The sequence below is a fragment of the Corynebacterium sp. sy017 genome, from assembly GCF_017918135.1.
Classification (GTDB): Bacteria; Actinomycetota; Actinomycetes; order Mycobacteriales; family Mycobacteriaceae; genus Corynebacterium.
The window spans coordinates 288,356-346,026 of sequence record NZ_RZUE01000003.1 but is presented as its reverse complement, the minus strand read 5'-3'; the positions used below and the strand labels follow the sequence as shown (position 1 = coordinate 346,026).

The 57,671-nt window shown below is 46.4% G+C and carries 51 protein-coding genes (2 of these 51 running past the window's edge); 19 read left to right on the top strand and 32 right to left on the bottom strand.

What is annotated here, in order from left to right:
- On the top strand, nt 1-1,190 hold the 3' portion of the coding sequence (locus EML15_RS08085; protein ID WP_144274742.1) for a DNA methyltransferase. 1,642 nt of this gene lie to the left of the window's left edge; 1,190 of the gene's 2,832 nt are visible here — the last part of the coding sequence; its start codon lies beyond the left edge, outside the window; it ends in the stop codon at nt 1,188-1,190.
- A gap of 12 nt (nt 1,191-1,202) precedes the next feature.
- Here the strand turns inward: EML15_RS08085 and EML15_RS08080 are convergent, their stop codons facing one another.
- Nucleotides 1,203-2,111: a helix-turn-helix transcriptional regulator gene (locus EML15_RS08080; RefSeq protein ID WP_144274740.1), complete on the bottom strand. Its 909-nt coding sequence runs from the start codon at nt 2,109-2,111 to the stop codon at nt 1,203-1,205.
- Between the two features lie 169 nt (nt 2,112-2,280).
- Here EML15_RS08080 and EML15_RS08075 point away from each other — a divergent pair, with 169 nt between their 5' ends.
- Nucleotides 2,281-3,642, top strand: coding sequence for an MFS transporter (locus tag EML15_RS08075; protein ID WP_144274738.1), 1,362 nt, complete (start codon nt 2,281-2,283; stop codon nt 3,640-3,642).
- Here the strand turns inward: EML15_RS08075 and EML15_RS08070 are convergent.
- Entirely contained in the window at nt 3,631-4,407 is a 777-nt protein-coding gene (locus tag EML15_RS08070; protein WP_144274736.1) for an SDR family oxidoreductase, read from the bottom strand. The two genes, EML15_RS08075 and EML15_RS08070, sit on opposite strands and share 12 nt — an antisense overlap.
- Before the next feature lie 174 nt (nt 4,408-4,581).
- On the opposite strand from EML15_RS08070, the gene EML15_RS08065 reads away from it, so the two are divergent.
- Both EML15_RS08065 and nhaA read left to right on the top strand, forming a co-directional pair.
- Complete coding sequence (locus EML15_RS08065; RefSeq protein WP_144274734.1) at nt 4,582-4,929, top strand: nuclear transport factor 2 family protein; 348 nt, start codon at nt 4,582-4,584, stop codon at nt 4,927-4,929.
- A gap of 71 nt (nt 4,930-5,000) precedes the next feature.
- Entirely contained in the window at nt 5,001-6,845 is a 1,845-nt protein-coding gene (gene nhaA / locus EML15_RS10220) for a Na+/H+ antiporter NhaA (protein WP_255455997.1), read from the top strand.
- A 31-nt stretch (nt 6,846-6,876) separates the two neighbouring features.
- Here the strand turns inward: nhaA and EML15_RS08055 are convergent, their stop codons facing one another.
- Nucleotides 6,877-8,076, bottom strand: a complete 1,200-nt coding sequence (locus tag EML15_RS08055) for an MFS transporter (RefSeq protein ID WP_144274732.1) — start codon at nt 8,074-8,076, stop codon at nt 6,877-6,879.
- A 169-nt stretch (nt 8,077-8,245) separates the two neighbouring features.
- Complete coding sequence (locus tag EML15_RS08050; protein WP_144274730.1) at nt 8,246-8,551, bottom strand: hypothetical protein; 306 nt, start codon at nt 8,549-8,551, stop codon at nt 8,246-8,248.
- Nucleotides 8,552-8,814: 263 nt separating this feature from the next.
- Between EML15_RS08050 and EML15_RS08045 the strand changes: the two genes are divergently transcribed.
- The 6 genes from EML15_RS08045 to EML15_RS08020 all read left to right on the top strand — a co-directional run bounded on the left by EML15_RS08045 (nt 8,815) and on the right by EML15_RS08020 (nt 16,585).
- Nucleotides 8,815-9,060, top strand: coding sequence for a GPP34 family phosphoprotein (locus tag EML15_RS08045; protein WP_144274728.1), 246 nt, complete (start codon nt 8,815-8,817; stop codon nt 9,058-9,060).
- Nucleotides 9,061-9,402: 342 nt separating this feature from the next.
- Nucleotides 9,403-10,893 (top strand): ABC transporter ATP-binding protein, encoded by a 1,491-nt coding sequence (locus EML15_RS08040; RefSeq protein WP_144274726.1) that lies wholly within the window; start codon nt 9,403-9,405, stop codon nt 10,891-10,893.
- Nucleotides 10,880-13,327, top strand: a complete 2,448-nt coding sequence (locus EML15_RS08035) for a phosphotransferase (protein ID WP_144274724.1) — start codon at nt 10,880-10,882, stop codon at nt 13,325-13,327. The genes EML15_RS08040 and EML15_RS08035 overlap by 14 nt, the downstream gene beginning before the upstream one ends.
- Nucleotides 13,308-14,561: a hypothetical protein gene (locus EML15_RS08030; RefSeq protein WP_144274722.1), complete on the top strand. Its 1,254-nt coding sequence runs from the start codon at nt 13,308-13,310 to the stop codon at nt 14,559-14,561. Before EML15_RS08035 ends, EML15_RS08030 begins: the two co-directional genes overlap by 20 nt.
- A gap of 16 nt (nt 14,562-14,577) precedes the next feature.
- Complete coding sequence (locus EML15_RS08025) at nt 14,578-15,234, top strand: ATP-binding cassette domain-containing protein (RefSeq protein WP_144274720.1); 657 nt, start codon at nt 14,578-14,580, stop codon at nt 15,232-15,234.
- Complete coding sequence (locus tag EML15_RS08020; RefSeq protein ID WP_144274718.1) at nt 15,227-16,585, top strand: hypothetical protein; 1,359 nt, start codon at nt 15,227-15,229, stop codon at nt 16,583-16,585. Before EML15_RS08025 ends, EML15_RS08020 begins: the two co-directional genes overlap by 8 nt.
- A 35-nt stretch (nt 16,586-16,620) precedes the next feature.
- On the opposite strand, the gene EML15_RS08015 is transcribed toward EML15_RS08020, so the two are convergent.
- Nucleotides 16,621-17,607, bottom strand: a complete 987-nt coding sequence (locus tag EML15_RS08015) for a DMT family transporter (RefSeq protein WP_144274716.1) — start codon at nt 17,605-17,607, stop codon at nt 16,621-16,623.
- On the opposite strand from EML15_RS08015, the gene EML15_RS08010 reads away from it, so the two are divergent.
- Entirely contained in the window at nt 17,606-19,021 is a 1,416-nt protein-coding gene (locus tag EML15_RS08010) for a PLP-dependent aminotransferase family protein (protein WP_144274714.1), read from the top strand. The genes EML15_RS08015 and EML15_RS08010 overlap by 2 nt on opposite strands.
- Nucleotides 19,022-19,269: 248 nt before the next feature.
- Nucleotides 19,270-19,647 (top strand): hypothetical protein, encoded by a 378-nt coding sequence (locus EML15_RS08005; protein WP_210472002.1) that lies wholly within the window; start codon nt 19,270-19,272, stop codon nt 19,645-19,647.
- On the opposite strand, the gene EML15_RS08000 is transcribed toward EML15_RS08005, so the two are convergent.
- The 13 genes from EML15_RS08000 to EML15_RS07940 all read right to left on the bottom strand — a co-directional run bounded on the left by EML15_RS08000 (nt 19,628) and on the right by EML15_RS07940 (nt 32,560).
- Nucleotides 19,628-19,783 carry a hypothetical protein gene (locus EML15_RS08000; RefSeq protein ID WP_185967220.1) on the bottom strand — a complete coding sequence of 52 codons (156 nt, stop codon included), beginning with the start codon at nt 19,781-19,783 and terminating at the stop codon, nt 19,628-19,630. The genes EML15_RS08005 and EML15_RS08000 overlap by 20 nt on opposite strands.
- A 449-nt stretch (nt 19,784-20,232) precedes the next feature.
- Nucleotides 20,233-20,976 carry a hypothetical protein gene (locus tag EML15_RS07995; protein ID WP_144274710.1) on the bottom strand — a complete coding sequence of 248 codons (744 nt, stop codon included), beginning with the start codon at nt 20,974-20,976 and terminating at the stop codon, nt 20,233-20,235.
- Entirely contained in the window at nt 20,969-21,727 is a 759-nt protein-coding gene (locus tag EML15_RS07990; protein WP_144274708.1) for a hypothetical protein, read from the bottom strand. The genes EML15_RS07995 and EML15_RS07990 overlap by 8 nt, the downstream gene beginning before the upstream one ends.
- Nucleotides 21,717-22,718, bottom strand: coding sequence for an ATP-binding cassette domain-containing protein (locus EML15_RS07985; protein ID WP_210472001.1), 1,002 nt, complete (start codon nt 22,716-22,718; stop codon nt 21,717-21,719). Before EML15_RS07985 ends, EML15_RS07990 begins: the two co-directional genes overlap by 11 nt.
- A gap of 279 nt (nt 22,719-22,997) precedes the next feature.
- Nucleotides 22,998-24,230: an MFS transporter gene (locus EML15_RS07980; protein WP_185967219.1), complete on the bottom strand. Its 1,233-nt coding sequence runs from the start codon at nt 24,228-24,230 to the stop codon at nt 22,998-23,000.
- Between the two features lie 260 nt (nt 24,231-24,490).
- On the bottom strand, nt 24,491-25,228 hold the full coding sequence (locus tag EML15_RS07975) for a hypothetical protein (RefSeq protein ID WP_144274702.1): 738 nt from the start codon (nt 25,226-25,228) through the stop codon (nt 24,491-24,493).
- The gene (locus EML15_RS07970) at nt 25,228-25,971 is read right to left on the bottom strand and encodes a hypothetical protein (protein ID WP_144274700.1); all 744 of its coding nucleotides are present in this window, start codon (nt 25,969-25,971) and stop codon (nt 25,228-25,230) included. The genes EML15_RS07975 and EML15_RS07970 overlap by 1 nt, the downstream gene beginning before the upstream one ends.
- The gene (locus EML15_RS07965) at nt 25,965-26,855 is read right to left on the bottom strand and encodes an ATP-binding cassette domain-containing protein (protein ID WP_144274698.1); all 891 of its coding nucleotides are present in this window, start codon (nt 26,853-26,855) and stop codon (nt 25,965-25,967) included. The genes EML15_RS07970 and EML15_RS07965 overlap by 7 nt, the downstream gene beginning before the upstream one ends.
- A gap of 298 nt (nt 26,856-27,153) precedes the next feature.
- Complete coding sequence (locus tag EML15_RS07960) at nt 27,154-27,906, bottom strand: sulfite exporter TauE/SafE family protein (protein ID WP_185967218.1); 753 nt, start codon at nt 27,904-27,906, stop codon at nt 27,154-27,156.
- Nucleotides 27,907-28,018: 112 nt separating this feature from the next.
- A complete protein-coding gene (locus EML15_RS07955) occupies nt 28,019-28,816 on the bottom strand; it encodes a fumarylacetoacetate hydrolase family protein (protein ID WP_144274696.1) in 798 nt (265 codons plus the stop codon).
- Between the two features lie 102 nt (nt 28,817-28,918).
- The gene (locus tag EML15_RS07950) at nt 28,919-29,500 is read right to left on the bottom strand and encodes an exonuclease domain-containing protein (protein ID WP_168195099.1); all 582 of its coding nucleotides are present in this window, start codon (nt 29,498-29,500) and stop codon (nt 28,919-28,921) included.
- 135 nt (nt 29,501-29,635) lie between these two features.
- Nucleotides 29,636-31,534 (bottom strand): DUF294 nucleotidyltransferase-like domain-containing protein, encoded by a 1,899-nt coding sequence (locus EML15_RS07945; RefSeq protein ID WP_144274692.1) that lies wholly within the window; start codon nt 31,532-31,534, stop codon nt 29,636-29,638.
- Nucleotides 31,535-31,543: 9 nt separating this feature from the next.
- A complete protein-coding gene (locus EML15_RS07940; RefSeq protein ID WP_144274690.1) occupies nt 31,544-32,560 on the bottom strand; it encodes a 3-isopropylmalate dehydrogenase in 1,017 nt (338 codons plus the stop codon).
- Between the two features lie 118 nt (nt 32,561-32,678).
- Between EML15_RS07940 and EML15_RS07935 the strand changes: the two genes are divergently transcribed.
- Nucleotides 32,679-33,452 (top strand): 6-carboxyhexanoate--CoA ligase, encoded by a 774-nt coding sequence (locus tag EML15_RS07935; protein WP_144274688.1) that lies wholly within the window; start codon nt 32,679-32,681, stop codon nt 33,450-33,452.
- Between the two features lie 2 nt (nt 33,453-33,454).
- Nucleotides 33,455-34,681 carry an aminotransferase class I/II-fold pyridoxal phosphate-dependent enzyme gene (locus EML15_RS07930; protein WP_246858202.1) on the top strand — a complete coding sequence of 409 codons (1,227 nt, stop codon included), beginning with the start codon at nt 33,455-33,457 and terminating at the stop codon, nt 34,679-34,681.
- A gap of 119 nt (nt 34,682-34,800) precedes the next feature.
- Here EML15_RS07930 and serA read toward each other — a convergent pair whose 3' ends face one another.
- The 4 genes from serA to EML15_RS07910 form a co-directional block, all read right to left on the bottom strand.
- Nucleotides 34,801-36,393 carry a phosphoglycerate dehydrogenase gene (serA, locus tag EML15_RS07925; RefSeq protein WP_144274686.1) on the bottom strand — a complete coding sequence of 531 codons (1,593 nt, stop codon included), beginning with the start codon at nt 36,391-36,393 and terminating at the stop codon, nt 34,801-34,803.
- A 185-nt stretch (nt 36,394-36,578) separates the two neighbouring features.
- Entirely contained in the window at nt 36,579-38,339 is a 1,761-nt protein-coding gene (locus EML15_RS07920; protein ID WP_144274684.1) for a hypothetical protein, read from the bottom strand.
- The gene (locus EML15_RS07915; protein ID WP_144274682.1) at nt 38,323-40,146 is read right to left on the bottom strand and encodes a DUF262 domain-containing protein; all 1,824 of its coding nucleotides are present in this window, start codon (nt 40,144-40,146) and stop codon (nt 38,323-38,325) included. Before EML15_RS07915 ends, EML15_RS07920 begins: the two co-directional genes overlap by 17 nt.
- 66 nt (nt 40,147-40,212) lie before the next feature.
- Complete coding sequence (locus tag EML15_RS07910; RefSeq protein WP_144274680.1) at nt 40,213-41,136, bottom strand: cation diffusion facilitator family transporter; 924 nt, start codon at nt 41,134-41,136, stop codon at nt 40,213-40,215.
- A 121-nt stretch (nt 41,137-41,257) separates the two neighbouring features.
- Between EML15_RS07910 and EML15_RS07905 the strand changes: the two genes are divergently transcribed.
- Nucleotides 41,258-41,947, top strand: a complete 690-nt coding sequence (locus EML15_RS07905; RefSeq protein ID WP_168195037.1) for a VTT domain-containing protein — start codon at nt 41,258-41,260, stop codon at nt 41,945-41,947.
- A 95-nt stretch (nt 41,948-42,042) separates the two neighbouring features.
- Here the strand turns inward: EML15_RS07905 and ilvC are convergent, their stop codons facing one another.
- From ilvC to EML15_RS07890, 3 genes are all read right to left on the bottom strand, one after another.
- Entirely contained in the window at nt 42,043-43,056 is a 1,014-nt protein-coding gene (gene ilvC, locus EML15_RS07900) for a ketol-acid reductoisomerase (protein WP_144274679.1), read from the bottom strand.
- A 122-nt stretch (nt 43,057-43,178) separates the two neighbouring features.
- A complete protein-coding gene (gene ilvN / locus EML15_RS07895; RefSeq protein ID WP_144274677.1) occupies nt 43,179-43,703 on the bottom strand; it encodes an acetolactate synthase small subunit in 525 nt (174 codons plus the stop codon).
- Nucleotides 43,700-45,535: an acetolactate synthase large subunit gene (locus tag EML15_RS07890; RefSeq protein WP_168195036.1), complete on the bottom strand. Its 1,836-nt coding sequence runs from the start codon at nt 45,533-45,535 to the stop codon at nt 43,700-43,702. Before EML15_RS07890 ends, ilvN begins: the two co-directional genes overlap by 4 nt.
- A 16-nt stretch (nt 45,536-45,551) precedes the next feature.
- On the opposite strand from EML15_RS07890, the gene EML15_RS07885 reads away from it, so the two are divergent.
- On the top strand, nt 45,552-45,779 hold the full coding sequence (locus EML15_RS07885) for a hypothetical protein (RefSeq protein ID WP_144274673.1): 228 nt from the start codon (nt 45,552-45,554) through the stop codon (nt 45,777-45,779).
- Between the two features lie 160 nt (nt 45,780-45,939).
- Here the strand turns inward: EML15_RS07885 and EML15_RS07880 are convergent, their stop codons facing one another.
- Nucleotides 45,940-47,628, bottom strand: coding sequence for a hypothetical protein (locus tag EML15_RS07880; protein WP_210472000.1), 1,689 nt, complete (start codon nt 47,626-47,628; stop codon nt 45,940-45,942).
- A gap of 178 nt (nt 47,629-47,806) precedes the next feature.
- On the bottom strand, nt 47,807-49,252 hold the full coding sequence (locus tag EML15_RS07875; protein WP_144274669.1) for a hypothetical protein: 1,446 nt from the start codon (nt 49,250-49,252) through the stop codon (nt 47,807-47,809).
- A gap of 357 nt (nt 49,253-49,609) precedes the next feature.
- Between EML15_RS07875 and EML15_RS07870 the strand changes: the two genes are divergently transcribed.
- Both EML15_RS07870 and ilvD read left to right on the top strand, forming a co-directional pair.
- The gene (locus EML15_RS07870; RefSeq protein WP_144274667.1) at nt 49,610-50,152 is read left to right on the top strand and encodes a PH domain-containing protein; all 543 of its coding nucleotides are present in this window, start codon (nt 49,610-49,612) and stop codon (nt 50,150-50,152) included.
- A 124-nt stretch (nt 50,153-50,276) separates the two neighbouring features.
- Nucleotides 50,277-52,118, top strand: coding sequence for a dihydroxy-acid dehydratase (gene ilvD, locus EML15_RS07865; protein WP_144274665.1), 1,842 nt, complete (start codon nt 50,277-50,279; stop codon nt 52,116-52,118).
- Nucleotides 52,119-52,188: 70 nt separating this feature from the next.
- Here ilvD and EML15_RS07860 read toward each other — a convergent pair whose 3' ends face one another.
- From EML15_RS07860 to EML15_RS07850, 3 genes are all read right to left on the bottom strand, one after another.
- Nucleotides 52,189-53,292 carry a DoxX family protein gene (locus EML15_RS07860; protein WP_144274664.1) on the bottom strand — a complete coding sequence of 368 codons (1,104 nt, stop codon included), beginning with the start codon at nt 53,290-53,292 and terminating at the stop codon, nt 52,189-52,191.
- A 118-nt stretch (nt 53,293-53,410) separates the two neighbouring features.
- Nucleotides 53,411-54,097: an HNH endonuclease family protein gene (locus EML15_RS07855; RefSeq protein ID WP_144274662.1), complete on the bottom strand. Its 687-nt coding sequence runs from the start codon at nt 54,095-54,097 to the stop codon at nt 53,411-53,413.
- A gap of 96 nt (nt 54,098-54,193) precedes the next feature.
- Nucleotides 54,194-55,072, bottom strand: coding sequence for a LysR family transcriptional regulator ArgP (locus EML15_RS07850; protein ID WP_144274659.1), 879 nt, complete (start codon nt 55,070-55,072; stop codon nt 54,194-54,196).
- 70 nt (nt 55,073-55,142) lie between these two features.
- Between EML15_RS07850 and EML15_RS07845 the strand changes: the two genes are divergently transcribed.
- Nucleotides 55,143-55,847: a LysE/ArgO family amino acid transporter gene (locus EML15_RS07845; RefSeq protein ID WP_144274657.1), complete on the top strand. Its 705-nt coding sequence runs from the start codon at nt 55,143-55,145 to the stop codon at nt 55,845-55,847.
- A gap of 12 nt (nt 55,848-55,859) precedes the next feature.
- Here the strand turns inward: EML15_RS07845 and EML15_RS07840 are convergent, their stop codons facing one another.
- A complete protein-coding gene (locus EML15_RS07840; RefSeq protein WP_185967216.1) occupies nt 55,860-57,182 on the bottom strand; it encodes a hypothetical protein in 1,323 nt (440 codons plus the stop codon).
- A gap of 228 nt (nt 57,183-57,410) precedes the next feature.
- Nucleotides 57,411-57,671, bottom strand: the final stretch of a protein-coding gene (gene gatB, locus EML15_RS07835; RefSeq protein WP_144274655.1) for an Asp-tRNA(Asn)/Glu-tRNA(Gln) amidotransferase subunit GatB. The gene runs 1,245 nt beyond the window's last position; only the last 261 of its 1,506 coding nucleotides appear in the window; its start codon lies off the right edge, out of view; the stop codon is at nt 57,411-57,413.

Genomic DNA, 57,671 nt, shown 5'->3' with positions numbered 1-57,671 from the left:
CTGGATGGTATATCCAAGCAGCTAATTTCATGCAAGACTACCCTGTACGCACTGCTTTCGTATCCACCAATTCCATTGTTCAAGGTGAGCAAGTAGCTAATATCTGGAGCCCAATTTTTGAGTTAGGTTTTAGAATCAACTTCGCTCACAACACATTCCGTTGGACAAATGAAGCCACTGAACAAGCACACGTCTTCTGCGTCATCGTAGGATTCTCTAAACACAATGACACAGTACAGCTGTTCCATTACCCCACTCCAGACTCGGAACCTGAACTTAAATATCCCACACAGCTCAATGCTTACCTCGCTGACGCACCCATGATTTTTGTATGGGATAGGAAGAAACCGCTCTGCGATGTCCCAAAAATAGGAATTGGTAACAAACCGATAGATGGTGGTCATTATCTTTTCACTTCAGAAGAAAAAGCTGAGTTTTTAACTCAAGAACCCTATGCAGAAAAATTTTTCCACCAATGGATGGGAGCACGTGAACTTATTGATGGAAAAGAGCGCTGGGTACTGTGGCTAGGTGAAGCAACACCAAAGGATTTTAAGAATATGCCTTTAGCTCTCCAACGAGTTCGAGCAGTACGCGATTATCGTCTAGCAAGCACTAGCGCACCAACTCAGAAAATCGCTGATAAACCCACCCGTTTCCATGTAGAGAATATGCCAGAAGGAACTTCAATTGCTGTGCCAAAAGTATCTACGGCACGTCGAAAATATATACCTATGGGATTTGTTTCATCAGATATTTTTTGTTCTGACCTTTTGTTCTTGATTCCAAACACATCTTTATACCACTTCGGCATACTACATTCCTCACTCCACAATTCATGGATGAGGCAAGTATGCGGACGCTTAGGAAATGGCTACCGCTACTCCGGAGGCGTTGTTTACAATAATTTCATCTGGCCAGAAACAGACGAAAAAACCGAAAAGAAAATCGCCTCACTCGCGCAAAAAATTCTTGACGCACGCGGTCTATACAACGGTGCAACCCTAGCTGATATGTACGACCCAGATAATGATTTCCTTTACCCAGAACTCATGAATGCCCACAAAGAACTAGACCTAGCAGTAGAAAAAGCCTATGGTCTTAACATTCCACAAAAACTAGATGTCACAATCCGAGAACAATATATAGTTGAACATCTATTCAAGCTCTACGACGAATACGATAAATAAAATCCACCTGTCTTAGCCCAAACCACTATAAACAACCAAGCTGTGTTCGTCGTCCGCATTGATGCTGAATACCTCATAGCCCAGCTCTATCACCCCGTATTCTGGGTGGCGTAGCCGTTTCTTTCCTGTGCGGTGCTCCCCAACATCTTGGGTTTCCCATCTGCGTCGGAAATCCTCACTCACTTGTGCAAGATTAGTGATAAATTGCGCCAGCACTAGATTTTGTGGAAATTGTGCGGCGGTAGTGTGCAAAATTGCGGTGCAGTCTGAACATATTTGTTCATAATCCACAAAAAATCGTGCCGCTTCAGGATCTAAAAAGGCAAAGCGTGCAGTATTGGGAACACCATAATCGGTATCTCGCTGTGCAAAATCAAAAACTGGCGCGTAGAGTTTTTGAGCTAAATCATTAGCGCCGATAATGTCGAAGCTACTATTCCTAATATATGCAGGCAGCGAAATAGCGTGCATGATCTGCTCCAAGGTAGGGCGTAAAGAATGCTGGGATAAGTCCGCAGATGATTCCTGTGCCAGATGGGCCGAATCAGACTCGCCAACCGAGTGTCTCGGATAGCGTACATCTCCCCTGGCAATGGCCACCAAACGATGAAAATGTGCACGCTCAGTATCGCTCAACTGTAGTGCACGGGAAATACCAGACAAAACACTATATGACACATGACCTGCTTTACCGCGCTCTAGCTGCGTGTAGTATTCCACGCTCACTCCAGCCAGGGACGCTACTTCTTCCCTGCGCAGCCCTGGCACACGCCGTCGTGTAGCACCAGAAATGGGAAGGTTAGCTTGCTCGGGAGTAATTTTCTCACGACGTGTCCGCAGGAAACTTCCCAAATCTGTCAAAGGAAAGCCTTTATGTGTTTGTGCTTTCCTGTGCTCATTGTGTCCATGTACCGGATTCATAAGATCCTATTTTAAGGCGACACGCACTGATCAAGGCGCAACCACAACAGTGCCCTGCTAAACAGGTACTGATAATACCCCTATAACAGAACTCTGGTTATCAGATATATCCGTGAGCAGAATGGAACGAGTGTCTCATATAAAAACTCAGGATATAAACCCTCAAAGTATGAATCACACGATGAAAATGACCTTAGGGTTGATCGTGTTGAGCTATTTCCTTATTCTTCTGGATAATTCCGTCATTTTTACCGCATTACCGCCACTTCGGGAATCAATGAATCTGAGCAGTTCCCAGCTTGCTTGGGTACAGGATGCTTATACCCTCACCTTTGGTGGTTTCTTATTGCTCGGCGCGCGGCTGGGAGATTTATTGGGGTATCGTAAGGTTTTTCTCTCGGGTTTGGCCTTATTTGTTGCTTCTTCTTTCCTCGTCGGCATATCCCCTTTTCCTGAGTGGCTGATTACTGCACGTGCCATTCAGGGATTAGGGGCGGCGATCGTTGCCCCATGTTCTCTATCCTTACTGACCATTAGTTTTCCTCAGGAGCAGGCCAGAGCGCGAGCGGTAGCTATTTATGCAGCAACGGCCGGAATCGGTGCGAGTGCCGGTCTGATTATTGGTGGTGCCGCGGCACAGTGGTTTTCCTGGCGCATGGGATTTTTCATTAACGTGCCTGTGGGAATAGTCATTGCGATGCTTGCTCCGCGTTATCTTCCCGCTTCTCATGCAAAGCCTGGAAAGTTCGATATTCCTGGTGCTTTAGGGGCAACGGTGGGTTCTGCACTTCTGGTGTTTGGGATTATCGAGTTTTCCAGTGCCAATTCTCATGGTGTTATACCGGTAGCCTGTGTTGTGGCAGCTCTGGTGATTCTTGGTGTGACGCTGTGGCATGAGCGCCGTACTACTCATGCGATCATTGATCTTTCTTTGTTTGCTGATCGACGCCGCTGCGGCGCCTATGCAGCCCGTTTTCTCTATTTAGGTGCCATGATTGGTTTCTTCTTTTTCAGTACACAGTTAATGCAGGACTGTTTAGGTTTTAGTCCGTTGGAAGCTGGTTGTGGTTTCCTGCCGATGACCGTCGTGAACTTTATTGTTGCCATGCTGGTGCCGCGTTTATCACAGAAATATGGGGATTTGTGGTTGCTGATCGTGGGTGTTTCCCTGACTTTGTGCGGAATGTTTGTTTTATCGCAGGTGGATAGCACAAGCCAGTATGTCTACCACATTGCACCAGCTATGGTTGTGATCGGTGCAGGCCAAGGTGCTGCTTTCGCTCCGTTAACAAGTTTTGGAATCATCGGTGCTACCAGCGAGAACTCAGGTGCTGCCAGTGGCATGGTCAATACTGTGCACCAGATTGGTATGGCAACAGGCTTAGCTATCTTAGTGGCGGTATCCTCCCACGCCGGCAGCACCCTAGAACAGGTAGCAACAGCACTGCACTGGGGATGTGTAATCCTAGCCCTGTGCCTCATAGTGTGCGTGGGAGTTATCGCGCCGGGCGTGAAACGCTCAAAAGCGTAACTTCTCTAGATCCTCCCGAAAACGTTGCGGTTCGGTATCCATGTCTGGAATATCCCGGTCATGGATTCCATGCAATGATCCCGCCTCATCAGGCTCTAATCCGCTGAACACAGCAGCAATGTTTTCTTGCTCCGCACCCTGTTCAGCTTCTAGCTCTGCTGTGACATTGGTAGCGTCCTTGGCAGCCATACTTGCGACGAGTACCCGAGCGATCTGCTCACGAGCAATTACGCCATCTGCTGGGGAGCCGGCACGTCGCGTATCACCTTGACGCAGGAGAATACGGTGTTGGTCTGCCGAATTGTAGTCAAACCAGCCCGGGCGAATAATTGTATATTCATGCCCACTGGCTCTGAGGAGTTCTTCGCTGCGTCGTTTCCATTCCCGGTACCCCATACCGGGCGCGGTCACTCCCACAGCAGTCATCAAAGCAATGCGGATGCGTCGTGTGCCTAGAGCACGCAAGACATGAGCAACACCCGCATAGTCAATATCACGCACGCTATCTGTGCTGGTGGAGGAACCATGTGTGAAAATAATCCCGTCCACATCAGCCACAGCAGATTCTAATGTGTGTGCTTGGGTGAGATCACCGACCACAATATCCACGCCCTGGGGCAACATTGCCGTACGGCTGTGTGAACGCACCAGACAACGCACCGAATAGCCTGCTGCTTGTGCCTCATTCACAACATGACGGCCAACGCTACCGGTACCACCAATAATAAGAACAGTTTTTCCTGGGGATAAAGTTAAAGAAGCCATAGCACCCCATCATAGGATTTTCGCTCTCAGAATCACGGGAATTGGCAGGTACTAATAGTACCTGTTTGTGTGGGAAATATGTCAGTAATATGACGAGGTTGCATACGGGAATAAAGCACCCGCTTTATATAGTTCATTAATTCGAGTTCATAGTTTTACAGGAAAAGAATACTCATGGATATACATGCCCTCCACGAAACATTATGTACCGCAATGCTCACCGCAGATACGGAAGCATTAGACGCACTCCTTGCTGAGGATTTCACTCTCACGCATATGACGGGATACGTTCAGCCCAAAGAGGAATGGTTGGCACAGATTACGTCGGGTGAAATGGCATATCACAGCATGGATACCGTAGAGCTTTCTCTGGTAGATGACGTGACTTTCCGTTCACGCACGCATACCCGGGCAACTATCTGGGGTATGCACGGCACATGGCCGCTCCAACTCACCAGCCACTGCCAGCAGGACGACGACGGTTCGTGGATCATTCGCTCCACTGTGGCAACAACCTGGTAAACACCACACACATAGTCCCCTCTTAATGCGGGAAGTTAAACACAAAACCCTATGACACACAAGGAGATGATGTGACAAAGAAAAATCATGGGCATAACGTCGATACGTATCTTCGTATTCGCCATCGACGCCAAAGTTTATGGGTCAATGAAACCTACGCGGCAGCAGCACTGGTCATTGCCACATTCATCGCACTCATCTGGGCAAATATCGGAACAGGATATGAGGAGTTTTGGCATACCCACGCAGGTCTGAGCCTAGGTAATTTCGAGCTTCGTCTCACACTCCACGAATGGGTGGATGAAGGTCTGATGGCGTTCTTTTTCTTCATGGTTGGTCTTGATGTCAAACGAGAATTAGTCATTGGTGAACTCCGCCTCCCCGGGCGCGCACTCTTACCAGCGGCCGCGGCAATTGGTGGTCTCATCGCACCAGCAGTGCTTTTCTACGCTTTGACCAGCAGCAGTACCGTATCTTCAGCATGGGGAACAGTCATCTCCACAGACACTGCTTTTGCTTTGGGGCTTTTAGCTCTCATTGGTCCACGAAACGCGCCCCGGCTACGGCTTTTCCTTCTTGGCTTCGCCGTCATTGATGACATAGGAGCCCTTGCAGTCATCGGATTCTGCTACACCGACCAGCTTAATTTCCTGGCTCTTGGCATTGCTGCGCTACTGCTAGTAGGCATATGGGTTCTCCAGCGGATCGGGGTATGGCGCCTATTCCCCTACATGGTCTTTGCTCTAGGAACCTGGTATGCCGTTTTTAGTTCCGGAGTTCACGCCACCCTTGCTGGTGTGCTCATCGCCCTGCTGCTACCAGTGCGGGTTATTAACCGCCATGACCTTGAAGCCACGCACGAAATCTACCACCTATTCCGCCAAGCGCCCACACCTACCACAGCCCAAACAGTGCGCGAATCCATGGTGTATTTAATTCCGCTCAACCAACGGCTCTCCGCTGCTCTACCGTTCTATGTGAACTACCTGGTGGTTCCTCTCTTTGCGCTTGCTAACGCCGGAGTGATCATCACGTCTGACACTCTCTCACAAGCAACGCAATCCCTACTCACATGGGGCATTATCATCGGGCTGGTCGTCGGAAAGCTGCTAGGCATTACCCTATCGTCAGCACTGGTGTTGCGTTTCGTACCCAGTGCGCGTCTACCGGGTCTGGATCTACCACGTATCGCAGGTATTGGCGCGTTATCAGGCATGGGCTTTACCATTTCCTTGCTTGTTGCTGGTTTAGCTCTCGACGACCCGCACCAGCAAAGCCAAGCCCGCATGGGAGTTCTGGGCGCATCACTTCTGGCGGTTATCGTCGCTATCCTTATTTTCCGGCTTGGTGACCGCTACGCACCACTAGCGGCACCCAAGGGTGAAACTCTGGTACGCCCTATCGACCCGGAGCATGATCACATCTATGGTGCTGCAGACGCGCAGGTATCCGTCGTGCAATATACTTCGATGACCTACGGATACCGCACCCGTATGACAGAAACTCTGCGTGAAACCTACGACCTTGCAGACGATAACCGTATCAATGTGGTCTACCGTCATCACATAGAAAACCCTGAGGATCTACTACCAGCGCTAGCACTAGAAGCAGCCTCCCACCAGCATAAGTTCTTTGCTATGCACGACGCTCTCGTTCAAGCAGAAGGTGAACTTGACGAGAAAACAATCTATGCAATCGCTGCAGATATTGGTCTTAATGTGGAAACCTTCCGCCAGAGGATTAGCCGAGGTGAAGATATGGCACGCATTGAGGACGATAATCTGGATGTAGAACACATAGAATCCGATGGAGACTCCATTGTGTACGTCAATGGTCAACGCATAAGTGGGCCTATTAACCGGTGGCGATTAATGGAGGAATACAGAACCTTAGTCGGCAAAGAAGGTAGCGCTTAAGCGCCAGTGAGGATTAAAGGTGACTGAGCGCTCACGCCTGGCGTCGTCTGGCACCCAGCACCATTGCCGTGACAATAATCTGTGGAACCATCAGCACCATCACAAAGGACGCCACCGTGCCCAGATCAAGGGCACGAACCACCGTTCCATACGCCGCGCCGGAGGCCATCTGCAGAAAGAAAAACAATCCCGCAGCCACACCAGGGTATGCCACATCCAATTCCAAAAGATTCGCCTGGGTAAACGGAATAGTCGCCCCCACACCAAGAAACACAACCGCCATAATCCCCACAAGCACACCCGGATTATTCACTACCCCACCCCAGGCACCGAGAAACGCAGCACCAATCCCGAGCGCCCCAATCACCATAACAACACGCAATACAGCCACAATATCCCGCGCTTTCTTCACCAATAAACTACCCGCAAGATACCCAATGGCAGGAATAGCCATGAATACCCCATAACGGATTTCCGACTGCCCCAATAATCCCTGCAGAATCGTCGTAGAAGAATTGATGAAACCAAAATACGTCATCCATACGAAGCTGATTGCCGCAGCATTCCACAAGAATTTTTTATTACCCAACGCATTAGCTAGCGCGCCCATAAATTGCTTTGGCGACGGCAACACCGGATGCTCCGGGGCAGCTGCCCCAAGAAGCAGCATAATCATCGGAATTAAACACACCGCAAAAACCGCAAGAAGCACAAACAATACCCGCCACGGCATAATCTCAGACAATAACCCACCAGCCAGCGGGGATAAAGACGGCGTGAGGGAAATAACCATCGACATCGACGTCAACACGCCCACCCGGGCACTCGCTGGGTAACGACGCTGCACAATAATACGGGTCAGCACCGTCGCAGACGTACCACCGAGTGCCTGGAGAAAACGCCCGACGGCGAGCACAAGGACCGTCGGGGCGAGAGCTGCGACCACACACCCGACGACAAAGAGAAGCAAACCTGCTGCTTGGAGACGGGTGGCGTCGAACCGATCAGCTAACGTGCCAGACACAAACATACTCACCGCATAGCCCACCATGTACACCGTGAGCGTGGCCTCCACCTGCGACAAGCCAGTGGACAGATCCGCAGCAATCGCCATATTCGACGGATTAACCAGCGTAAGACCAAGCTGCGGAACCATCACAATCAGCAACAGTATCCAGGTTCGGCTATTCGGCTGCTCCTGCGCCTTACTTGACGACTGTGAGATGTTCATTGCTCTTATGCTACCGACTACCCCCACTTTTACAAGGGATAAACCCCAGAAACCAGACAGTCTCCAAGGCTTATCAGGGCCACTACAGCGGGACGCTTCCAAGAGAGGCGGCTGCGGGAACTGTTAACCAGAATAGCAGCACAATCTTCTTAAAACTGCACCTGGCTGTTTAGCCTAGATCTTGAGGTAACCCACTAAGAATTGCATAAAAGAAAATACTGGACACTATAAAACCAATAGAGAAAACAACCGCAAAACTCATCCACGTATTCTTAGCAATCAAACTGTTAGATGTTCGCCAACCATAGACCGATGCAAAAAGGACAAGACTACCCGCGGCTACTACAGATCCAACTAAAGACAAGAAAGAATGAGGAATAATTCCGCTTACAGAAAACAATATGCCACCTTGTACCGCCAAAAAGCTTAGAACAAGACCAGCAAGACTAGCACTAATAATTTTTATTTTATCCATGGACCTCACCCAATCATTTCCCAATCATTGTTGAAACAGCACAAGCTGCAAAAATCCCCCAATGAACAATCTTTGAATTTGTAGTCATTGATACCACCTCCTCAGATTAAGGCTCATGCGTATCACAAACCTATGTGATTCAATGGCTACGCCTATCCACCGTAGAGAAAATTTTATGACACCGCAATGATTATCACGTCATCCACAGGGCAACCATAACTGTTACAGCGTTACACTAGATTCTTTTTGTTACCCTTAGCGATATGGGAGATAACAGGCGCATCGTTTCTACAGATATTCTTCTCTTGCTGTACACAGACCAGGGAAAACCATCAACAATTAACAAAGCAATCCCCTATGCGCTCGCTGGTGGTTTACTGGCAGACCTTACCACTTTCGGAAAAATAACACCCTCTACCGACGAGATTGTTTTACAATATGCATCGGATCAAAATAAGTTTCCAGAAGCACATTTATCACAGGGGGATCAGATATGCATAATTCAATAGTCTAATGCAACAATCAAGTGCCAGTTAAAAAGGAAAATTTTAAGATAGAATTAAAATATTTTTCATCATTGACAACTAACTTAGAGCTTGCAGTTGATATGTTAATCAAAAGAAAGGCGATCGAATGAATATTCGTACACTGCAAGCATTGATTGATGAAACCGACCTCTCATTAAAGGGAGAAGAACGAAAGGAAAGCACCTTTAGTCAAAACCACTGTGGGGATCATGACGTTAGCACCATCACGTGGTCTTTCTGTGGCAACAAATAGTAAGTCCCGTTCATTAATACGCCGCTGGTAGGAGAATTTTTTTCCTACCAGTTTATTATACGGAAGAAGCTATGATCCTAAAAATTACGAGATACTGCAAAGATTCCAAGGTAAGGTTTTACATTTTTGGGTGTGCACTTTTCTCGATTATTTTTACTGTGTCCTCTGTTTTACAGCCATCTCTACTTTCCAAATTGATTGACGGAACTTCTGTCAATGGTTTATCTGGCGAATTTGTTATCCAAACGATTATTCTACTACTTGTTGTAGTGATTACCACTGCCGCGAATGCACTACTTACTTGGCAAGAAGATAGATTGACTGCAACCATTCGATATTCACTTCAGCGAGAAATAATACAAAAATCTGATATTGACAGACTCCATGTTAATTCTGCTCAAAGTATTCAAGTATTGATTGGAGATACTGCAATAGTTTCAAACTATATAGCTGGGTTGATAAGTAAACTAGCACCGGGTCTCGGGATGTTCCTGTTTGCTCTTGTAGAACTTCTACAGATTGATACAGTTTTAACTCTTCTCGTAATTGGAATAGGATTGGCTCTTACAATGTTGAGCTTCCCTTTTTTCAAGCGAATGGCTCAATCTGAGAGAACAATATGGGAATCTCGAGATACGCTTAGCAGTACCTTATTGAACTACTTCGCCGCAGGGCCTGTAGCAAAACTAAATGGTCGACTTGAGCATATAAAAAGTACCGTGTACACAGATTTAACTAGATTACGCCGAGCTAGTGAAAAATCAGCGACAATAAAAGCTCAATTTACACCTTTTAATAATTCAATCATTCCGATTTTAGCTGTCTGCACCTTAGGCATTGCTTCATGGCGAATCCAAATAGGAGAGATAACTAATGGTGATTTGGTTGCCTTTTTGATGTACATGTTTATACTAATAACCCCGCTCCTGCGTGCTCTCTCAATTGCAAGCCAACGGACAAAGGCGAACACTGCGTGGGTACAAATTAAATCCATGCTTAATAGCAAGTCATCAAAAGGTGTGCTCCCCAAACGCGTTAATCATGTCATAGAAAAGCATCTAGGAACTCTACTTAGATCCTCAGGAAGCTTAATTATCATAGGTCCAAGTGGAATTGGTAAAACAACTTTACTGAAAGAAATGTCAAATCAATTGAGTGGTAAAGAGGTCGCATATGTAAGCCAAGACCCCCAACTTCTACCAAGCACAATCAAAGACACTCTATTGCTTTACAGCGACGAAAATTCCTCTGAACTTTTCCTTAGAAATCTTGTCACCTTGCGATTACCCAATTTAAAACTCGATACCGCTATTGCTGGAATGTCAGGGGGCGAGAGACAAAGAATAGTGTTAGCAGCTGCACTCGCTTCAAACAAAAGGACCATTATTCTTGATGAACCAACATCTTCATTAGGAATCGATGACCAACGACATCTGATCACACTGATAAAACAACAACTGCAGAGCAGAGATCGGATGATAATTTCGACCCATAATTCAGAATTCATCGATTGGCTGACACCTAACCTGATTTTGGAGATTGAAAGTAATGATCAACTTTGAAAGCGAACTCATTAGATCCCCTAAATTTTATGCTCCCTTTATAACGAGGAAACTAAATGAGAAGTATCTGACTGAGGATTTTGATGGATATTCTCTGCATCGAGGGGAGTACTGGTGCAGTTACCAATATCATGACACTGTAATCACGTCACAAGGATGGAAAATCCATATTTCTGCTAGCCCAACGAATCTTGATCAGGTTCTTGAGCGTTCATTGAAAATTATTCGGGATAACAAATTACATTTCAAAGTAGTCAATACTCGTGACTCATATTTTCTTGCAAATAGCAAAAATGCAGCTAGAGAGACAGCAGGTAAGCTAATTACAATTTATCCCGACGAAAATGATTTTGAAGTAGTAGCTAGCTTACTCGCTAAAGAGTTAAAGGGATTGACGGGACCTGAAATTCTAACTGATCTACCGGGTTCTGTTTCTTGCTTACACTTTCGATATGGTGCTTTCGTCCCCATGATAAACAAGGAAGGCGAATATTGTTTACTCAATAAAAAAGGACAGCTAGTTCCAGATCGCCGTGAAATTCTTGTTCCCACCAATTTTCCTAAATCAGATATTCCGACTATAGAGGCAGCTGTATCAAGGTTAAAATATAATAATTCGGTGGATATATCTGAAGTAAAGCTTATAAAGCAATCAAACGCTGGAGGTATCTTTCGCTGCAACTACCAAGGACAAGATTCATTTCTGAAGATTGGAAGAAAATTCGCCGGGTTAGATAAAGATTTAAAAGATGGAGCTACTCGTGTACTACACGAAGCAGAACAACTAAAACAACTTAGTGGTAGCGGATTGGCACCAGAATTACTTTTACAAACATCATTAAATCGGGATGTCATACTAATCGCTGGCGATCTAGGTTGCCTTGATCTGCACCAGTTTAAAAAAGCATATTTTCCACTGTATGCAAAGAATGCAGCAGAATGGGAAGAGTATTTGACAAGTGTCCTAAAGATTTCTTCACGCTTAGAAAATAGAATTCACGAGTTACACTCTAAAAGCATCTATCACCGCGACTTGCATGGCAGGAATATTCTTACAGACGGTGCCGAGGTATATTTTGTGGACTTCGAAGAAGCGACGAATACTCCCGATGATTTACCTGGATTCTCAAAGGCGCAAGGTTTTGCTAATAAACTTATTCAAAATGCTGAAGAAGCAGATTGGTATGCATTCCGTCAGATTATCCAAGAACTTGTATTTGGCAACACCAGAGTAAATCAGTTTAACATAGCAGGTTGGGATCGAAGATGGGATGACCCCTATCAAAGTATGCGTTGCAGTATTCGCATCAACGAGTTGCTTAACCAATTGAGAAATTTGGCATTAGTTGAAAATCGACTCAAAGATCAAGCTTTATTCCCGCATAAAGCTACGAAAAGAATGCTTACGACCTCTATAGAGGATATAAAAGAAAAGATCCGTCTCAACGCTATATCATGCATTAACGAGACTGGAAAGATCTCAGTTTCTCCGGATCGTCGATTAGATTCCTTTGGTTACTGTCTTGGTTTCGAATACATCAAAAAGGAACTCAATGCAGATTGGGATCTATCTAAAGTAGTTCCTAATTTTTCAGATTATGCTTTCAATCTAATTCCTCTAAAAGGAAAAGCAATTCATAAAAAACTTCAGGACTTGTATAACCAAGAAACACCTTTACCACGCAATGTCTGGGAATCGGAAGAACTACAATTGCTTATTCTAGAAAGAATAACTAAAAAAGAGCCACACTTCTTCGGCGTTATACAAGAATGGATAATGCGCCTTGCTACGGAGATTGGTAATATTGATTTTAGAAAACCAATAAATGTGAACTCTAATCTTCCTAGCGATCAATGCACTGGTCTACTGTACGGACCACTGGGCATAGCGTGGGCAATGTCTTTGTGGGTAGATAAAATACCTGATGTAGACAAACCGATTGTACTAGACGCAATTTGTTATGCAATTCAACGAGAATTAGACAATTATAAAGAAAACAACAAAAGTGCACTTTTTGCTGTACAAGGAAACCGATTGCTTCCATATATAAGCACGGGAAGCGCCGGATTTGGTTTAGTACTGCCTCGCCTTAAACAGTTCTTTCCGCAAGGCTGGATGCAAAAAGAAGCTGAAAAGCTGCTAAGAGCAGTCGATACAGAATTCAGCATTTGTAGCGGTCTTTCTAATGGAATGACAGGTCTGGTTATTGGAGTAGCAGGAATCAGCAATTTTCTCAATAGACCTTTTTCTATTCCGCAGCTCATCCAGAGAATTCGGAGACTATTACCGCATGATGATGTAGGAGATCTTTTCTTAGATGATTCATCGATTAGGTATGTATTCGATATACATGAAGGGGCTGGTGGATTCTTACTGTTACCTACTTTGCTTAAGTTTGCTAATAATGGAGACAATGATGCTCTTAGTTTATGACGCTCATAGAGAAACAATATACGCAGTAAGTGAATGTTCAGTTTCTCAAAAACAAGAAGTACTGGGATCTTTTTGTGCCGTGACCAGTATTGCGGAACTCATTGATTCAGGTATACTAATTTTCGCCTATGACAAAGATGGAAGCGAACAATGGTTTCTTCGCATAGCATATGTAAAGACAGCTCAGATAGCAGAAGAACTCCCAATCGCAGAACCCAGAGTACTAATAAACAAACACGAACCTGAACTCTATGTAAAAGTTTGGCGCTCAAAAAAAATTGAATCTTTGCGTTGCTCTTTTGGAAGAGCTGAAATTGAATGGGAATTCTGCCAGCCACAAATAAACTCGCAATATGAAATTATTTCAGAAACTACGGGGGTAGAACCCCTGCAGAAAACTCTTTTACCTTCAGGGGTTAGAATCCACAACGTACAAGAGGTCTTTTCAGAAATCGATGCAGAAAAGCTTTTAAAGAGATCTGTCAAAGGCTTAGACTCTACATCTGAACATTTCATTGAACAAGCCATTCCTAAAATCCAAGCCTTATGGGATTCAGTTTCAGAGTGGTCTTGCGTCGAATTAGATGTGTCATCCTTTTTAAGTGACGTAGAGGTAAAGTCATCGGGAAAATACATCAGAGAGAACTCTATCAACTTACTTCATTCATATGGCGCCTATGGACAAAAGATTGAGAATGCACAAGCAAGCATCGAAAAGCTAAGTAACGGAAAAATCCGTGAATTGGTTGTCCCTCATCCGCGTAGTGAAATAAATGAATACGCGCAAGATTTGTTTAAGGTAGCGAAAGATCTTTCATTTGAACATCCTGTGATTGGGGCAACAATTTCCGCAGGTTCAGTTCCTCTGATTCTTTCTTTTTTTAGTGAATGCTCTACTTACTCGGGAATGATTTTTGACCGATGCATAACAGCTAATGGTTCGCTATATAAGTCCATCTTAGATAACCGCTGCATTTTAGGATCGCTTCTACCATCAAACCGCCTGATGATGCAAGAGAACTTCGCTAAAATTGAGCAATGCCTTCCAATATTAACGATGAATGCAAAGTATGACTCTAGGATTGCCGATAAAGATAAACTGCGCTTTCATTCAAATGGGCGAAATGATCTAATTCAGTTAGAACTACTGGGAGGTCACACAAGTATTCCATGGGATGTCGAAAAAATTCGATATCTGATACAAATTTTATTTTTAGAATCTTTTTTTAATTGATTGGTGGCGCATTTTAATGTTTGAGGTAATCAATGCTGGCATTCGTTTTTCAGATCAAAATAATCGAAATTGGTTGTTCCGAAATGTTAATTTTACGATATCCGAGGGGGAGATAGTAGCACTCATGGGGCCTTCAGGAATAGGAAAAACTACCCTAATACAGGGTATTGCTGGACTTAGACCTTTAACTGAAGGATACAGCATTCTTGATGGGAAAAAGATATCTGGAGTTCCACAACGTCAGGTACGAAAACACTTGCGTAAACATATTTCGATGGTGTTTCAAAATCACCTGCTAGTACCTGGATTGACACTTTTAGAAAATATCGAGTTGAGTTGGGCTCTCGCTGGTCATCCTGGTGGTTATTCTCCTGAAGAAGTTTTGGATAGTTTGCGGATTGGTTCTGAACGCTATTCCCTGCCTGAGTCAGTATCCGGTGGACAGTCACAACGTGCTGCGGTAGCACGAGCACTAGTAAGCAATCCCAAACTTTTGCTTGCAGATGAACCGACAGGGGCTCTTGATACTGAAAATGCTCAGCGAGCTTTCGACGAGATTTTTTCTATGTGCAGACTACAACATAGTCATGTTCTTATCGTGACTCATGACCCAAATATCGCTCAAAAATGCGATCGTATCATTCGTTTAGAGAGTGGAGTGATCCATGACTAACAAGAAAAAGAGAGATATCTCTAGAAAAATTATGGTATCTTATCTGCAGGCATCGATAGGATCAAATGCGGCTGCTGCAGTTGCATTCGGTTTTACAGTAGGAGTACTCGCCGCTCTTCTCAACACAAAGATGGCAACTGAAGGCACCGATGTGGGTAATGCCGTAACCGCTAGTCTAGCTGCAAATGTTTCTGTGTCCTGGAGTATTGCCGCTTTTTTTTGTCTTCCCCAGATCATTAATCGCACCTTTAATAAGTTTGATTCCTTCATGAGCAGTTTACAAATTATAGGTTGGCCAGCAAGACGCTATCTCTTCATGCTGGTAACCCAACTACTTGGAATTCTACTTCTTTCCATCAGTATTTCATATCCTGTTGCTGTTTTTTTTCAAAAATTTGTGATGCATCTTACACGGCGCGACTCGGACGATTTACTGTACCCAAGTGAGTATTTCCAGCCAATAACTTTACATAATTTAGCTGTAGCCATGTCTGTTATCAGTTGCAGCTCAATTATCATATGCGCTTTAGTGTTCAGAAAATACGCTTTTAAGAAGTATTACAGCATTACCGAATCTAAAACAGTGAAAGTAACGATCGAAAGAGGAAGTAGAGTGAAATGGATCGACATTATCGCTATCGCCGCTATCTTTTTCTTCGTGTTAGCTACGAAATCAGGATCTCAAGCTGGAATTTTCACCATTATTTCCATGGTACTTTCTCTCTTTTGGTTAGAGAACCGATCCGCATTATTCGTAGTGCGTTTCTTAGAAAAAAAACTAACTCGTTTTTCCAAAGTTAGTCCAGCCATTGCAATGATTGGTGCGTTCTCTGCTGAATTGCACCCAGCTACAAAAGCTATCTTCCTTCCTTTATGCTATGTACTAGGTATACCAGCGATTGTACTTTCCGTCTCTCGCACCGAGGTGAAAGCTGTAAATCAAGTCGGCGAAGGAATCCAAAATTGGGACTTCCTCATTATGCTCGGATTACCCTTATTTTTCGTCGGTACACTGTCCGTATCATCATTCCTAATGGCAGCCGATCAAATTATGATTACTACTGAACTTTTTAGGAAAATTGGAGCTTCTGTTTTTATGATCAATTCCACAAGATTCATTGGATTGCCGCTCTTCTACTTGTGCCTAGCAATGTTTCTATCAGCCACATTTGCTGCAATCAGCTCCGTATTACATCTCGTCATCCTCAAACAATCATTAACTTATATGTTCGCAGGAATCTCATTGAAAGTATCCCTTATGCTTGCTTTTCCATTATATATTTTTTTCCTAGCTTCTGGACTTATCTATCTGATATGGAAAACTCTCAGAACGAATTACTCAGAAAAATAATCCCCTAACCTATTTTACCATCGCTGTAACCATGTTTATAGAGATCTGCTTTTCCCCTTCCGTTCGCCTTCTTGCTCCACAATCACATCTGCCTGCACAAAATCACGATTCTTGCTGCGTATCGCTATCAAGGAACAGGAAATAATAATTATTGCCGCACACACGCTTCGGAAAGTAATACGCTCCGAAAGAAAAAGTGCAGACCAGAGTATGCTCAATACCGGCTGAGCTAATTGAATCTGACTTATCTGTGGCATAGGACCAATAGCTAACCCGCGGTACCAAGCAAAGAATCCTAAATACATACTAACTACACATAAATACGCAAATGCGCACCACTGAGAACCCGTAGCATTAAAATCAGCGTGTGCAGAAGAATACACGGCCAGGGGAAGCATAACTGGCAGAGCTGCAATCAACGCCCAGGAAATTGTTTGCCATGATCCAAGACTTTGAGAAACCACTCCCCCTTCCGCGTAACTAATTGCACACAATACAACTGCCGCCAATAAAAACAGGTCATTCTTACTTAATGCACCAAATGTTGCTCCCTGAGAAAAGGAGAAAATAACAGCGGCAACTGCACCACATCCCGTCGCAATCCAGAAAACACCAGCAGGATACGTACGCGTTCTTAGTGCAGCAATCACAGCAGTGGTGGCTGGCAGAATTGCTATCACAACCGCCCCATGACTGGCAGGCGTGGTCGTCAAAGCATACGAAGTCAGCATAGGAAACCCAATAACAGCACCTAAGGCAACAATTGAAACAGAAAGCAATTCTTTCTTCCGTGGCATACGTTGCTTTGTCATACTGAGTGCGCAGATCGCGAGCAGTGCTGCCACAACAGCCCTAGCGGTTCCTACAAATAAAGGCGATAAGCCGTTGTTTTCAACAGCAAGCCGAGTCATGGGGACAGTGAAAGAAAAAGCCAAGACACCCAGAGAACCCCATAAGAACCCTGAATCCCGAGAGAGTATCGCTTTCCCTTTTAATTGAGTAGCGCTATTGTTATATTTCATGTCTAACAGTAGCACAGAGCGTATCGTTGTTCAATTAATCAAAAAAATCCACACCCTACACACTGGCGACAAACTCCCACCCAGCCGCCAACTAGTCAATGAATTTCACGCAAGCCCCGTCACCATACAAAAAGCACTATCCGAACTAGTAGCACGAGGGCTTATCGAAACACGACCCGGCGTCGGCACCTTTGTACTCGCACCACGCCCAACAAAACTTGCCGACGTCCAATGGCAAACATCACCCCTAGGACTCATCCCAGAAACCCTACAATCAACCCACAGCCCCCTAGACCACAACGAAAAATACCTCATCCCCCTCAACAACGGATACCCAGAAAAATCCCTACACCCACAAACCCTCATCCGCACAGCACTACGCACAGCCAGCACAGACCCAACATCCTTCATAGCTCCCCAACCACAAGGAACACCAGAGCTCAGAGAATGGTTCGCACGCCAAGCAGCATCCACCCACCAATCCGGCACACCCGGCCCATCGCAAGAAGACGTCATCATCACCCCAGGAAGCCAACCAGCACTCGGAACACTATTGCGTAGCGTCGTCGGTACTGGAAACCCAATCATCATGGAATCCCCCACCTACTGGGGAGCCATCCACGCCGCACGACGCACACACCTGCGCATCACCCCGCTCAACACAGGCACAACCGGACCAAACCCAGCAGACCTAGACAGAGCATTCACATCCACCGGAGCTAAAGTATTCTACGCCCAACCTTCCTACGCCAACCCAACAGGGCGATCATGGTCACACGACACCGCACGAGAAATCCTCGACGTCGTACACAAACACCACGCATTCATCATCGAAGACGATTGGGCACACGACTTCGGTTTCTCAGGCTCCTCCTGCCCTCTCCACATATACGACGAAAAAGGATGCGTAATCTACATACGCTCACTATCAAAAACACTCTCACCAGCAATGCGAGTAGCAGGAATCATTGCACAAGGCCCCGTCAAAGAACGCATCTACACAGACATCAGAGACCACCACCTCTTCGTCAGCCCCCTCCTACAAAACGCAGCATTACGAGCAGTAACAGCACCCCAATGGCACACCCACCTCAAAAAACTACAACAAGATCTACACGCAAGATCAAAAATGCTCATCACCGCCATCAATGAACTCAGCCCCGATGTCCACATCGAAGCAATACCTCACGGCGGACTCAACCTCTGGACACGAATCCCCGACCGCATTAACGCATCCCGATTAGTCCAACAATGCGCAACACAAAACGTAGGAATAGCAGACGGAAAAGCATGGTTCCCAGCAGAATCACCAGGACAATACCTACGAATGAACTTTGCAGGCTGCACACCAGAACTATTCAGCCAAGCAATCAGCATTGTGCAAGAGAATATAGATAGGTTGAAGGGGGTGTAGGTTGCTGGTGTATAGACCAGGGAGGAATAAAACTGCCTTATACTGAAAAATTAGTAATTTTCACAAATCAGGGGGTAACAATGGATCACAACCAAATCAGTGAACCTAAACACGATAACGAAAAAGACAAAAGCCTCGGGGGTTTATCGATGTTTCGCGACATTGACCTTCCCAAGGCTATCAAGGAGAGATCCTATCACAAGGAGCCAGACATCACAAAGCTTGAAGAATGGTTTTCACCTGCACGAATGAGTCGATATCGAAAAAGTAATGATCCTGTTTCCTTGTACCTATGGAATACACGATTATCAAAAGCATTCCTAGAAGATGTAGAACACGTGGAAGTACTGTTACGCAATTTCATCTCAACACGTTTAACTACACACTGTGGAACATCGTATTGGTTTGACGACGTGGAGCGTTATCACTTCAATAATCCTTTCCGTGCCTCACATCAGGAACCATTCATAGATAAAAGTTCACTTACTAAACTAGAACAAGATCGGATTACTGATTATTACCAAGCTCTGTTACGGACAGCTACACGAATTGAACCTCAAGCAGCCTCATGGATTCATAAACATTCACGTGTTTCTTCAATACTGACTAAACGCCCCCAGAGTTAAGAGTGTACCCTGAAAACCGATAATAATTTACTCGTGCAAGGAAATCAGCAGCAGCATCGGGATCTTCAATCTCCATTCCCCGTTTGCTCAAGAGCGCTACCTGATCTTCATAATTCAGCCAATGCTTCATCCCCACCTCCAAAATAAAAGGCCTCGGTCATTTGTGCTTTACCACTAAGGCAAGAGGCCTGACCGAGGATCTATCATGTCGCATGATACACAACGATTGAGAAGCCAAAACCCTTATGCGCAGCAAGCGCACTGGAGCAAAACTCACCCAGGTTGGTTTCCTCTATGAGTAATAAAAGCAGCCACCAAAAGAATTGAAGCAGTAAAAACATACATCCCTGCAACAAAGACGAAGGTTTGGGTAGATACCACGTTAAGAAGTTTCAAGATCCCTATTATTAAAACGAAACTAATAGGTATCAATGCGCGAGTATAAGGTACAGTACGACGATTATTCCCCGACATAGTACACCTCGTATTCATCCATTAACTCTGACCTGAAGAGAACAAAAGATTCTTTACATAAACAGTAGCACTGTATCTAAAAAATCGCGCTAAAAGTATGTAAATCTAAATCTAAAAGTCTTTCTTCACCGCACAACGCAACAACCACAAGAAGGTGCATGACCATAATGAAGAAATAATAGCTTTAGTTAAAAAGACTGACCACGAACTCTCCCCTGGGCTGCGCACCATCTCCAAAGAAACAATCTGCGAAGTAGGAAAATAAAGCTCAATATGTGTCTTGGTTAAGACAGAAAAAGCTAGTGTCAATACGGTTAATCCGAATGCAATTCCTATGGTGACACCCACACTTTTCGTCTTTACTGCGATATAACCATATAGGGTAAACGTAGTGAAAAAACCTAATGAGCCAACAAGAGCGTATAAGAGATACAACCATAAAAATTTGCTCTCGACGCCATGCACAAGCATTCCGATGAAAAAGATCAAGAAAGCGCTAAGAGAAGAAAACAGAGCAGCAAGAAGAAAAAAGAAGGCTTTTTCTCGCATAATAAAACTCATCCCTTTGGGAAGAGCTGCCACCCAACGAAAATTTTTCCTTACAAACTCTGGTTTCATTACCAAACTGGCAATCGCCGCACAAAGAATGGGTGCAATAAGACTATGGAATACTTGTCCAGCATAATTCCACGTGTAGGCTGCAGCTCCTTCCGAAAAATCGCTCCATTGTTTTTGTCCTAAATCAGAACTCGTACCAGAAAAACCGATAAACAGCGTCGGAATAAAAAAGATCACAAAGGATAGCAGACCATAAAAAGCTACTCTATTTTTCTTAAAGAAAAGTGAATTAAACATCTAGCGCCCTCCGTCGAATAAATAAATAGGTGAGTAGAAGCATTATCCCTGTCAAGATCAGGGGGATTCCTATATCGAAGAAGCTAATTGGGGTATCTGTATAGGCCATTTCTTCCTGCATCACTACTTTGGCAGGCGCAGTAGCACCGGCAAAGAAAAAGGGAATGAACGCTGCCACTACCTTAGGAATTTGTAGACTTGCAGCACCAGCTATCGCTCCTCCAATTCCAAAAATGATGAGCATAGTGTGACGAGAAGAATAGAGAGATAATACGCTAAAAAGCAGCGTCAAAAAGACAATTTCACATATGAACCCTGAAGAAGCAACCAACACCATTCTTGGGTCAAGATTCACGCCACATTGCGTCGCAACACCTAAAGAAACCAACAGCACAGTAGCAAATAGGAGCAAAAGTAGACATAAAATAAAAGCTACTTTATGTACGATGAGCGATATTCGGCTCACTCCATTAGCTAGTTGCCGCTGTATCATTCGGGAATTTTGATCAATGTTAGCAATCATGAGACTAAGTGTTAAAGCCATCAGCGGAATAAAAACACCACCTAGCTGGACTAACGTCACAATAACACCACGTGGATCGCGTGCAAGCTCCCCTTGAGATGCATCTGTATTCAGAAAAATAACCGCAGAAGACCAAAAACAAAATAACAAGGTAATAGCTATAGGAACAAAAACAGAACGCTTACCCTTAAATTTCGCTAATTCTCTCATCTGATGTTCACCGACCACTCATCTCACCAGTGATTTTTAGGAATGACTCTTCAAGCGATCGTTTCTCGTCCCAGATTTTTTCAATGGAGATTGAATTTTGCACTGCGTTCTTCACAAAATCACTCGCATCCTGACCAGTGCAGTAGCGAATAGCATACGACGCATCGTCGATAGCAGAGAAAGCAAGCCCCTTGCTACGCATATAGTCCTCGAACTGTTGAGGATTACCCACAGTCACGCAGGTTTTTTCTCCACCAATCAACCCACTGATAGCCCCTTCATAAAGCATCCGGCCGTTACTGATAATTCCGACGACAGATGCAGTTTGTTCAATTTCTGCAAGCAAATGACTAGAAATAATCACAGTCTTACCCTGTTGTTCTGCCAGATCCTTAAGAAGAATCCGTATCTCCCGAATTCCATCTGGATCAAGACCATTCGTCGGCTCATCTAGCAATAAAATCTCAGGATCGCCGACTAATGCAGAAGCAATACCAAGTCGCTGTTTCATACCGAGGGAATAACTCGATACCTTTTGTTTTCGCACATCATAAAGACCGACGATAGAACACAAACTATCAATATCTGTGCTCGTACCACGAATGCGATCAATGAAACGAAGATTATCCACAGCACTTAAATGCGGATAATATGCAGGCTCTTCAATGAGACTCCCAATAAAGCGAAGATAATCGACATTACCGTTCTGAATATTTCGCCCATGAAGCAAAAATTCACCAGTTTTCATAGGAAGAAGGCTAAGCAGTGTCTTCATGACTGTGGTTTTACCGGCACCATTGCGCCCCAGAAAACCATATACCTGCCCTTGTGGAACACTCATATTGAGATTATGAATAATAGGTTTCCCTTTTATCGCCACATTTACGTTGCGAAGCTCAACGATTGATTTCATACGCTCACCCTGTGCTCTTACCGTAGGTTCATCCTTGGATAACTTTTGATAACAATGCGCATATCCCCTGCGCATGAGCACGACTTTATCAATCACAATCATTACTCGCCTACAACAAAAATGCCCCCCCGGGATGAGGTAATTGCCCTAGCAAATCCGCATGAAAATCACCCATATACTAGCTCTGGTACGTAGCTACACGACGCCCATCACCAGGCATTATTGAGTTATACGACGTTACACTCCACACCATGCCGCCACATATTTGCTTCACAACGCTTATCTGTAAGTAGTGCTGACACTACCCACGGATCAAGGCTTCTTCTCAAAACATTCTGCACTTATACCTATGTTCATATCTGCGCTCATAATTGTTTATGAATCACGTGATATTTCCTGTATTAACGGCAATCCCCTAAAACTCTTACTCAACACAGCTACAACCAACGGAGGAAACGTCAACAAAGCCGCAATACACAACGCAAAGAAAACCCCATAAGAATCACTAAGAAAACCCCCTAACAAAGGACCAAGTGGAGACAAAACCAAACCAGGTATCCCCGTCGCCGCCACAACACGAGCCAAAATATGCTCAGGCGTCACCGCCATCGTATAAGCCCCAATAGCACCATTAAACACCGGCAACAACAACCCCGACACAAAAGAAACCACACCAACAAACAAAATAGAACCATACACCACACTAATAAAAACAAACCCCAAAGAAAGCACCAACAAAGTCACAATACCCACCCAACCCATCGATACCTTCTCCAACAATTTCACCCCAACAACAGACCCAACAACAACACCCAACCCCATAGCACTAGCATAAAAACCAATCAATAACGACGACACCCCCACCGCCTCATAATGACTAAACAAAACAATCGGCTGCATTGACAACGGCAAATTGATAAGCGAAGCCACAAAAACAACTGCACGCAAACCCGGATTTTTCCACACAAACCGAAAACCATCCCAAAGCCCATACACCGACTCTTGCCCACCAGAGTCTTGCTCACCAGAATCTTCCTGCACAGCAGACCCAACCGAAGGAACCAAAAACAACGCAATCCCATGAAACACCGACTGAACAATCATGGCAACACCCAACGACCAACCAACAAGCAACCCACCTAAAGGACTACCCACAAGATTGGCACATGCTTCACGCCCCTGAACAATCGTGTTCGCTGCCCCCAAATCATCACGAGCAACAATACGCGAAATCAACACATTGTCACATGGTGAGGAAACAGACGCAGCAATACTGGCAACAACCGCCGCAACACCAATAATCGTGATGTTAAAAGTCCCAGCATAAAATAAGAGCGCAACAACTAACCACGTAAGAACCTGAATCGCAGTTGCCACTTTTAACACAACAGACGCGTTAAAGCGATCCACGATAGCGCCACTGACAAACTGGGAGCCAATCCCACACGCAGCTGACAAAAATGCCACTACCCCAGCTGAAGTCGCCGACCCACCGATAGTCAAAATTCCTAAAGGGATCGCAACAAAAGACAACGCCTGAGAAAGCTCATTACACGCATTAGCCACAGTGAGACTGGTAAAACGAGGATTTTTTGCTAAGAGATTCACACCAACCCCCTCCCATGAACACACTCATTCGGCACGTCAATAACATAGGAAACATTAACCATATTTCCCCACCTCACAGACCTATCCGATACTTTGGATAAATTTTAGCCTATAATTTGATAGAAAATCACTTTTATCAAGGAATAAAGACGCACTCGGAGTGGGATTCTACTGTAGTCAATTTATTTACCTATGTGGTTTGCTCCCTTGTCTCCTCTATCATTCCTCGTTCAGCCATCTCATTAGTCTGTTTTCAAGCATCATCCGTGCTCTATCATTTTCCTTTTCCAGGCATACGTTGCGCAATAGAAACCAAAAACAAGACTTACTGCCAATACAATCCAGGTCACTACAGAATAACCAGGAAAAGGATACCCAACCGCAACCGGCATAGGAGCTAAAGGATTATACATAGCTACGATTGCCGACTTTACCAACACCACTGAACCAAACATCGCTAATCCAAGGCATAAAGCAAAACCCACACCAAAATCACGGACACGAACAAAAATCGCAAATGAAATAAGCCCCCATGCAATGACACCAACCACATTACGCAGCGCCAACACTCCCACAGAAACAAAACCCTGAGTCAGGGAAACTCCACTCATGATTCCTGCACAACACCACCCAAATACAAGACCACTAGAAAGAACTAATCCTAAAACTCCAAGAGCAACAATCACCGCAGGAATTTTCCGTGAAGTATATCCCACTCTCGACCGAATAAGCTCAATCACCCCATCACTGACCTCGGCTCGTGCTAAAGAACCAGCCAAAATCGAGACCACCACTGGACCTAAAACCAAAGCATATAACTGCGTTCCTGCCGACGACCACATGCTTTTAGCAATCTGCTCAGGAGCAATAACATCCCCATTCATGTGCACAAATACAACCGAAGTAAACGCAGCAACCATACCAAGAACTATCGCAGCACATACATACGCCCACCTAGGTTTAGCTTTTTTGATTTCTAACCAATAAAAACGCATCATCAGGCCTTTCCCACACGAATCCGCAGAAAACTAAACAACAATATGCAAACAATCACAGCGCTCATAGCTGACACTCCTAATCCCAAAACGCACGTTGGATTAGGCTCAAAACCTAAAAGTGGTTGCCCAACAGCAACATCTCGAAACGGAATACCAGCCAGCAATGCACCGGTAGGCAATACTCCCACTAGCACTGACGTCTGCCCAATCAGCGACACACCAATCACAGATAGAACAATCCCGACGATTACTGCAGGAACCAACCCACCCCAACGCATATGTACTACCGATATCAAGCTCTCTGAGAAAATAATCGAAATGAGCATCGCCACAAAAATATACGCACACCACACCGAATCAGCCCAGGAATAATACACTCCCACCAATACAGCAAGCGCTAAAGAATACCCCGCTGCCCACAACACAAGCCACAGAAAACATACCCCTAAACGCAATGCAAGTAATTGTCCTACTTTACCGTTACGCGCCCGCATCAATCCCCAAATGTCATTATCTTGCTCCTCAGTCAAGAAAAGCTGAATAAAGACAAAAACCACCAATGGCAACGTAAAAAGTGCAACAGCTGCGCCCTGACTTATCATCCCTGCTGTCGTATCCTCAGCAGGATTAGCACCACCGCGTATTCCTATATTTGCAATCATCATCCACGCAACCGTCGCACATATAGCTACTGCAACTGCGATAAATGCATATTTCGCACGAAAAATCCGTTTGTTTAACATGCTTGAGCTCCCGTCGTAAGCTCAAAAAACTTCTCCTCCAAAGAAGGAGATTTCACATATGCAGCATCAATAGGGATTCCGCATGATGCTAATCCAAAAATAATATCCGATAACTCGACCTTAGACTGTACCCAAAAACTACCCCACCCCACTTCAGAAGCAACGATTTGTTTATCTGCTAACCATTTACGCATTAAATCTGGTTCAGGAGTATCGACCATAACTTTCTCATCAGCTAATAAGGCACCAAGTTCACCAGAATAACGAATATGCCCTTTATCCAAGATACCTACATGGGATGCTACGCTTTGCATTTCGGACAAAATATGGCTGGAAACCATGATAGTAACATCGTGTATTTTTGGTAGCTCTTGAATAAGTTGACGCATCTCAACAACGCCCTGCGGGTCAAGACCATTTGTTGGTTCATCCAAGATAAGAAACTCAGGATCTCCCATCAAAGCTACTGCTAAACCAAAGCGCTGTTTCATCCCTAGCGAATAATTTTTCACAGGACGAGCCAAAGAAGGATCCAACCCCACACTCATCAATAACTTTCGATAATCCTGACGCTCAAGACCAAAAAGAGTGCCAAGATATGAGAGATTCTCTTCAGCGCTCAAAGAAGGATAATACTTAGGACTTTCAATCAGCGATCCAACTTTATGCGCAGCACCTTTTCCTCGCGCTGATGTAAAAGCAAAACTACCTGAATCAAATTTGAGTAGATTCACCAGCCCCTTCATCAAGGTACTTTTACCAGCACCATTAACCCCAAGCAAGGCATACACACACTGCTTAGGAACACTTAAATTTATATCACTCAAGACATTATGCTTACCAAAACTTTTAGACACATTTTCAACATTCAACTCAAAAGCCATAAGTAGCGTAATTCCTTAATTCTCATCAGATAAGCTAGTTTTCTCAAAGCATAAAAGAGAAATATGCAGAATACAGCACTATCTGTAAGCCCCCCCTCTAGAGACCACCTCATAAGAACCATATACTAACTTCTGGATAACTATACAACGCACACTACTAGGCATTATTGCGTTATACCGTGGTCTACTGCGAACACGACCACCATGTCTTCTCACCACAATGCCCATTAACAAGTAGTGCTAGCACTACCCACTGAAAAACAAGGGCACAGAGCGAATAGTTCACCTCATCTGATTCTCACAACAGTGCATACAACCCTCGAATGAGTACGCTCAAGGAACCAGCAAATGCCAAAATAATGGAGAAACGTCGAGCAGCTTCTCGATTGATTTTTGCGGACAGGCGAGCACCTAATGCAATTGCCGCAACCATCGTAAGACATGAAACTGGCCAAATTAACCAAGGTAGCTGCCCCATTGACGCAGTACCACTGAGTTCTTTCACAAGAAAACTGAGCAAACCGCATACTACAAAAAGCGGCTGCAAAGTTGAAGCTAAGCGTCGATGATCCCACTGCGCAGCTTGCGCATAAACAGTAATCACAGGACCTGCTACTCCTGCTAACGTATTAGTAAAACCGGCAATTACTCCGGTAATCAATGCCGGAGCTTTTCCACGTGCCGGTGGCACAAAGCGTTTACCAAAGATCACAACACACAATGCACATACTATCGACGCTCCGACAATCACTTGTAAGGCAGGAATCGAAATACTGCGTATGAGTAACGCACCGCTGAGTGAGCCGATAATCATCACGGAACCAATCAGGCGCACCATTGCCCAATCAATACCGGCTCGCATACTGTAGGAATTCATCAAGGAATTAATGCAGGCTAAGACATTGATTAACAAAATGCCTTGCACAGGCCCGATCGCAAAAGACAAAATAGGTGCTGCAACTAATCCTAGTCCCATGCCACCAATGCGTTGCATTGTGGAACCAACAAAAATGGCGCCAGCTACTACAGCAACAAGTGCTATTTCATCCATGAAAACCACAGACCTCCATATAAAACAAAGCAATAGACATAACGATGTCTATTGCTTTTCCATACTCGCCTTCTCACGTCACACGTGTAACGTGACCGAGTTTAAGAATTAGCTACGCACGCTCTACAGGATTACCAAGTTTACCGATACCTGGAATCTCAATTTCGATGTAATCCCCTGGCACCATTTCAGCGGTTCCAGCTGGAGAACCAGTACAAATCACATCGCCTGGTAGTAGAGTCATTGACGCAGTAATAAACTCGATACACTCGCCAACATTCTTAATCATCTGATTAGAATTAGAATCTTGCTTAGTCTCAGTAACACCATCATGGGTCAAGTGTGCTTTGATGGGAAGATTGGTGGTATCAATCTTGTCCAAGTCAGTTTCGATCCATGGTCCAAGTGGTGCGAAGGTATCAATACCCTTGGCGCGTGCCCACTGCCCATCAGTAAATTGCAAATCACGCGATGATACATCATTGATGATGGTGAAGCCGCGTACTACTTTTTTCCAGTCTTGAGCTTTAACATTCTTGCAGTGTGTGCCAATGACAAGAGCAAGTTCTCCCTCGAACTCTACCTTTGTAGCGAACTCAGGAATTTTAATAGCTGCTCCTGGTCCAACTACTGCTGTAGGGGGTTTAAGGAATAGCGTCGGAGGCAAGTGGTCTGCAGAGCGCTGGAATACCTCTGCAACGTGATCGGCATAGTTGCGTCCAATTGCCACAATTTTGCTTGGTAGCATTGGCGCTAGTAGTCGAACCTGATCGAGATTCCATTCTTTACCGCTAAATGTGGGTTCCGTAAATGGAGTTCCCTCAATCTCACGGCATTTTTCTTCTCCTTCTGCACCTTCAATAACGCAGAAGCTCATTCCCTCTGGTGTTGCAATTCGTCCAAAACGCATAAGCAACATACTACATAATTCCGTTATAAACAGTGTGCTGAACAAGCCTCTGATGCAGTCAATCCCCCTAATGTGGTGCGGCTGAAATCTATTAATTCATCTTTAGTTCATTAAGGCTTTAAGTGTGCCCGCCTTTGACTGTTCTTTAAGCGCTAAATATAGCTCGGCACAGGCCAGTGCATCACTGAGCGCATTATGGCTACGGTAATCTGGCAGCCCATAGCGGCGTCGCACACGTGCCAGTCGTAAATCTTCTCCACGCGGATAGGTACCCATTCGTTCCATATGTCTGCGTTCCAATGCAAAGGTATCAACTACTTTGACTAGGCGCGTGTCGAAATCGGCGTTGAAATGTCGTCGGCATGCAGCATTGATGAAAGACACTTCTAATGCGGAAAAGTGTGCAACCATTGCTCGACCAGAAAGTGCGTCTAAGAGCATGGTCATTGCTTCTTGTTCTGGTATCCCGCCTGCGAGCATCTCGTCTGTGATGTGGTGGATGAGCGCTGATTCTCCCACGTCGTGCATATTTTCTGGTTGTATCAGAACGCTACCTGCGCCAGCTAATTCGATGCGTTGTCCATCAATGGGTACCCAGGCGATAGAGAGAATCTGATGGCGTTTTGCGTCTAGACCGGTGGTTTCTATGTCTACCGCGAGTAATTTCAGCTTATCGACGTCCATCCTGTCCGTGGGGAGCTGCGAAGCATAGAGCCTGCTCAATGCTCCACGAGCGTGTTGTTTATTTTTGGTGCTGCTGGCACGCAACCATCGCATAATTGTGTCTTTCTCTTGGTGTGGAGTGTGGCGCTGGCCATGTTAGATATTGCGAATTGGGTATTTGGTGGCCAGAGCATTCTGCATATTTTTGATGATCTGAAATGAGTCACGTAGATGTTCACGATCCATTTTGCCCAGTGTTGCTGGGGCGATGTGGTAACTAGGGGTTTGTCCTTGTTTGATTTGTTCTGATTGGTGTTTGAGTGAAATGAGATTGATGAAGTCTACTGCGTCGATCAGATCTTGGCTGCCTCGCTCAGAGATAGAACCAGCTTGAGCTGCTTGTACTAGTCGTTGTCGAGTGGTGAGGGCGGTTATGCCACTGGTGAGTGAAAACAGGCGTGCCATTTGTACGATTGCGGCTAGACCACCTTTTTTCACGTCTAAGGTGTTGGCGTATTTTCCGGATCTATCCACTACGAAGCCGCGGAAGAAACCTAGCGGGGGTTCTCGTCGTACTGCGAGGGTTGCTAAATGGGCTTGGAGTCGAACTGAACTTTGTGCCATTTCTACTGCGTTCTTATGTACTTCTTGCGCCAATTGTGTGGTTGTTGATGTATAGATAGAGCGAAAATCAAAGAATGTTTGTACGTGTAGGAGTGCCTCGGGTTCTGGTGCGGTAATCCAGTGGTGGAAAGTATCGATCCATTGTGTACGAGTCATGCGCCACTGTGGATTCATCGCCATCATCTCGCCTGGGCATAAGGGTTGTCCGGCTTGTGCTAATCCTTCGCAGACAAAACGACTTAGTTGCTCAAAGTAGTGCCCATGCTGTTGGGGGTTATAGTTGTCGTCTAAGACGAGGCAATTGTCCTGGTCTGAGGCAAGTCCCATGCCTTTGCGTCCTTGGGATCCGACAACTACAAATTCATAAGGCACAGGTGGGTGTCCTAATTTTTGTTCTGCAAGATATAGCAGGCGTCGGGTGAGCGTATCAGCGGTCATGGTCAAAAGACCGGCGATGTCCTCTGGGGAGGTTCCTCTATCAATGAAGCGAACCGCTACCTCGTCAATGGAAGAATATGTGTCTTTGAGTTCGTCAATGCTATTTTTTCGAGATAAATCTGCGGTGAGATAGATAGGATCATTGCGCATCAGGCGTAGAATATCTGCCGACGAGACAATGCCTACCAATTCATTATCCCTGGTCACGGGAATATGTTGGATACCATATTCAGACATAAGCATCATTGCCTCGAATGCTTGCACATCGTCGTTGAGTGTGCGTGGCATGGGCGTCATAATCCTATGCACATTCTGGGTAGTATCCATGTTCTTTGCGACGACTTTGTTGCGTAAATCTTTGTCTGTGATAATTCCGATTACGCTTTGTTCGCAAGCGTGTGTGTCGTTGGATTGTGTTTGTGCTTGCTCGACGATTAACAAAGAGGAAACATTGTGTTCCTGCATAATTTGTGCTGCTTGTACGATAGAAATATCTGCTGTGGCGTGTACTGGGTTTTTGACCATGAACTCAGAGAGCCTAATACGCAGTAAATCTGAGGATGCCTGGGCGCGTAGTTGTGCCGCAGCAGCGCTGATTCTTTTGGTTAGGCTAGAGAAAAAGCGGGCAAGATCTGGGTATTGCTCGGCTAGTGTATTGATGTGTTCGCGTTTTATTGCCATGAGTAGGCAATCTTCCACTGCGATCATGGTGTATCGTGAGTTATTCTCGCCAAAGATAGTGGAATAGCCAAAGCAGCGTCCTGCGTCTCTGCGGTCGAGCAGGATGTCATTGTCGCCAATGATATCTACGGCGCCGCTGCGGATGATGAAACAAAAATCATTATGAGCACCGCGTTGAATGATAGTGGTGCCACTGCGTACATAGCGCATATCCATTTTTGCAGGGAGTTGGTCGATGACTGCATCGGGTAATTGTGCAAAGGGCGCAGTGGTTGCCAGGAAGTTGCGTACTTCTTCTAATTCAACGCTCATGTATTCATCTTATAGGGCTGCGATGATTCTATCGCCTAATTCTTGGGTGCTATATGTTGTATGGGCGTCTCGGTGAGCAACATCTGTTGCTACTGCTTGTTCGATGCGTGCTGCGTTCTCTTCGTCTCCTAGGTGGCGAAGCAATAGTGCGGCGGACAAAATCGCGGCGGTGGGATCGGCGATTCCTTTTCCTGCAATATCTGGTGCGGAACCGTGTACTGGCTCAAACATGGATGGGTTGGTACCAGTTGCGTCGATATTGCCCGATGCAGCTAGGCCAATTCCGCCTGTGATAGCGCCGGCAAGGTCGGTAAGAATATCGCCAAAGAGATTATCGGTTACGATAACGTCGTAGCGTGCTGGGTCAGTAACCATGTAGATGGTTGCTGCGTCAATGTGGTGGTAGTCCACGGTTACGTCGGGATATTCTTGTGCTACTTCATCTACGCAACGCTGCCATAATGATCCGGCATGGACAAGCACATTTGTCTTATGCACGAGGGTGAGGTGTTTTTTACGTTGTTGTGCTCGGGCAAAGGCATCGCGAACGACGCGTTCGACGCCGTAGCGAGTATTTTGTGATACTTCACTTGCTACTTCATGTTGGGTATTTTTGCGTAGGGAGCCACCATTACCGCAGTACAATCCTTCGGTGCCTTCTCGTACTACGACGAAGTCAATGTCGCCTGGATTGGTCAGTGGTGATACTGCTGTGGGATAGAGTTTGGCGGGGCGCAAATTAACGTGGTGGTCGAGGGCAAAGCGCATTGCTAATAGCAGTCCGCGTTCTAGTACTCCTGGTGGTACGGTGTCAGGTGCACCTATTGCTCCTAGTAGAATTGCGTCGTGTTCTTTGAGTGAGTCAAGGTCTGCTTGGGTTAGTAATTCGCCATTTTTTAGGTAGCGGCGTGCGCCGAGATCATATTCTGTGGTGTCAATATCATCGCGGAGTGTGTGTAGTACGCGCAGGGCTTGTTGCGTTACTTCTGGTCCGATGCCGTCGCCACCAATAACCGCAAGTTTCATTATGTGGAACTCCTTTTCTCACATTTTGGACTTTATTCTCCCTTACCAAGATACCGCAGAAAGACAAATATAAATATATTGAACACTGTATAGCCTTTTCACGGCTATTGTTTATCCTATGACCTCTAGTTCATACACCGCATTTCCCCACACTCATTCCCTCTATTCAATCAAAATGCGTGCTAGCAAAATGGGTCGCCATATCTCTGGCGCAGAACGCATCGTCACCACTGATCAATTAGCACACGTGAGCACACAGTTAATGCACCGTGCACTCAATCATCCCAAAGGAACGCCCGATGATATTCACATCACGAGCACGCACATTTCCCCCGCAGATATCACCCACATTCCGGCATTACCCATTCAGAACATTGATACTCATAGCCCGCGACAGGCGCAGATGTTCGTCGAAAAGCAACTGGCTAAGCATGGAATAGCTGGGAATCATTTTTGGTCTTTGCTCACAACAGTCACCGGATTACGTGGTGCCATGCTCATCGACGCCGACACCCATGAGCATTATGAACCAGACCAAAACCGAGGGGTACGCGTGAGCAATCTGGACGCAGCGTATTCCGCCACTGACATACGCACAAATATGACAGACAATGACAAGAACCATCACAATGAAGCACTAATTTTAGCCTCGAAAGTAGCACACCACCCTAACATTATTGCCGAATTATGTATCTCGGATGACCCGGACTACACCACTGGATATCTATGCATTAACGGCACTTATCTCCGCATTCATAATATGAAAGCGCCTGGTGATACCTGTGGCACTCGCATTTTTCTTACGCGAAACACACATGATTCCGATATCCCTAAGCTCATTGACTACTTAGAAAACCACATCGTTCTCGTAGATTTCCCCGAAAGCGCATAGCCATGTCCCAATCCCCTGACCTCCACACTTTGTGCACACAACAAAATAACGCCTGGGCACATGCTCATCTAGAACGCACCCCTGCGCTCTTTCATGCAGCACAATCTCCTAAAACGCTTATCGACGATACGTCCTTGCTCCTTTTCAGCTCCTCCAACTACCTTGGCTTAAGCACACATCCTGCAATAATTACTGCAGCACACAACGCACTTGCTGCCTATGGCACAGGCTCTGGTGGCTCCAGACTTACCACGGGCAGCACTGCTTTTCATACGAAAGTAGAAAAGGCACTCCCCACGTTCCTTGAGCTAGATGCGCACTATGATTGTGTATTCTTCTCCAGTGGCTATCTGGCGAACCTTTCCACAATCCAAGCACTAGCACAACTAGCACAACTATGTGGTGGGTCATTAAAAATCTTTTCCGATGAACGCAATCATGCCAGTATTATCGATGGCTGCCGCATTGCACGCGTACCTACCACGGTCTTTTCTCATTACGACTACGCTGACTTAGAAGAAAAACTAGCCCAGAGCACTGCTGACTACGCTCTTGTGATAAGTGATGGCGTGTTTTCCATGGACGGCACTATCGCCGATCTAGCGCAATTGCGTCGCGTGTGCGACAAATACGATGCATGGCTTATGGTTGATGACGCGCATGGCATTGGCACCATCGGTCGTCGCGGTAAAGGAATATGCGAGTGTTATCCACATTCTTTGCCCGACATCCTCGTGGTGACGGCAAGTAAAGCCTTAGGAGCTGAAGGTGGTATGGTTCTTGCTCACCCGGAAATCACACGGTTTTTACGCAACCATGCACGCGCATTTATTTTTTCTACCTCCACCTCAGCAGCTAATTGCGCTGCCATTGATACAGCGCTATCACTCCTAGCGCAAGACGAATCCATCGTACAACGCTTACACACTAACGTGGCGTACCTTTTGAGGCTTCTCGACGAGGCGGAAATCGCAGTATCGCGCACTAGCAATGTTGTGTCTGGTGGGTGGGCAAGCCCTATTGTCATTATCCCGCTTGGTGCCGAGGATTATGCGCTGTCAGTATCTCAACAACTGCGCGATTATGGGTTCCATGTGCCGGCAATTCGTTATCCAACAGTCAAACGTGGCGAGGCGATTCTGCGTATAACGCTCATGGCAAGTCATACTCAAGAACATATTGCAGCTTTGGTTCGTGCACTATCTGGCATTCTTTCTGCACACGCATAACTCGCTGCACGCAAACCAGTTCAGCACTCAACACCGCAACACCTGCTGAGAAAAATATCGCCGTGAGCACCAAGCTCACAGCGATAATAAGAAATTAAGATTGCTAGCAACTAATACAACTAATCAAGGTTAATTTGCAGCGCAGTTGCTTCAAGGGAATCAGCAATTTGAGTCAAGAGTTCTTGAGGTACTTCGCGTTCTACTCTCAGGATAAGAACAGCACCATCTCCCTTTGCTGCTTGGGTAAGAGCTGCAGCTTCGATATTGATATCTGCTGCTCCCAGCTGAGCTCCTACTTTGCCAAGAGCACCAGGAGCATCGGTGTAGGAGAAGAATAGGTTTCTTCCTTCGGCACGCAAATCAATGCCGCGGTTATCGATCCGTACAATCTTTTCCACGCGCTCTAAACCACTGAGTGTACCTACTACCGAAGATACTGAGCCGTCGCTCGCTATCACTTTTACCTCTACCACGCTGCGGTGTGTAACAGATTCAGGTGCAGTGGTAACTGATAGTTCTACGCCACGTTCTTCAGCAATACGCGGTGCATTCACAAAGGTGACTGCTTCGTCGATAATGCCAGAGAACAGACCACGTAATGCAGCTAGCCCCAGAGCATCAACCTGTTCTGTAGATAGTTCACCACGCGCTTCTACTTCAATACTTACTGGTGTGGCACCAAGAAGGCGACCAGCAACAAGACCTAGTTTGCGAGCAAGGTTAAGCCATGCTGCAACTTCTTCCCCAACACGACCACCGGAGATATTCACGGCATCTGCCACGAATTGCCCAGATAGTGCTTTGAGCACCGAATCTGCAACATCAGTACCAGCTCTATCTTGTGCCTCTGCTGTCGAAGCACCTAGGTGGGGAGTCACCACTACTTGTGGTAACTCAAACAATGGTGATTGAGTACATGGTTCTTGGGCATAGACATCAATACCAGCACCACGAATATGCCCAGATGCTATCGCCTCAGCCAGTGCCGCTTCGTCGATAAGCCCACCACGAGCAGCATTGATGATGATCTGCCCTTTTTTAGCTTTGGCCAGCAATTCAGCATTGAACATACCAGCTGTTTCTTTTGTCTTTGGCAAGTGAATGGTGACGAAATCTGCTGTTGCCATGAGTTGATCCAGCGAGACTAACTCCACACCTAATTGCGCAGCACGAGCTGGGTTAGCATAAGGATCATATGCGATGATTGTAGTCTCAAAAGCAGCAAGACGCTGAGCAAAGAGCTGTCCAATATGGCCAAAACCAACAATTCCGACGGTTTTGCCAAATACTTCGACACCAGAGAAAGAAGAACGTTTCCATTGACCATCACGCAATGTTTTATCTGCTGCTGGTATCTGTCGTGCAGTGGCTAGGAGCAAGGAAATTGCATGCTCACAAGCAGAGTGGATATTCGAGGTCGGCGCATTGACCACCATCACACCACGCTCAGTGGCAGCAGCAATATCTACGTTATCCAGCCCTACACCTGCGCGCCCGACGATTTGCAATTTCGTGGCTGCGTCAAGGACTTCACGATCTACTGTGGTAGCAGAGCGAACTAACAGTGCATCTGCTTCTGGAATTGCGGCTAAGAGTTCTTGGCGATTTGGTCCATCTACCCAACGCACCTCGACGGCATCGCCAAGTGCATCAACAGTAGATTGTGCCAATTTATCAGCAATAAGAACGACAGGACGACCGTTCTGGCTCACGTTATATCTCCTGGAAAATTGTGCTGTCCGCATAATATCGACACGACCGCGCCGCTATTACGGGGTCCACACCAGCCCATCGGCGTGCGACATTGTCAAGTCTAAACCAAGAAAGCTAAAAAGTACCTGCCGAGAAATAGTTTTTAGAATATTTTATGAATATATCCACTACACACATGATTTTCTCAGCCCAAAATTAGCCAAGGATATGGTGATAACTGTGAAAACTCTGCGCTGCTAAAGAAATTTTCCTCCGTCGAGCGACGCGCTTGCCCTAGCACATTATCCACTACCCAACCATAATAAAAATTCTTGCCTGTCTGCTGATAACCAGCGACGATCTGCCCAAAGCGCTGCTTGGCTTCTTCCCAGGACACAAATCCATAGTTTCCCTCAGCAAAAAACTCAGCAACAATAGTAACTGAAACATACGCAGAATCAGTGTCTATGTGTGCTGCATCAGCTATGGGGTTGACACTAGATTGCGCAATTACCAGGGTTTTCTGTGGTATTTTTTTATCCTCGCATAACCTAGCTAACCAAGAAATCGCCCGATTGAGCTCTTGCGCCTCAATAGGCTGCTCAGCGCTATCCATGTCTATAATCACAGAAACATTGGCCCCACTGAGTATATCTTCGATACGAGCTAATTGCTCTACTAATTTTCCGGCATAAGGGGTAATTCTTAAGAAAATATAGCCATGCTGGGCAACCATCTCATTGACCGCATGAGCCACAAGTTCCGGAGAAAAACTAGGTTGTTGTGTGTCTAAAGCAAACACGTTGCCCAAGGCTATTTCTAGACCTGGCACTACCGTACCAACATGTGTACGTGCAAATGCGCTCGCTTGCTTTTTTGCCATTACTACCGCGTCAGCTATTGCAGTCGTGTTTTCTTCCCTACTACGCGCAGCTGTGACTTCCACGCTAAGCGGCACGTGCTTCATAATCAGGGCGCGTTGGGGAAATACCAAACCGCCACCACCAGTTATTTCAGTAGTGATATTCTCGCCAATGCTTATGCGTTCTCTTAATTGTTGTGCACTACCAAATTGTGCGCCTAAGGCAATAAGCGGTGCATTGGCAAGACCAGCAACCATTCTCATTGTTTCCCGACTAAACCTAGGATCTGGGAGAGGCATGGTACGCACAGCAGCGCCAAAAGCGCGAGCAGTTGCTACAGCTGCAATACTTGATTGTTCACTTGCAATGACCACAGGCGACATATCGGCATCACGCTTGGATTGCACAGGAAAAGCCGCAACTGTGTGTTGTTTACGATCTGTTGTCTGGGGGTGAGCGTCGGCAAGCAGTTTTTCTTTTGTGTCGTCATCGAACCAGCCAGGAATCAAATAGCTTACGTGCTCTGGTTCTAGGGCGGCAACAGCAGCTACCACCTTATCCGCATAGGTTATTTGTTTTGGATAGAACTGCAAGGAGGTCATTGTGCCCAAGGCCGCTAACCCGCCGGGATCGACAATGACATTGGTATCTCCTGCAGTGTTGGCTAATGGCACATCCCCCACGCTGAGCACATATTGAGCGCCCAGGCGATTAATCTCAGAAACCACTGCCTGGCGGTTGTTCTCGTTCATGGTCAGCATGGGGGCATGGGTCACAACAGCAAGAGAGGCTGCACGCAGCTGTGCGCTAATATCGCCGCTGGACACGACTACTGCACTTGAGGTGTCAAAAAACCGCTGTGCGACTTCTACTCCACTTCTGTCTTCGTCCGCAATCACCTCAGGAGTTGGCTCAAAGATATTAGAAACGTGGTGGTTAAGATTCTGGGCACGCGCTTTCCGATACGGATCTGTGCTTTGTTCAGTGCTCATCTCGCTGAGCTGTCCCGACGCACAGCCAGACAAAATAAGCATAAGGACCACAAGGCTGCCCAAGGCACTCGCGAGAGTGCCACGGTACCTGGCGCTATGAGGCAAAAGCATTCGGTCCTTCTTCTCCTGCGCTTAGATCTGACTCATCCACATCTCGAACTGCGGGGTGTCCCATTGCGTGTTCAATCATTTCGGTAAGACGTTGCCGTCTATCGCGGAAGAATTCTTCAGCTCGATCAGTAAATAACGACTGTGGGTCAAGTAAGTGTGTTTCTAGAACTTCATCAAATTCGGCATCGCTAAGCAGGGATTTAGCTTGGAGTCGGTACAAGTAGCGCGAGGGGGAACTATGCTCGACAACGACATGGGTTTTTCGACTCATAGGTGTGCGATTGAGCACTGATTGCGCCAGTACCGGTGAAATTCCGTGTTCCGTGCACCAGTCTATAGGGAAAATAGGGCGAAAATGCACACCCATTGTGGGGAAAGTATGCTGGTTAAATACTTGTGCACTATGCCAATCCCGTGCCCCTCGCCCCATGATGAGAGCATAGATTCCTTTGTAAAGACCAGAGCGAATACCTGCGCTAAGCAGGCGTGATTCCACAAACCGTGCCGTACGCACTGAGCGTGGCACCAGCTGAGACTCTGCTTCCTGTTTTTCTTCTTGCACTACCCCGGCTTTAATCCACTGAGTTACCTCATTCACATCTGCGGCAGAGCGTTCAATAAGCGATGAGGCTCCATAGAGCTCACCAAATACACCACACCAGAACCAACGGTTGAGTTTATTCCATGATTCTTGTTTGCTGAGCACTCCAGGAGTGTCAGCTAGCAGGGCAATAATTACTGCTAGTGGAACTAGCTGAACAGTATAGGGAACATGAGAAGTAGTAAAAATACATCGCTGCGCCATAAAGTTAGCTGCTTCATTAAAAGCTGAGCGCATGATGCGTGCTGATTCTTTGTATTGTGTCAGACTCAGGTGCAAAATTGCTTCTCGATGTCCGTCGGCATGCCCTGTTAGTGCGGTGGCATGCAGCGCAACTGAGGTAAGAAACTCTGTTTGTCCAATTCCGTCTAGCGCTGGGTATTTGCGCAGTATTTTCTCAGTAGCTGCCCAGTCTTCTTGTAAGCTAAACGACGCATCTTCTAACTGGAATACCGCGGTCAAAAGCTCAAAGACATCCATGCGTAGTCCTAGGCTATTGACCTGGGCAAAAATGGAACCAATGCCTTCTTGAGCTGTTTCTCGGTCGAGGCGGATCATAGGAACGGCATAGCTGACCAGAGGTTTGATGACTTTATTATTAAATTTTTTTATTTCTTCACGGGTATGCTCATCAGCGTCGCGCGATAGATCAAAGAGAAAATCCGTGCCAGAATCAGACAGCAATACTGAGATAGGAATAAGACCAGCAGCAATTTCATCTTCTCGACTATGCAGCCCATCTGTGACGTGCGGACCATAGTGGGACTTGACCATGCCATCAGCTCCCACGCTAATCACTGCTTCTTCTGGCAGCACTGGGCTAGAGATGGCTTTTTTAATGTCCAAATAATACTTGCGTTGCACTTTCTTTTGACGAAAATCAACGCTCTGCACCATGCCTTCGCCTCTTAAACATTGGTAGAGGGTGGTGAGCCTTTGCTGCCCGTCGAGTAGCAATAGACCTGGAGCGTTGCCTGTGTCTGGAGCGCCTTCTAAGGCGCGTGGCTTGAATCTTGGCTTTTCGTTGCGCGTATCGAGAGCCATGAAAGAGCCCATGGGATAGCCGCGCAGTACGGTCACGAGGAGGGCACGGATACGATCGACATCCCACCGAAACGAACGCTGAAAATCAGGAAGTTGCAGGTCACCACGATCAATGCGATTGAATAGATCAATGAGATTGTAGCTCGGAGTCGAAAAAGCCATGACTTTGAGTCTAGACGGGCTATGCGCCTGGCGCTAGCGTGCCAAGCTAAACCACACTGCGCCTTATTAGTGACATACTTCCTCATGCGCATAGTGCGCATGGGACTCTATCTGGACTGTGGAATGTTCAATTCCATGTTCGGAAAAAACCTGTTGCACTTTATCTAGCACCGTGCAATTGCTGCTGTTATCCGTATCGATGACCACATGGCAGGTCGCTAGAGCTTCTTCCCCATTGACTGACCATACGTGCAGATCATGGATAGCTTGAACAGTAGGGACAGCGCGTAGCTCTTGTGCGAGCTTGTCGACGTCTATATTCGCTGGTGCGTGTTCCATAAGGATCTTATAGGCGCGAGAAAGCAAGGATATTGACCGTGGCAAAATGAGCACTGCAATAATCAGTGACGCAATCGTATCTGCCCCAGAAAAACCAGTGAATTGCATAATTATTGCTGCAAGAATAACCGCCACTGACCCAAAGAGGTCAACGAGCACATGTAAAAATGCGCCTTGGATGTTGATATTTTCTTCGGCATGATTGTGTAGTACCAAGGCCCCAAAGATATTTGCTATAAGACCGATGGTGCCGATGATGAGCATCATGGTGGTGTTGACTTCTTCGTGGCTGTGCAATCGCGAGAGTGCTTCGATCACAATCCATACTGAAATTGCTGATACAGCTGCTGCATTGATGAGAGCTGCTATTACTTCAATGCGTCGGTAGCCATAGGTGGCTACTGGGGTTGCTTTTCGTTTCCCAATGATAATCGCAATGACAGCAACGATAAGCCCGGTGGAGTCACTGAGCATATGCATGGCGTCGGAAAGCAACGCAAGAGATTGCGACCATAAGCCACCGATCAGTTCTGCTAAGAAAATTATTGTGGTAAAGCCCAGCACAATTAGTAGTGCGCGCAATCCACGAGAAGGATGTGCATGGTCATGATTGTGACCATCATGTGCATGATTATGGGCGGTATGAGACATATAAGAATTGTAGCGCACTCGCCCTGTCTCTCGGTGCGTAATTTTGGTACGTAATTATTGCGTACAACCATACCCGGTTGGGAATCCCCTTTATCCCCTCATACCCTCTATACTTGGAGAAATGAATGAACTTGTGCCTGATGTGACCGTTTTGTCGCTCGGCCCAAGCTGGATGGATCCTATGTATTTGCTCAGTGGATCTGGGCCTTTTGGTTCTTTTATCCTCCTTGGCGTCGCGCTTATTGTTTTTATTGAATCTGGATTACTTTTCCCATTACTTCCTGGTGATTCCCTGCTCTTTACCAGCGGTATGCTCGCTGTCCAAGATGATCCATTTGCTCCGCTTTATGTTGTGATTCCGGTGGTTATTCTTGCCGCGATTTTGGGCGATCAGGTTGGCTATTTCATTGGTTCACGTTTTGGTCATGTACTCAGCAAACGTCCTGATGGTCGTTTCTTCAAGCAAGCCTATATTCAGCAGTCTCATGACTTCTTCGAGAAACACGGTCCAGCGACGATCATCATATGCCGCTTTGTGCCTATTGTTCGCACTTATGCCCCATTAGTCGCTGGTATGGCAAGTATGCGCTATCGAATTTTCTTCCTTTATAACGTTGTCGGCGGCATTCTATGGGGTGGCGGTGTTACGTTACTTGGCGCATGGCTCGGTAATTATGATTTCGTACGTGATAATATCGAGGCCATTTTCTTGGTCATTGTATTCTTGTCAATCACACCTGGTATTTATGGTATGGCGAAACAGTTTTTTGCTCGTCGTAAAGCGGAAAAAGCAGAAAATAATCAAGAGTAAAATCACTTCATGTGGCAACCAAAATAACAAAAGGATCTCTCAGGAAAATAGAGAGATCCTTTTGTTATACAGCTATGTGTACGCGTAGGAACAGATTATGCTGTTTCGTTCAATGGGTTTTTAACCCAGCTCATCATGTCGCGCAGCTTTGATCCGGTGCTTTCGATTGGGTGTGCTGCGATTTCTTCGCGGTAGCGTTTCATCTCAGGTTGACCTGCTGCTACATCTGCCATCATGTCGCGCACGAACTTACCGGATTGAATATCAGCAAGAACTGCTTTCATGTTTTCTTTTACTTCTGGGGTGATGATGCGTGGTCCAGCAACGTAGCCGCCCAGCTCTGCGGTTTCAGAAATTGAGTAGTTCATATTCTCAATTCCGCCCTCCCAGATGAGGTCCACGATAAGTTTCATCTCGTGAAGTACCTCGAAGTATGCCATTTCTGGTTCATAGCCAGCTTCGGTCAATACCTCAAAGCCTTTCATCATGAGGTGTTCAAGACCACCACAGAGTACCGCCTGCTCACCAAAGAGATCGGTTTCTGTTTCTTCCTTGAAGGTAGTGGCAATAACACCAGCACGTGCACCGCCGATTGCTGCTGCGTACGATAGGGCAAGTGCTTGTGCTTGACCAGTTGGGTCTTGGTCAATAGCAATAAGTGTCGGCACGCCTTTGCCGTCGACGAACTGGCGACGAACAAGGTGACCAGGACCTTTTGGCGCTACCATACCAACGATGATGTCCTCAGCTGGGGTAATCAAATCGAAGTGGATATTGAGTCCGTGCCCAAAGAACAGGGCATCTCCTGCGCTAAGGTGTGGTTCGATATCTTCCTTAAAGATTTTTGCTTGTGAAGTATCTGGCGCAAGCAGCATAATAAGATCCGCCCATGCAGCAGCATCAGCATTGCTTTTTACCTCAAACCCGGCTTCTTGAGCTTTTTGCGCAGATTTAGAGCCTTCGCGCAAACCGATAACAACCTCTACACCAGACTCACGTAAGTTTTGTGCGTGTGCGTGACCTTGGGAGCCGTAACCAATGATGGCAACCTTGCGCTCTTGGATAAGCGACAAATCTGCATCTGCATCATAGTAAACGTCAATAGCCATGAGTACACCTTTCTCAATATGTCATTTTCTCATTGTTAGAGATACATCATCTCTATCTTAACCTGATTCTAGCCCATCGTCCTAAATAGTGGGATAATTTTTCCCATATTATGAAACACAGGCTAGTTGTTCTTCTGTTTTGGAGTCATTACCTTAGGACCGCGACTCAACGCAATCTGACCAGAAGTAATCAACTCACGAATACCAAATGGCTCAAGGACATCAAGTAAAGCATTCAACTTTCCTTTATTCCCGGTCGCTTCAATCACCACCGAGTCAGGTGCCACATCCACAATGCGAGCCCGGAAGATATTTGCCGCATCAACCACCTGCGGACGATTAGAAGCATCTGCAGACACCTTCACCAACATCAAAGCACGAGCAATTGTTGTTTCCTTTTCTAACCGCACCACTTTCAGAACAGGAATCAACTTATTGAGCTGCTTGGTAATCTGCTCGATATTGACTTCATCTGCATCGACCACAATAGTAATGCGGTTTATTCCCTTTGTCTCAGTTTTACCCGACACCAAAGACACCAAACTAAAACTACGACGGGTAAACATTGCCGACACTCGAGAAATGATGCCATCGATATCCTGTACCAACACACTCAGTATGTGCCGTGAGATTTCTTGCTGTGTCATGAGCGTCCACTTTCTTGTTCATTGTGGTCTTCGTCGAAAAGCGGACGAAGATCACGTGCATACTGAATCTCTGAATTAGAGTTCCCAGAAGCTACCATTGGCCAAACCTGTGCATCAGCTCCAACAATAAAGTCAATAATGACCGGGCGATCATTAATCTCTCGAGCTTTACGAATAGCCGGGATAATCTCTTCTTCTTTTGTTACTCGAATACCCACGCACCCTTGAGCCTGTGCCAACTGCACAAAATCTGGCATATAGGTGTCATGTTCCCGCAGCTTAGTGTGAGAATAATGCCCGTCATAGAACAATGTCTGCCACTGACGCACCATACCAAGATTTCCGTTATTAATCAGAGCAACTTTAATCGGGAATCCCTCCACCGCGCAGGTAGTTAATTCTTGATTAGTCATCTGGAAACAACCGTCACCATCAATTGCCCACACTTCTTTTTCTGGCACTCCCGCTTTAGCACCCATTGCAGCCGGAATCGCATAGCCCATCGTGCCAGCGCCACCAGAGTTTAACCAGGTTCGCGGATGCTCGAAATCAAGGAACTGCGCAGACCACATCTGATGCTGCCCCACACCAGCACAGTACACAGCCTCAGTACCAACCTCCTCAGCTAAGGTACGAATAACGTGCTGTGGCTCAAGCAAACCGTCGTCAGTTTTTTCCCAACCGCGCGGGAAACGCTCTTTGAGCTGATTAAGGTAGGATTTCCACTCGCTAAGATCAATGCCCTTTGCGACGTTCTTCGCAAAGACTTTCGTCAAAGCACCGAGCACCTCTGCCGCATCCCCGACGATAGGCACATCCACTGCTCGGATTTTGCCAATCTCCGCTGGGTCAATATCTGCATGAATGACCTGTGCATCAGGGGCAAAAGAAGCAACATCACCAGTAACGCGATCGTCGAAACGCGCACCAATAGTGATGAGCAGATCACTCTTTTGCATAGCTGCAACAGCTGGCACGCTGCCATGCATACCTGGCATCCCCATATGCAATGGGTGCGAATCTGGAAACACCCCCAAAGCCATCAAGGTAGTAACAACCGGAATGCCACTTAATTCAGCGAATTCTTTTAAGTGCTGAGCTGCATTTGCTTTGACCACGCCACCGCCGATATACAACACAGGACGTTGTGCTTGAGCAATCAACTCAATGGCTTGTTCGATGCGACGCTTATGCGGTTTCTCTACAGGATGATAACCAGGAAGATCAACCTCAGGCTCCCAGACAAAATCGAACTGGGCATTTTGGACATCCTTTGGAATATCCACCAAAACCGGACCAGGGCGTCCAGTGGAAGCAAGATGAAACGCCTCGGTAAGAGCTCGCGGAATCTGCTCCGCACTCGTAACCATGAAGTTGTGCTTTGTGACCGGCATAGTAATACCACGGATATCTGCCTCTTGGAAGGCATCAGTACCTAATAGGTGACTACCCACCTGTCCGGTAATTGCTACTAAAGGCACAGAATCAAGGTACGCATCAGCAATAGGAGTAACGAGATTTGTCGCACCTGGACCTGAGGTGGCAATACACACACCTACCTTTCCTGTTGCTTGCGCATAGCCTGTTGCTGCATGACCTGCACCTTGTTCATGGCGCACCAAAACATGGCGCAACGCACTAGCCTCATAAAGTGCATCATAAAGCGGAAGAACCGCACCACCGGGCAAACCAAAGACAATCTCTGTATTGAGGTATTCAAGAGTGCGGACAATAGCCTGTGCCCCAGTCATGGTCTGTGGTTTCATGGCTTGCTTCGGGTTAGCAAGCGTTGCCGGGGTAGGCGCAGAAGAAAGCTGTTGCTGAGGTGCCACTGCTAATACTCCTTGGATGAAAATCTATACACTATGTTCTATCCGCTCATATCCTTTAGCTCTCGGGATTACCAAGAACGCCAAAGCAATTGAGGTTTTAGAACTCATGAGATTCACGGATGTGATCTATAACGACAAAACCCTCGTCGAACACTTATGGTGTTGGCGAGGGCACTTGACGGTACGACTTCTTAGCGAGCCGCAACGGCAACTGCCGCCATTGGCACCACAAGAAGTCGAATAATACTCATGTCTAGAACTATACACGTCTAAACAGAAAAATACATATCACACCTAGCACAAGAGCAATATCGCGTTTTTTAGCATCTCTGTTATTGGATAACCATAAAGCCTTTATGCCTCTTTACAGGAGGAATAAAGGCTTTACATATGTTCAATAGCGACTACGCAGCGCGCAGGTGACCACCAGTAGTTACTTTAGGACGGTCTTTCTTTGCTACAGTCTTAGCCTGCTTAGCGACGTTATCCTTCACGCTTTCAGAAATAACGGTCTTAGATGCAGGCTTAGATTCTGGCTTAGAATCGGCAGGTTTGCCCTCAGGTTGTTCAGGATTACCCTCAGGCTCTACGACTGTAGTAACAACCTCACCCTGCTCTGTGTCTGTGTCAGGCACAGTTGGTGGAACAACAGGCTTAACCGGTTCCTCACGTTCCTCAGGACGCTCACCAGGCTTCACAGGTTTCTCCTGCTCAGATTCCTGTGATTCTTCAGAAGGAGTAGGTTCCTGAGTTTCCTCACTTGGCGTTGATTCCTCAGACTCCTGTGGTTCCTCGCTAGAGGTTGGCTCCTCTGTTTCCTTAGAAGGCTTAGCAGGACCAACCTCTTCTTCAGAAGGAGTAGGTTCTTCAGACTCTACAGGCTCCTCACTAGGTGGAACCTCAGATTCTTCGTCAGGACAAAGAGTAATATGCTGGAAGCCCTGATCACAGTTATCTTCGCCACCAAGCAACGGACCATAATAATTTACATTAGGATTCAAGCGAAGATTAAACGTCTGTGCATACTTCCGATAACGATCACCAACAGTAGCCTCAATATCACCACCAATCGTATCGAAACGACCAATATCCGCCGTCACAGCACACGCACCAACATTCGTTAAACCGTGCTTCGAGCCTTGATTCTCGTATAATTCCACAATCTTGTTACGAGTATCCTCAGACTGCTCTTTGGTAGTAACAGGAGGCAACTCACCCGTACGAGCCCACGCATAATCTTTCAGACTCTGACACCCCTCCTCAGGACTACCAGGTCCACCACCCTCAGCAGAACACTTCCACAACATATTATCCGCACGAATCGGCACATACGTATCCTCACCAACCGCTTCCACAGTACCGGTGACCTCAAAGGTATAAACACCCAGTGTATTCAAGCCGATTTGGTAGAAATCCCAATCAGGCTGCTCAGCAAAAGACGACGGCTGAACCCCGTATGAATTCTCTCCCGACTCCTCTGATACAGGTGCATTGCTCAAAGGACCATAAGGATTCTTAATAAACGACGATACTTTATACGTGTCATTATCAATCAGATACGGTATCCCTTCATCGTTCTTCTCGAAAGAATCAACGATCGGAACCTGATAGTCCACTGCCTTGGCAGGAACATAAGTATCATTACCCCACCCAATGATTTTTTCTTCAGGTAACGGATTACCATCTGCATCTTCCCACTGAGTTCCCTCAAGATCCCCTGTGCCATCATCAACTGGTCGCATGTAAATATCAGGCATATGCGTGAGCTTGATAGATACATCTTTCACAGTAGATGGGATCATAATCTGTGCACCACGAGAGGTTTGGATGTGATCCTCAGACATCACCAACGGCGATAACTGCACTTGCCACGTGACCTGTGTTTCATCCCCCACTTGCTTCACACAGGTAGAACCAGTGTCACAGTTCGCACCACCCCAAAAACCATGAATATTATCAGCGCCACCCTGATACTGATCAGCACTGTCGTCTCGACTAGCTAATACTGAGGGGGGGGGGGCTAGAAAACCCGCACCAAGCATACCAACGGCAGCAACCGCCGCAGCACGCTTAGCAAAACGTTGTAAAAACATATTTCCTCTTACTTTTCTTCCTAGGAAAAAGAACAAAAAAGCACTTTCCAAGCCATTCTCAGCCCCCAAAACACAAAGCTGAGAAAAACCTAAAAGCGTTTCCCATCATAACCCAAGACATAAAGAAAGTCCTAGCACCAATGGTGCTAGGACTCTTAAAAATCTTAAGAAACAATAATTACGCTGCGCGTAGATGTCCACCCGTGGTTACTTTAGGGCGGTCTTTCTTCGCTATGCTCTTCGCCTGCTTAGCAACGTTATCCTTTACACTTTCAGAGATAACAGTCTTAGGCTCTGGCTTAGATTCAGCAGGTTCTTCCTTATCCTCAGGTTCTACCACTGTGGTAACAACCTCAGAATCAGTGTCTGCGTCAGGGAAAGTTGGTGGAACAACAGGCTTAACAGGTTCCTCACGTTCTTCAGGACGCTCAACTGGCTTCACAGGTTTCTCCTGCTCAGGTTCCTCAGAAGGAGTAGGCTCCTGAGTTTCCTCACTTGGCGTTGGTTCCTCAGACTCCTGAGGTTCCTCAGTTTCCTTAGAAGGCTTAGCAGGCTCAACCTCCTCTTCCTCAGAAGGAGTAGGTTCTTCAGATTCCTGTGGCTCCTCAGAAGGAGTTGGTTCCTCAGAAGGAGTAGGTTCCTCAGACTCTACAGGCTCCTCACTAGGTGGAACCTCAGTCTCCTCATCAGGACAAAGAGTAATATGCTGGAAGCCCTGATCACAGTTATCCTCACCACCAAGCAGTGCACCATAATAATTCACCGCAGGATTCAAGTGAAGATTAAACGTACGCATATAAGCACCATACTTATCCGCAGCACCAGCCTCGATATCAGTACTAATAGTGTCAAAACGATTCGTATTACGAGTAACTGCACAGGTTCCCACACCAGTTAAACCATGGCGAGTACCCTGATCAGCATACAAAGCAGCAATCTTCTCATTCTCTAGGGCGTTTTCTTTATTACGCTGCTCGATTTCTACTTTACGAGCCGAAGATGCAGATTCATCCTCCGGAATCATTGGGATAGAGACAGGAGGTAATTCACCCGTACGACCCCACGGGTAATCTTTCAGACTCTGGCAACCCTCCTCAGAACTACCAGGTCCAACACCCTCAGAAGAACACTTCCACAACATATTATCCGCGCGAATCGGAATATATGTATCCTCACCAACTGCTTCCACAGTACCGGTAACCTCAAAAGTATAAACACCATGTATGTTCAAGCCGATTTGATAAAAGTCCCAATCAGGTTGATAAGCAAAAGTTGAAGGCGCTACACCATATTGAGCACCGTTAAGTTTGCCCCCATAGATATCTGCTCCTGTATATAAAGAACCTTCAGGATTCTTCACAAACGACGACAATCCATACGTGTCATTATCTGTTAGTTCCTCCACTGAATCAACAATAGGAACCTGGTAATCCACCATCTTCACAGGCACAAAATTCTCACCAAAATCTACACCTTCAATCGGCATATGCGTCAGCTTAATCGACACATCTTTGACTGTGGATGGAATAGCTATCTGTACACCATGAGAGGTTTGGATGTGATCCCCGGATCTCACCAATGATGCCAATTGTACTTGCCAGGTAACCTGTGTTGCATCCCCCACTTGTTTTACACAGGTAGAACCTGTATCACAGTTCGCACCACCCCATGCACCATGAACATTATCAGCGCTACCGGCTAATACTGAGGGGGGGGGGCTAGAAAACCCGCACCAAGCATACTTACGGCAGCAACAGCCGCAGCACGCTTAGCAAAACGTTGTAAAAACATATTTCCTCTATTCTCCTAGGAAAAAGAACAAAAAAGCACTTTCCAAGCCATCCCAGCCACAAAACACAAAGCTGAGAAAAACCTAAAAGCACACTCATCATAACCACAGAACCTTGAATGTGCTAGCTTGACGTCGCAAAGCTCCTGCTTTTTCTTTTGTCTCGTCTACAGACTCGATTAGTATGAAACTATGAGCAGCTCTCCTACGGATCACACAGACAAGGCACTTCCTAATCAGAAAGCAGTTTTTGCACCTGACCGCACACATTTGTTAAGCGCAGGTCTGGTCGCTGGCATATTATTTCTCATTAGCGGCGCTAATCCCGCGCTCTTGTCTTGGCTCATCATCTTCCCCATTATTTTTGCAATATGGGTACTTCGTGCTCGCACCGTCGTAAGCGAAACAGGCATCGATACGCGGTATTTATTTTCCTCCAGCAAACACCTCCCCTGGTCAGAGCTCAAAGGTGTTGGATTTCACGGGGCTAAGGCATTTGCAGAGAGCAACTCCGGACAGAAGATATCCCTACCAGGTATTTCTTTTAACTCACTGCCGGTACTCGAACAAGCCTCACAAGGACGCATTCCCGACGCACTCACCCAAGGACGTATGGCGGCAAATGAAAAAGTAAGAATTGTTCGTCGTGATGGTCACGAGGTATTGGTTTCTCAGGAAGAATATGCTCAGTGGCAAGCACAACAAGCGCAGCAAGAAAAACAAAAGAAAAGCTGATACAACAACAAATACCCCTAAAATAGGCAATCTTCCTCTGATTACCTCAGCAATTAGCTAGGTAGGCGGCAAGTGTCCTAAGCTACTTACTCACCAGTGCTAGATAGAAAAATAGAGATAACCCATGATTCCTTTACGCTCTCGTGTCACCACAGTTGGTCGTAACGCATCGGGTGCCCGCGCGCTATGGCGTGCAACTGGCACCAAAGAAAATGAGTTCGGCAAACCCATCGTCGCCATTGTTAATTCTTATACCCAGTTCGTACCTGGTCATGTTCACCTAAAAAATGTGGGTGACATCGTGGCAGAAGCAGTACGCGCCGCAGGTGGCGTCCCTAAAGAATTCAATACCATTGCTGTCGACGACGGCATCGCAATGGGGCACTCCGGAATGCTCTATTCCTTACCAAGCCGTGAAATTATCGCAGATTCAGTAGAGTACATGGTCAATGCTCATACTGCCGACGCTATGGTCTGCATTTCCAACTGCGATAAAATCACCCCTGGTATGCTCAACGCCGCAATGCGCTTGAATATCCCAGCAATCTTCGTCTCAGGCGGCCCGATGGAGGCAGGAAAAGTCGTCGCTGTTGATGGCGTGGCGCATGCTGCCACCGATCTCATCACCGCCATCACTGCATCAGCAAATGACAATATCTCCGATGAAGACCTCCTCAAAGTAGAGCAATCCGCCTGCCCTACCTGCGGTTCTTGCTCTGGAATGTTCACTGCTAATTCCATGAACTGCCTCACCGAAGCACTCGGTCTATCCTTGCCAGGCAATGGCACCACCCTTGCCACGCACACTGCTCGGCGAGAACTTTTTGAGCAAGCAGGTGCCATGATCGTGGATATGTGTCAGCGCTACTATGGCGAAGAAGACGAGTCAGTCCTACCACGCAATATCGCAACCAAAAAGGCATTCCGCAATGCTATGGCGCTAGATATGGCAATGGGCGGCTCAACCAACACTGTGCTACATACTCTTGCAGCAGCTCAAGAGGGAGACATAGATTTTACGCTCAGCGATATTGACGAGCTTTCCCACTCCATCCCGTGTATCTCCAAAGTCGCCCCCAACGGCACGTATCATATTGAAGATGTACACCGTGCAGGTGGTATTCCAGCAATTCTTGGCGAGCTACGTCGCGCAGGAAAATTAGATGAAGATGTCCACACCGTTGCCTACGACACCGTCGACGGCTGGCTCAACGACTGGGATATTCGCGGTGGTAAGGCCATCGACAAAGCCATCGAACTATTCCATGCCGCACCAGGTGGTGTACGCACTACCCAACCATTCTCACAATCAACACGCTGGGATAGTCTCGACACAGACCAAGAAAACGGCTGCATCCACAACATTGATCATGCCTACTCAGCAGATGGCGGTCTAGTGATTCTTCGCGGCAATTTAGCCCCCGACGGAGCGGTACTCAAAACCGCTGGTGTCGACGAAGAACTATGGGAATTCACAGGTCCTGCCCGCGTCGTCGATAGCCAAGAAGAAGCAGTATCTATCATTTTGCAACGCAAAGTTCAGCCAGGTGAGGTCGTAGTCATCCGCTATGAAGGACCATCAGGTGGACCAGGTATGCAAGAAATGCTCCACCCTACCTCGTTCCTTAAAGGAGCAGGACTCGGTAAAGTCTGTGCACTCATCACCGACGGACGTTTCTCTGGCGGTACTTCTGGATTATCGATCGGGCATATTTCGCCAGAAGCCGCGCATGGTGGACTTATTGGCTTAATTGAGGATGGGGATGAAATCTCCATCTCAGTAGCGCAGCGAACACTAACCCTCAACGTTGATGAAGACATAATCGAGCAGCGACATCAAGAAATGCTTTCGCGGCCCAAGCCGTGGACACCTCTTACTCGCAATCGCCAAGTTTCTAAGGCACTGCGTGCTTACGCGTCTATGGCTACCTCTGCGGATAAAGGTGCTGTACGCCAGGTAGATTAGCACTGATAACACAAAAACAGGTCTTGTTCTCTTAGAATGACAAGACCTGTTTTGTTATTAGCACTGTGGACTAGAAACCAACGCCAGCGCCAAACCACCATAAAGCGACAGCACCAGCAATACCTAATACAGCAAATAGCCATGAGCTCACTAATGGACGCTTTGCCCAGCTACGGCTTACGTCGAGAGAAATTCGTCCAGGACCGGTGAATTGCAGACTAATCGTAAGAAGGAAGATAATGCCGGCAAGCCACACGCTGTCGGAAATATCAAATACTCCAGGAATTCCCTCAAAATACACGGTGTGCAAAAGCATAAAACCTGTTGCAACAATCGCCACAGCGGATGCCACTGGGGAAAGCAATCCAAAGAATAAGAATACTCCTGCCGCAAATTCTGCTGCAGGAACAGCTACTGCAAGTAAATCAGCATACGTATAGGCAGAGAAATCAGCTTCCAACTGGTTTATTCCACCCTCAGAACCCAAGTTAAAAAATACTTGAGTTGATTGTGCGATTAGATAAATAGCAGTAATAAGACGCAACACCAATAAACCAAAGTCAATGGTACCGCGCTTATCCTCAACAACTGTTACTGGTTGAGGTGCAGCAGCGAAAGCGCTCTCAGGGGTCATTTCTGCCTGCGCTTCTGGCATATCAAAAGAGGTAGTTGATGGTGCAACGACCTGTGGCGCAGCAGGTGACGGTGCTGCAGGAGCAAAGTCCTCATCTGCATATTGTGAGGTCGGTGCATCAGAAGCCAATGGCGCATTCCGGTCAGCACTCTGTGGTCGATCTAAAACTGCAGTGTGTTCTGGTTGCACTGGCGCAGTTGTCTCTTGAGGGAACTGCACGCTAGATTGCGTTTGTGCATTCATTACTTCTGTGGCAGGCGCACTTTCTCGAGTTTCCTGCTCAACTGGTTTCCGAGCATTGTGCGGCGTAATCATTTGCGGAGCCACTCTACCTGCTCGGTTATAAATATTCCGCGCACTAGCAGCAGAAACTGAATCATTCACTGAATTATGTTCCGCGCCATCACTCGCATTGTCAGAAAGGGGCTGTGCGTGTGAAGAAGGCGAGACTGCCGCCTGCTCTTGTTTTGCTGGTTGAGGGGTGTAGGTAGGGATATCGTCAAAGTCACTAGCACGATCTGGTGTTTTATTATCGCTCATACTGACCAGAGTAGGTTAGTTTTTTACCAGGATGGCTTTAATCCTCGGCGCGCCTTATCTTTTCTGCACTTTTTGCTCGCTTTCGACGTCACCCACAGCTAGCTTTGCCACAACCCATCTATGAGCTACAGCGCCCAAGAACTTTTTTCAGTGCCCTGTGCTCTTGTTCGCTGACGCTGAGCTGATATTTGTTTTTTATCGCGACAATATCGCGTGCGAATTGGCAATGGAAATCTTTATTGCTCGGAAGCCACTTATCGATAGTCTTTGCTTTCTTTTCTTCATTTTCTTGTTGTGTGGTTGCCAGTAAATTGGCTGGGTCGTTAGCGAAAGTTCTACGCTGTTGCTCATTCCACATATATGCTCCGGAATACCAGGCATCCGCTAGGGCAACTATGTGATCTATTTGTACGCGTTCACTTGTCCCCTGACCTCTAGTAAAAGTAATTTCCTTAGCGGAATAGGGATCATGCAATTTTCCACTCAATACGACGCAATCGTGTGTTCTGGGTTTGAGTACCACATTTGTCAAGTCTCTATGCAAAATATCGTTACGAGTATCGCATCCATTATGCCCAAACTCTACTGGTACATCATCACTCCATCGTTGCCCGAAGAATGCGCGGTCATATTGCGGTATTTCCTCAGGAGCAGTCCTGATATGTAGTTGCTCTAGCCCCACACCGTCCTGGTGATTAAGTTCGCTCATTGAAGTGGTATCTAGTTTTTCTTGTCCAGGTTTCCAGCTAAAAGCACAAACACCAAGGATGATTCCCACTACGCATAGAAAAGCCACTCGACGCATATCCGTTACCTTTCATGCTGCTAGCCTCTAGAAACAATGACTCGGATAAAGCTATCAGTCCCGTGCGACACAAAACCAAAATATAGCACATATGTTCTAATCATTGAGGTGGTGCAATTGTTGCGCCGCAGTCATCACTGCGTCACTCAGCCTTTCTAGGGATGGCGATTCCAAGCGCCATCGTTGCCAATAAAGCGGCACAGTCATTACCTGATCATCCAGTCGCACCACCTGACCAGACTCGATCAACTCCAAGGCCTGTTGCTCTGGCAACAATGCCCAGCCCAACCCGACACGAGCCGCCTCCATAAAAGCCTCAGCAGAAGGGATTTGGGATATTTGCTCAGGTTGCAAAGTTTTCCCCACCCGCTTCCTAAAGTCTTCATCTTGCAAACTATCCCTAGAGCCAAAGCGTAAGGTTGGCATGTGCATCCAATCCACAACACCGTCGTGAGTATAACGATCCAATAGCCAAGGGTTTGCCACAGAGTAATAGCGCATAACCCCCAAAGGCATTACTTCGCATCCCGCTACCGGTTGACTCTCTCTCGTCACTGCCCCAAGTACATCTCCTTTGCGTAACAACGATAAGGAATGTGCTTCATCCTCAATACGCAAATGCAGATTGACCTGACCCCATGAGGCTAATTGTGCCAGCACGCTACGGAACCACGTACTTAGCGAGTCTGCGTTCACTACGACAGAAAGGGGAATTTTACTGATATGTCCTCGCAATTCAGCATTTGTTTCCGCCTCCAGCAAAGCCATTCTCCGCGCAGATTGCACGAGCACTTCACCTGCCTGGGTAGCGCTAACAGGCGTGGTTCTGCGCAGGATAATTCTTCCAGCAGCTTTTTCTAACGCCTTGATTCTTTGGCTGACTGCCGAGGGCGAAATTCCCAACTTATAAGCAGCAAGCTCAAAAGACCCTTCGTCGATAATTGCCAGGAGTGTACGCAAATGCAATGGGTTCATGAAGCTATTCTAAACCATGTTAAATATATTTCATTTTACTTCATGCCCTATTCAATGCAGACTATGAACCATGAGCATCGCACTATCAGGTTTCCTCCTCGGCCTTTCCCTCATCGTTGCTATTGGTCCACAAAACGCTCTGATCATTAAGCAAGGTATTAAACGTGAAGGCGTAGTTGCCATCCTTATCGTCTGTATGCTGAGCGATGTGCTACTTATTTTCAGTGGTACCGCAGGTGTCGGTGTTCTGATTAACAAAGCTCCTGTGATGATGACTGTCCTTAAATGGCTCGGAGCGTGTTATCTTGCTTGGTTCAGCTATAGTTGCTTCCGCGATGCATGGAAAAATGACCAAGCACTCACTATTTCTAGTTCCGCTGAGGACAACGCAGATTACACAAATACCAAAACCGAGGATTACGCTGCAATCCCCGCAGGCTCAGGCAATGTTGCTACTAAGACCCGTCCTCAGCGCACACAGCAAAAAACATGGGTCAAACCTGTGCTCGCAGCCCTGGCTTTTACCTATCTCAATCCTGTTGCGTATGTCGATACCTTGGTCATGCTCGGTGGTATCGCCAATCAACATGGTCCTGAAGGACGCTGGATCTTTGCGACTGGCGCATTAGTGGCAAGTCTCATGTGGTTCCCATTACTCGGATTTGGCGCTATCAAATTCTCCTCTGTTCTTGCCAAACCTACAGCATGGAAAATAATCAACTTCGCAATCGGCTGCATCATGTTGTCCATGTGCATACGCCTTATTCTGCACTAATGCCACGCGCTATCATGCCTTAGGCTTCGACTCAGTTGGTGGTGGAAATTGCTCTGGATCGAATTCGTCGAGAGTAAAATCCACCTCATCATTATCGTCCAAGTTCTGCGACACCTCGGTTAGAGCAGCGTCGTAAAGCTGTTCTAGCTCAGCATTCTCCAAATTTGAGTCATCAAGTATCTCACCTAATTCCGCATTATTTTCTTTGGTATAGCGCTTATCCGGGTGCAAGCGCAAATGCAATAAAGCACGCAAACGCTCTCGACGCTGTGCCTCATCGTTAATACTGCTCATTGCTTTAAGCCAAGCAATGACCAGAACAACCACAGTGGCAATTCCCATATAACCCAAAATCGGATACACATACTGCATCAGGGTCTTAAAGCCAACGAAACTAATGGCATAGCCCACCAAGCAGCCAAGGATAAAGATAAGGCGATAATTCTGTGGTCGTCGTGCAGATAGACGCTTACCTAATGCATAAAACATACCGATGGCAGTATTAAAAATCATCAGGTACACGATAATGGCCATGATGATGCCTAGGATAGGATGCACAGAATCAACAATGGCCAGCATTGGCATATCGCTATCGGAAATAGCAGTGATATTGACCAACAAAGAGAAAAAGGCAATTGCCATCATCACCGAATACATGGCGCCACCGATGAGACCACCTATACCGGCTTCACGCGGATTTAAGTTGTCTCCACCAATAACAAGGCTCATTGATACTGCAAGAATAAGCGCCAATCCAGAATAATTCAGCGCCGAGATCCACCAATTAGGCAACGGAGACGCCACCTGCTCAGCAGCATGAGTGACCTCAGAAAAACTATCTGGTAAATGCATAAGGGAATATGCACCCACAAATAGCACTGCTACCACTATCAATGGTGTGAGCATACCAATGACGGCACTGACTTTATCCACATCGAACATCCCAACCACCATGACCAAGATGAGCATGATGAGAGAACCAATCCACGGTGCAAGCCCAAATTGCTGGTTGAGATTAGAGCCTGCGCCAGCAAGCATGACAAAGCCAATACAAAAGAGCGTGAAGATTACTGCGTAATCCAGAATTTTTGCCACCACAGGATGTGCAACGCTAGAAAACACAGCATTGTGTTCATTAGCTTGAAAATAACTTCCTAACTGGAGAAACACAGTGCCAGCTAGCGTCATAATAAAACTTGCCAGCAGCACACCCCATATGCCGCCTACTCCAAAGGAAACAAAGTATTGAATTGTCTCTTGTCCGGATGCAAAACCAGCCCCCACAAGCAAACCGACAAAAGACAGAGATATCGCAAAGGATCGAGAAATAGACAAAACCAAACCTAATCTTTTATTTTCTGCAGCAATGCCACACGCACTGTCACGCTGTCACACTGATGCCAAACTAACAGTGTGACACTCTACCCCACTGCGATACTCGATCCCTAAAGATAAGCCCTAATGTAACCACATTGTAATACTGGCCGAGCTAGTGCCACGAAAAGCAATAAAAGCACTGCAATAGAACTATATACGTTCTATTGCAGTGCTTTTAGTACCGGCTTAGCCTAGTTTTTGTGCAATGAGCTTATTCACCTGGGCTGGATCTGCTTTACCACGTGTAGCTTTCATCACTGCGCCGACAATAGCGCCAGTAACTTTCTTATTGCCAGCACGGTACTTTTCCACAATATCTGGATTAGCTGCTAAAGCCTCATCTACTGCCTGCTCAATCGCAGAATCATCACGCACCACTTCTAGACCACGAGCAGCCACGACATCAGCAACATCGCCTTCACCAGCAAGAACACCATCAATAGCTTG

Coding starts and splice junctions, on each gene's coding strand:
- EML15_RS08080 (WP_144274740.1), bottom strand. CDS start 2,111: ATGAATCCGGTACATGGACACAATGAGCACAGGAAAGCACAAACACAT.
- EML15_RS08075 (WP_144274738.1), top strand. CDS start 2,281: ATGAATCACACGATGAAAATGACCTTAGGGTTGATCGTGTTGAGCTAT.
- EML15_RS08070 (WP_144274736.1), bottom strand. CDS start 4,407: ATGGCTTCTTTAACTTTATCCCCAGGAAAAACTGTTCTTATTATTGGT.
- EML15_RS08065 (WP_144274734.1), top strand. CDS start 4,582: ATGGATATACATGCCCTCCACGAAACATTATGTACCGCAATGCTCACC.
- EML15_RS08055 (WP_144274732.1), bottom strand. CDS start 8,076: ATGAACATCTCACAGTCGTCAAGTAAGGCGCAGGAGCAGCCGAATAGC.
- EML15_RS08050 (WP_144274730.1), bottom strand. CDS start 8,551: ATGGATAAAATAAAAATTATTAGTGCTAGTCTTGCTGGTCTTGTTCTA.
- EML15_RS08045 (WP_144274728.1), top strand. CDS start 8,815: ATGGGAGATAACAGGCGCATCGTTTCTACAGATATTCTTCTCTTGCTG.
- EML15_RS08040 (WP_144274726.1), top strand. CDS start 9,403: ATGATCCTAAAAATTACGAGATACTGCAAAGATTCCAAGGTAAGGTTT.
- EML15_RS08035 (WP_144274724.1), top strand. CDS start 10,880: ATGATCAACTTTGAAAGCGAACTCATTAGATCCCCTAAATTTTATGCT.
- EML15_RS08030 (WP_144274722.1), top strand. CDS start 13,308: ATGATGCTCTTAGTTTATGACGCTCATAGAGAAACAATATACGCAGTA.
- EML15_RS08025 (WP_144274720.1), top strand. CDS start 14,578: ATGTTTGAGGTAATCAATGCTGGCATTCGTTTTTCAGATCAAAATAAT.
- EML15_RS08020 (WP_144274718.1), top strand. CDS start 15,227: ATGACTAACAAGAAAAAGAGAGATATCTCTAGAAAAATTATGGTATCT.
- EML15_RS08010 (WP_144274714.1), top strand. CDS start 17,606: ATGTCTAACAGTAGCACAGAGCGTATCGTTGTTCAATTAATCAAAAAA.
- EML15_RS08015 (WP_144274716.1), bottom strand. CDS start 17,607: ATGAAATATAACAATAGCGCTACTCAATTAAAAGGGAAAGCGATACTC.
- EML15_RS08005 (WP_210472002.1), top strand. CDS start 19,270: ATGAGTCGATATCGAAAAAGTAATGATCCTGTTTCCTTGTACCTATGG.
- EML15_RS07995 (WP_144274710.1), bottom strand. CDS start 20,976: ATGTTTAATTCACTTTTCTTTAAGAAAAATAGAGTAGCTTTTTATGGT.
- EML15_RS07975 (WP_144274702.1), bottom strand. CDS start 25,228: ATGATGCGTTTTTATTGGTTAGAAATCAAAAAAGCTAAACCTAGGTGG.
- EML15_RS07970 (WP_144274700.1), bottom strand. CDS start 25,971: ATGTTAAACAAACGGATTTTTCGTGCGAAATATGCATTTATCGCAGTT.
- EML15_RS07965 (WP_144274698.1), bottom strand. CDS start 26,855: ATGGCTTTTGAGTTGAATGTTGAAAATGTGTCTAAAAGTTTTGGTAAG.
- EML15_RS07960 (WP_185967218.1), bottom strand. CDS start 27,906: ATGGATGAAATAGCACTTGTTGCTGTAGTAGCTGGCGCCATTTTTGTT.
- EML15_RS07955 (WP_144274696.1), bottom strand. CDS start 28,816: ATGCGTTTTGGACGAATTGCAACACCAGAGGGAATGAGCTTCTGCGTT.
- EML15_RS07950 (WP_168195099.1), bottom strand. CDS start 29,500: ATGGACGTCGATAAGCTGAAATTACTCGCGGTAGACATAGAAACCACC.
- EML15_RS07945 (WP_144274692.1), bottom strand. CDS start 31,534: ATGAGCGTTGAATTAGAAGAAGTACGCAACTTCCTGGCAACCACTGCG.
- EML15_RS07940 (WP_144274690.1), bottom strand. CDS start 32,560: ATGAAACTTGCGGTTATTGGTGGCGACGGCATCGGACCAGAAGTAACG.
- EML15_RS07935 (WP_144274688.1), top strand. CDS start 32,679: ATGACCTCTAGTTCATACACCGCATTTCCCCACACTCATTCCCTCTAT.
- EML15_RS07930 (WP_246858202.1), top strand. CDS start 33,455: ATGTCCCAATCCCCTGACCTCCACACTTTGTGCACACAACAAAATAAC.
- EML15_RS07920 (WP_144274684.1), bottom strand. CDS start 38,339: ATGCTTTTGCCTCATAGCGCCAGGTACCGTGGCACTCTCGCGAGTGCC.
- EML15_RS07915 (WP_144274682.1), bottom strand. CDS start 40,146: ATGGCTTTTTCGACTCCGAGCTACAATCTCATTGATCTATTCAATCGC.
- EML15_RS07910 (WP_144274680.1), bottom strand. CDS start 41,136: ATGTCTCATACCGCCCATAATCATGCACATGATGGTCACAATCATGAC.
- EML15_RS07905 (WP_168195037.1), top strand. CDS start 41,258: ATGAATGAACTTGTGCCTGATGTGACCGTTTTGTCGCTCGGCCCAAGC.
- ilvC (WP_144274679.1), bottom strand. CDS start 43,056: ATGGCTATTGACGTTTACTATGATGCAGATGCAGATTTGTCGCTTATC.
- ilvN (WP_144274677.1), bottom strand. CDS start 43,703: ATGACACAGCAAGAAATCTCACGGCACATACTGAGTGTGTTGGTACAG.
- EML15_RS07885 (WP_144274673.1), top strand. CDS start 45,552: ATGAAAATCTATACACTATGTTCTATCCGCTCATATCCTTTAGCTCTC.
- EML15_RS07880 (WP_210472000.1), bottom strand. CDS start 47,628: ATGTTTTTACAACGTTTTGCTAAGCGTGCTGCGGCGGTTGCTGCCGTT.
- EML15_RS07870 (WP_144274667.1), top strand. CDS start 49,610: ATGAGCAGCTCTCCTACGGATCACACAGACAAGGCACTTCCTAATCAG.
- ilvD (WP_144274665.1), top strand. CDS start 50,277: ATGATTCCTTTACGCTCTCGTGTCACCACAGTTGGTCGTAACGCATCG.
- EML15_RS07860 (WP_144274664.1), bottom strand. CDS start 53,292: ATGAGCGATAATAAAACACCAGATCGTGCTAGTGACTTTGACGATATC.
- EML15_RS07855 (WP_144274662.1), bottom strand. CDS start 54,097: ATGCGTCGAGTGGCTTTTCTATGCGTAGTGGGAATCATCCTTGGTGTT.
- EML15_RS07850 (WP_144274659.1), bottom strand. CDS start 55,072: ATGAACCCATTGCATTTGCGTACACTCCTGGCAATTATCGACGAAGGG.
- EML15_RS07845 (WP_144274657.1), top strand. CDS start 55,143: ATGAGCATCGCACTATCAGGTTTCCTCCTCGGCCTTTCCCTCATCGTT.